This window comes from Microbispora sp. ATCC PTA-5024 (genome assembly GCF_000511135.2).
Taxonomy (GTDB): Bacteria; Actinomycetota; Actinomycetes; order Streptosporangiales; family Streptosporangiaceae; genus Microbispora; species Microbispora corallina.
This window is the reverse complement of record NZ_KI866525.1, coordinates 794,351-842,918: the sequence shown is the minus strand read 5'-3', so window position 1 is coordinate 842,918 and position 48,568 is coordinate 794,351. Positions and strand designations below refer to the sequence as shown.

At 73.8% G+C, this 48,568-nt stretch carries 42 protein-coding genes; 15 read left to right on the top strand and 27 right to left on the bottom strand.

Annotation, left to right across the window (positions count from 1 at the left end; genetic code table 11):
- Positions 1-993, bottom strand: a 993-nt coding sequence (locus tag MPTA5024_RS29790) for a serine/threonine-protein kinase (protein WP_157099827.1), incomplete at its 3' end; no start/stop codon positions are given.
- Between the two features lie 143 nt (positions 994-1,136).
- Between MPTA5024_RS29790 and MPTA5024_RS29785 the strand changes: the two genes are divergently transcribed.
- Positions 1,137-1,940, top strand: coding sequence for a GNAT family N-acetyltransferase (locus tag MPTA5024_RS29785; RefSeq protein ID WP_036330533.1), 804 nt, complete (start codon positions 1,137-1,139; stop codon positions 1,938-1,940).
- A gap of 132 nt (positions 1,941-2,072) precedes the next feature.
- Here the strand turns inward: MPTA5024_RS29785 and MPTA5024_RS29780 are convergent, their stop codons facing one another.
- Both MPTA5024_RS29780 and MPTA5024_RS29775 read right to left on the bottom strand, forming a co-directional pair.
- Positions 2,073-2,567, bottom strand: a complete 495-nt coding sequence (locus MPTA5024_RS29780) for a beta-class carbonic anhydrase (protein WP_036330531.1) — start codon at positions 2,565-2,567, stop codon at positions 2,073-2,075.
- A gap of 204 nt (positions 2,568-2,771) precedes the next feature.
- Complete coding sequence (locus tag MPTA5024_RS29775; RefSeq protein ID WP_036330530.1) at positions 2,772-3,275, bottom strand: beta-class carbonic anhydrase; 504 nt, start codon at positions 3,273-3,275, stop codon at positions 2,772-2,774.
- Positions 3,276-3,438: 163 nt separating this feature from the next.
- On the opposite strand from MPTA5024_RS29775, the gene MPTA5024_RS29770 reads away from it, so the two are divergent.
- The gene (locus MPTA5024_RS29770) at positions 3,439-3,819 is read left to right on the top strand and encodes a VOC family protein (protein WP_036330529.1); all 381 of its coding nucleotides are present in this window, start codon (positions 3,439-3,441) and stop codon (positions 3,817-3,819) included.
- Positions 3,820-3,934: 115 nt separating this feature from the next.
- Positions 3,935-4,861 carry an NAD(P)H-binding protein gene (locus MPTA5024_RS29765; RefSeq protein WP_036330527.1) on the top strand — a complete coding sequence of 309 codons (927 nt, stop codon included), beginning with the start codon at positions 3,935-3,937 and terminating at the stop codon, positions 4,859-4,861.
- Between the two features lie 37 nt (positions 4,862-4,898).
- On the opposite strand, the gene MPTA5024_RS29760 is transcribed toward MPTA5024_RS29765, so the two are convergent.
- Positions 4,899-7,439 (bottom strand): DNA gyrase/topoisomerase IV subunit A, encoded by a 2,541-nt coding sequence (locus MPTA5024_RS29760; RefSeq protein WP_442922100.1) that lies wholly within the window; start codon positions 7,437-7,439, stop codon positions 4,899-4,901.
- Between the two features lie 568 nt (positions 7,440-8,007).
- Positions 8,008-8,583, bottom strand: coding sequence for a GNAT family N-acetyltransferase (locus MPTA5024_RS29755; protein WP_157099799.1), 576 nt, complete (start codon positions 8,581-8,583; stop codon positions 8,008-8,010).
- Positions 8,584-8,654: 71 nt separating this feature from the next.
- Between MPTA5024_RS29755 and MPTA5024_RS29750 the strand changes: the two genes are divergently transcribed.
- Positions 8,655-10,763 carry a RecQ family ATP-dependent DNA helicase gene (locus MPTA5024_RS29750; protein ID WP_036330524.1) on the top strand — a complete coding sequence of 703 codons (2,109 nt, stop codon included), beginning with the start codon at positions 8,655-8,657 and terminating at the stop codon, positions 10,761-10,763.
- Between the two features lie 128 nt (positions 10,764-10,891).
- Here MPTA5024_RS29750 and MPTA5024_RS29745 read toward each other — a convergent pair whose 3' ends face one another.
- Positions 10,892-11,785, bottom strand: a complete 894-nt coding sequence (locus MPTA5024_RS29745) for a carbohydrate kinase family protein (RefSeq protein ID WP_036330522.1) — start codon at positions 11,783-11,785, stop codon at positions 10,892-10,894.
- A gap of 300 nt (positions 11,786-12,085) precedes the next feature.
- Here MPTA5024_RS29745 and MPTA5024_RS29740 point away from each other — a divergent pair, with 300 nt between their 5' ends.
- The 4 genes from MPTA5024_RS29740 (at position 12,086) to MPTA5024_RS29725 (ending at position 17,593) form a co-directional block, all read left to right on the top strand.
- Positions 12,086-14,707 (top strand): bifunctional acetate--CoA ligase family protein/GNAT family N-acetyltransferase, encoded by a 2,622-nt coding sequence (locus MPTA5024_RS29740; protein WP_036330520.1) that lies wholly within the window; start codon positions 12,086-12,088, stop codon positions 14,705-14,707.
- Positions 14,708-14,774: 67 nt separating this feature from the next.
- Entirely contained in the window at positions 14,775-15,365 is a 591-nt protein-coding gene (locus MPTA5024_RS29735) for a DUF5998 family protein (protein ID WP_051458831.1), read from the top strand.
- 77 nt (positions 15,366-15,442) lie between these two features.
- Positions 15,443-16,678, top strand: coding sequence for an alkaline phosphatase family protein (locus tag MPTA5024_RS29730; RefSeq protein ID WP_332310637.1), 1,236 nt, complete (start codon positions 15,443-15,445; stop codon positions 16,676-16,678).
- Between the two features lie 96 nt (positions 16,679-16,774).
- Entirely contained in the window at positions 16,775-17,593 is an 819-nt protein-coding gene (locus MPTA5024_RS29725) for a sulfurtransferase (protein WP_036330516.1), read from the top strand.
- Between the two features lie 33 nt (positions 17,594-17,626).
- On the opposite strand, the gene MPTA5024_RS29720 is transcribed toward MPTA5024_RS29725, so the two are convergent.
- Genes MPTA5024_RS29720 through MPTA5024_RS29705 form a run of 4 tightly spaced genes read right to left on the bottom strand, consistent with a single transcriptional unit; the run spans position 17,627 to position 22,313 of the window.
- Positions 17,627-20,248 (bottom strand): CHAT domain-containing protein, encoded by a 2,622-nt coding sequence (locus tag MPTA5024_RS29720; protein ID WP_036330515.1) that lies wholly within the window; start codon positions 20,246-20,248, stop codon positions 17,627-17,629.
- Positions 20,235-20,738 (bottom strand): hypothetical protein, encoded by a 504-nt coding sequence (locus tag MPTA5024_RS29715; RefSeq protein WP_036330514.1) that lies wholly within the window; start codon positions 20,736-20,738, stop codon positions 20,235-20,237. Before MPTA5024_RS29715 ends, MPTA5024_RS29720 begins: the two co-directional genes overlap by 14 nt.
- Complete coding sequence (locus MPTA5024_RS29710) at positions 20,735-21,262, bottom strand: RNA polymerase sigma factor (RefSeq protein WP_036330512.1); 528 nt, start codon at positions 21,260-21,262, stop codon at positions 20,735-20,737. The genes MPTA5024_RS29715 and MPTA5024_RS29710 overlap by 4 nt, the downstream gene beginning before the upstream one ends.
- 43 nt (positions 21,263-21,305) lie before the next feature.
- A complete protein-coding gene (locus tag MPTA5024_RS29705) occupies positions 21,306-22,313 on the bottom strand; it encodes a S8 family peptidase (RefSeq protein ID WP_036330510.1) in 1,008 nt (335 codons plus the stop codon).
- Positions 22,314-22,505: 192 nt separating this feature from the next.
- On the opposite strand from MPTA5024_RS29705, the gene MPTA5024_RS29700 reads away from it, so the two are divergent.
- The gene (locus tag MPTA5024_RS29700; RefSeq protein ID WP_036330508.1) at positions 22,506-23,003 is read left to right on the top strand and encodes a DUF3145 domain-containing protein; all 498 of its coding nucleotides are present in this window, start codon (positions 22,506-22,508) and stop codon (positions 23,001-23,003) included.
- Between the two features lie 185 nt (positions 23,004-23,188).
- On the top strand, positions 23,189-23,944 hold the full coding sequence (locus tag MPTA5024_RS29695) for a hypothetical protein (protein WP_036330505.1): 756 nt from the start codon (positions 23,189-23,191) through the stop codon (positions 23,942-23,944).
- Positions 23,945-24,015: 71 nt separating this feature from the next.
- On the opposite strand, the gene MPTA5024_RS29690 is transcribed toward MPTA5024_RS29695, so the two are convergent.
- The 9 genes from MPTA5024_RS29690 to MPTA5024_RS29650 form a co-directional block, all read right to left on the bottom strand.
- Entirely contained in the window at positions 24,016-25,434 is a 1,419-nt protein-coding gene (locus MPTA5024_RS29690) for an acyl-CoA carboxylase subunit beta (protein WP_051458830.1), read from the bottom strand.
- Positions 25,435-25,448: 14 nt separating this feature from the next.
- On the bottom strand, positions 25,449-26,681 hold the full coding sequence (fabF, locus tag MPTA5024_RS29685; protein WP_036330503.1) for a beta-ketoacyl-ACP synthase II: 1,233 nt from the start codon (positions 26,679-26,681) through the stop codon (positions 25,449-25,451).
- Between the two features lie 189 nt (positions 26,682-26,870).
- On the bottom strand, positions 26,871-27,110 hold the full coding sequence (locus tag MPTA5024_RS29680) for an acyl carrier protein (protein WP_036330501.1): 240 nt from the start codon (positions 27,108-27,110) through the stop codon (positions 26,871-26,873).
- 64 nt (positions 27,111-27,174) lie between these two features.
- On the bottom strand, positions 27,175-28,131 hold the full coding sequence (locus MPTA5024_RS29675; RefSeq protein WP_036330499.1) for a beta-ketoacyl-ACP synthase III: 957 nt from the start codon (positions 28,129-28,131) through the stop codon (positions 27,175-27,177).
- On the bottom strand, positions 28,128-29,024 hold the full coding sequence (locus MPTA5024_RS29670; RefSeq protein WP_036330497.1) for an ACP S-malonyltransferase: 897 nt from the start codon (positions 29,022-29,024) through the stop codon (positions 28,128-28,130). Before MPTA5024_RS29670 ends, MPTA5024_RS29675 begins: the two co-directional genes overlap by 4 nt.
- A 117-nt stretch (positions 29,025-29,141) precedes the next feature.
- Entirely contained in the window at positions 29,142-30,290 is a 1,149-nt protein-coding gene (locus MPTA5024_RS29665; protein ID WP_051458882.1) for a PucR family transcriptional regulator, read from the bottom strand.
- A gap of 178 nt (positions 30,291-30,468) precedes the next feature.
- Complete coding sequence (locus tag MPTA5024_RS29660) at positions 30,469-30,918, bottom strand: DUF350 domain-containing protein (protein ID WP_051458829.1); 450 nt, start codon at positions 30,916-30,918, stop codon at positions 30,469-30,471.
- A 14-nt stretch (positions 30,919-30,932) separates the two neighbouring features.
- Positions 30,933-32,096: a glutathionylspermidine synthase family protein gene (locus MPTA5024_RS29655; protein ID WP_036330495.1), complete on the bottom strand. Its 1,164-nt coding sequence runs from the start codon at positions 32,094-32,096 to the stop codon at positions 30,933-30,935.
- A gap of 4 nt (positions 32,097-32,100) precedes the next feature.
- On the bottom strand, positions 32,101-32,496 hold the full coding sequence (locus MPTA5024_RS29650; protein ID WP_051458828.1) for a hypothetical protein: 396 nt from the start codon (positions 32,494-32,496) through the stop codon (positions 32,101-32,103).
- Positions 32,497-33,011: 515 nt separating this feature from the next.
- On the opposite strand from MPTA5024_RS29650, the gene MPTA5024_RS29645 reads away from it, so the two are divergent.
- The 4 genes from MPTA5024_RS29645 (at position 33,012) to MPTA5024_RS29630 (ending at position 35,970) form a co-directional block, all read left to right on the top strand.
- Positions 33,012-34,055: a PHP domain-containing protein gene (locus MPTA5024_RS29645; protein WP_051458827.1), complete on the top strand. Its 1,044-nt coding sequence runs from the start codon at positions 33,012-33,014 to the stop codon at positions 34,053-34,055.
- A 48-nt stretch (positions 34,056-34,103) separates the two neighbouring features.
- Entirely contained in the window at positions 34,104-34,562 is a 459-nt protein-coding gene (locus tag MPTA5024_RS29640) for a helix-turn-helix transcriptional regulator (RefSeq protein WP_051458826.1), read from the top strand.
- Between the two features lie 145 nt (positions 34,563-34,707).
- Complete coding sequence (locus MPTA5024_RS29635; RefSeq protein ID WP_036330493.1) at positions 34,708-35,421, top strand: helix-turn-helix transcriptional regulator; 714 nt, start codon at positions 34,708-34,710, stop codon at positions 35,419-35,421.
- A gap of 147 nt (positions 35,422-35,568) precedes the next feature.
- A complete protein-coding gene (locus MPTA5024_RS29630; RefSeq protein ID WP_036330491.1) occupies positions 35,569-35,970 on the top strand; it encodes a VOC family protein in 402 nt (133 codons plus the stop codon).
- A gap of 566 nt (positions 35,971-36,536) precedes the next feature.
- Here MPTA5024_RS29630 and MPTA5024_RS29625 read toward each other — a convergent pair.
- From MPTA5024_RS29625 to aceE, 8 genes are all read right to left on the bottom strand, one after another.
- Complete coding sequence (locus MPTA5024_RS29625; protein WP_063794800.1) at positions 36,537-37,769, bottom strand: sensor histidine kinase; 1,233 nt, start codon at positions 37,767-37,769, stop codon at positions 36,537-36,539.
- Positions 37,770-37,831: 62 nt separating this feature from the next.
- Positions 37,832-38,485 (bottom strand): response regulator transcription factor, encoded by a 654-nt coding sequence (locus tag MPTA5024_RS29620; protein ID WP_036330488.1) that lies wholly within the window; start codon positions 38,483-38,485, stop codon positions 37,832-37,834.
- A gap of 73 nt (positions 38,486-38,558) precedes the next feature.
- Positions 38,559-39,839, bottom strand: coding sequence for an ABC transporter permease (locus tag MPTA5024_RS29615; RefSeq protein WP_232326697.1), 1,281 nt, complete (start codon positions 39,837-39,839; stop codon positions 38,559-38,561).
- A 26-nt stretch (positions 39,840-39,865) separates the two neighbouring features.
- A complete protein-coding gene (locus tag MPTA5024_RS29610) occupies positions 39,866-40,576 on the bottom strand; it encodes an ABC transporter ATP-binding protein (RefSeq protein WP_036330486.1) in 711 nt (236 codons plus the stop codon).
- Positions 40,573-41,604, bottom strand: coding sequence for a peptidoglycan-binding protein (locus MPTA5024_RS29605; RefSeq protein ID WP_036330482.1), 1,032 nt, complete (start codon positions 41,602-41,604; stop codon positions 40,573-40,575). Before MPTA5024_RS29605 ends, MPTA5024_RS29610 begins: the two co-directional genes overlap by 4 nt.
- A gap of 22 nt (positions 41,605-41,626) precedes the next feature.
- Positions 41,627-42,043, bottom strand: coding sequence for a hypothetical protein (locus tag MPTA5024_RS41415; protein WP_157099798.1), 417 nt, complete (start codon positions 42,041-42,043; stop codon positions 41,627-41,629).
- A gap of 312 nt (positions 42,044-42,355) precedes the next feature.
- The gene (locus tag MPTA5024_RS29595; protein ID WP_051458824.1) at positions 42,356-44,314 is read right to left on the bottom strand and encodes a S1 family peptidase; all 1,959 of its coding nucleotides are present in this window, start codon (positions 44,312-44,314) and stop codon (positions 42,356-42,358) included.
- Between the two features lie 189 nt (positions 44,315-44,503).
- The gene (gene aceE / locus MPTA5024_RS29590; protein ID WP_036330480.1) at positions 44,504-47,257 is read right to left on the bottom strand and encodes a pyruvate dehydrogenase (acetyl-transferring), homodimeric type; all 2,754 of its coding nucleotides are present in this window, start codon (positions 47,255-47,257) and stop codon (positions 44,504-44,506) included.
- Between the two features lie 527 nt (positions 47,258-47,784).
- Here aceE and MPTA5024_RS29585 point away from each other — a divergent pair.
- The gene (locus tag MPTA5024_RS29585; RefSeq protein ID WP_157099797.1) at positions 47,785-48,396 is read left to right on the top strand and encodes a hypothetical protein; all 612 of its coding nucleotides are present in this window, start codon (positions 47,785-47,787) and stop codon (positions 48,394-48,396) included.
- Positions 48,397-48,568 lie beyond the last annotated feature (172 nt).

Sequence of the window (48,568 nt, the reverse complement as noted above, 5' to 3'; positions counted from 1 at the left end):
GGACGTGGCCGGTGCGTCCGCACCCGGTGAGGGGGCGGTGGCCGGGGCACCCGCCTGTCCCGGCGAGGCGGGGGCGCCCGAGACGCCGCCGGGAGCGGTGGGCGGGGATGCGGGGGACTCCGGCAGGGGCGGGGTCCGCGCCTCCAACGGTGTCCCGGGCGGCCCGGGCGAGGGTTCGGGACGGGGCTCGCGCTCGCCCGTGAGCGATCGGTACAGCTCGGCGGCGGAGGGGCGCAGGCCCGGGTCCTTGTCCAGGCAGCGAGCCAGCAGGGGCGCGAGCGCGGCCGGGACGCCCGTGAGGTCCGGTTCGCGGTGCAGGATGGCGTGGAGCACGGCCGGGACGGTGTCGCCGGGGAAGGCCCGCCTGCCGGTGGCGGCGTAGGCGATAGTGGCGGCCCAGCCGAAGACGTCCGCGGGCGGCCCGGTGGCGGCCCCGGCGATCTGCTCGGGCGCCATGTAGCCGGGCGTCCCGATGGAGCCGGACCGGGTGACCGTGTGGTCGCCCGCCCGGGAGATGCCGAAGTCGATGACGACCGGCCCCTCGGGGCCGAGGATCACGTTGCCGGGCTTGAGGTCGCGGTGCACGATGCCGGCCCGGTGGATCGCGGCGAGCGCGCTCGCGGTGGTCACGGCGATCCGCTCCAGGCCGCTTCCCGTCCGCGGGCCCGACTCCCTTACCACCTGCTCCAGGGACGGCCCGGGGACGTACTCGCTCACGATGTACGGCCGGTCGCCGTGGAGCCCCGAGTCGAGCACGTGAGCGGTGCAGAACGGCGCGACCCTGCGGGCGATGTCGGCCTCGCGCAGGAAGCGCCTTCGGGCGTCGCCGTCCTCGGCCATCCAGGGGTGCAGGACCTTGACCGCGACCTCGGCGCCCGAGGGGGATGTGCCCAGGTAGACGGCGCCCTGGCCGCCCCGGCCCAACAGGCCCGTCAGATGGTAGGCGCCGATGCGGCCGGGATCATCCGGACCGAGCGGGCGTGGAGCCGGCAATGCCCACCTCTGCGCATGACCCCGTGTGCCGACGAAAGCCCCTCGATCATACGGCCCGGGGCGCGTCACGGCGCCCCGGGCGACCCGGTGCGCCGGGACATAAATGCCTTGCCGGACAGCCCGAAAACTGGTGATGTGCCGGTATGAGTCACGATGAGATGCTTGCGCTGTTCGACCGGCAGATGCGCCGGGACGCACTGCCCGACGGCCCGGAAGCCCGTGTCGAACGGGCGGGCGACGTGGTGCGGCAGGTGGGCCCCGACCCCGTCTGGAACGGTGTGATCTGGTCGGATCTGAACGAGTCAGGGGCGGACACGGCGATCGCCGACCAGGTGCGGCATTTCGCCGCGCTCGGGCGGGACTTCGAATGGAAGCTGTACGGCCACGACCGGCCGCGCGACCTCGGGGCGCGGCTGCGGGCGGCCGGCCTGAGCGCCGAGCCGCCGGAGACGCTCATGGTGGCCGAGATCGCCGCCCTCGCCCTGGAGGCCGACGTGCCCGACGGGGTCGAGCTGAGCGAGGTCACCGGCCCCGCCGGCGCCGACGTCGTGGCGGACGTCCACGAGCAGGCGTTCGGCACGGACGCCTCCCAGATCCGGCGGCGCCTGCGCGCCCAGTTCGCCGAAGCCCCCGGCACCGTGGCCGCGGTGATCGCGACCGCCGGCGGCGTCCCGGTGTCGGCGGCCCGCATGGAGCTCCCCCCGGGCGGCCTGTTCGCCGGTCTGTGGGGCGGGGGCACCGTCCCGGCCTGGCGTCACCGCGGCCTGTACCGTGCGCTGATCGCGTTCCGGGCCCGCATCGCCGCCGAGCGCGGCTATCGTTACCTGCAGGTCGACGCGATGGACACCAGCCGTCCCATCCTGGCCAGGCTCGGGTTCGCCCCGCTCGCTGTCACGACCCCGTACGTGTACCGCGCTCAGGGGTCGGCGCCGTCCGAGCCCGCCTGATCATCGCGCCGGCGGGTGCGCCCACGGCGCCGCCCCTTACCCGTCCCGGAGCCTCCGCCGATCTTCTGGCGTGCGAGGGACGTGCGGTGTTCGTGATCACGCACGGCCCTGCGGGCCGCCCGGGCGACCCGGTCAGGCCTTTACCTCCCGGAGGCGGCCGGTCTCGACCTCGTACACGAATCCGCGCACCGCGTCCTTGTGCGGGATGAACGGGTCGGCCTTGATCCGGTTGAGCGACTGGACGACGTCCTCGTCGAGGTCGGGGAATGCCTCGGCCGCCCAGTCGGGCCGGATCCCCACCTCGGCCTCGATGTCCCGCTTGAACCCGTCGTCGGTGAAGGTGAGCATCCCGCAGTCGGTGTGGTGGATCAGGACGATCTCCCGGGTGCCCAGCAGTCGCTGGCTGATCGCGAGGCTGCGCCGGGCGTCGGCCGTCACCACTCCGCCCGCGTTGCGGATGATGTGCGCGTCGCCCTCCGACAGGCCCAGCAGCCCGTAGGGGTTAAGGCGGGCGTCCATGCAGGCGAGGATCGCCACGCCCGCGGCCGGCGGCAGCGGCAGGTGGCCCTTGTCGAAGCCGGCGGCGTACTGCTCCGCTGCGGCGATGAGCCGGTCGGTGACGCTCATGCGTGCCCTCCTGGGGTGCGGGACGGTTCCCGCCCACCTTCACCCCTTATTCCTACCAAGTCAATGGGTAAGGTGACGCGAGGTCACCCCGCGGTCACCGGACAGGAGGGCGGGCCGGGCCTCGACGGGCCTCGACGGGCCTCGACGGGCCGCGGACCTGCCGGGGGACGTCCGGCGGGACCGCGGCGCCATCGGCGGGCGGACTCAGAGCTCGACGGGCGGCTGGAGCCGTCCCGTGTGGACGTCGTAGAGGGCCCCGCCCACCACCAGATCGCGGGGCAGGTAGGGGCTCGCCTTGATGCGGGTCAGGTCGTGCCTGAGCGCCTCGTGCTGGTCGGGGACGGTCTTGAACTCCAGGCTGCGGGTGTCCACGCCGTACTCGGATGAGATCAGGTCGTGGACCTGCTCGTCGGTCGACTTGGCCATGCGGCAGTCGGTGTGCGGCATCACCAGGACCCGGTCCACGCCGAGCAGGTACACGGCCAGGACGAGCGTGCGCAGCACGTCGTCGGTCACCCGCGCTCCCGCGTTGCGCAGGATCTTGGCGTCGCCGGCCTGCAGCCCCAGCAGCCCCAGCGGATCGATGCGGGAGTCCATGCAGGTCACCACGGCGAGCCCCTTGAGGGCCCGGCCGGTGAGGTCGGAGTGGGAGAAGTCGCTCGCGTACTTCTCGTTCGCGGCCAACAGGTCATCGAAAGCACCGGACATGTCATAGATGCTGCCCGATGCCGGTTTCCCCGCCCGGGAGCGGGGGTGCCTTCTTCTCGAGAGGCGTGACAACGCCGGGGTTCTGGGCACGGGGGAGAGCGCTCGCGCTGAGCGGAAACACCGGTATAAGGTTTTCACCGGTGTCCAAACAAGGAGGTGTCGCATGAGCGGGATCGCGCGGATGCGATCGGTGGTGCTGGACTGTCCGGACCCCCGCGCGCTGGCGGACTTCTACTCGGCCGTGGTCGGCTGGGAGATCGCGTACGCGGACGACGAGTGGGTCACGCTGTCCGACGGCGGCGAGGTGCGCCTGTGCTTCCAGCTCGCCCCCGACCACCGGCCGCCCATCTGGCCCGGCTCCGAGCGCCCCCAGCAGTTCCACCTCGACCTCCTGGTGGACGACCTGGATAAGGCGGAGGCCGCCATTCTGGAGCTCGGGGCGGTCAAGCACGATCATCAGCCCAGCCGCGAGGGCGGCTTCCGCGTCTACCTCGACCCCGCCGGGCACCCATTCTGCCTCTGCGCGGCGGGCGGCGGGGACTGACGGCCGGCGCGGGTACGACCAGGGGTGCCGGCGGTCGTCACCCGGTGCCGGAGCGGGCGACGGTGTGCGGGCCGGCGTGCGCGACGTCCGCTTCGGCTGATCACGGGGGGCAGCGATGCCGGAGGAGTCGCCAGACCCGCGCCCGATCCTGGTCACGGGCGCCGCCGGGGGGACCGGTGGCGTCGGCCGCGCGGTCGCCGGGAACCTGCTGGCCCTGGGGCTGCCGGTGCGCGCCCTCGTCCACCGGGACGACGAGCGGGCCCGGTCGCTCCGGGACGCGGGAGCCGAGGTGGTCGTCGGGGACCTGACGCGGGCCGCGGACGTCGCGGACGCGCTCGGCGGATGCCGCCGGGTGTACTTCGCGATGAGTGTGTCGTCGCGCTACCTGGAGGCGACGGCCGTCGCCGCGGCCGCCGCCCGGGAGCACGGCCGGCTCGAGATCGTCGTGAACATGTCGCAGATGACCGTCTCGCAGATAGACCTGCGCAGCACCGCCGAGTCCGGCCAGCAGCGGCTGCACTGGCTGGGGGAGCAGGTGCTGAACTGGTCGGGGCTGCCGGTGGCGCACATCAGGCCCACCGTGTTCATGGAGAACCCGCTGTTCGCCGTCCTGGCCGCGGCGTCCATCCGCGAGCGTGGCGAGATCCGGCTGCCGTTCGGGGCGGGCCGCACCTCGCCGATCGCGGCGCGGGACGTCGCCGGCGTGGTGACGGCCGTTCTGCTGGACCCGGCCGCCCACGCCGGGTCCGTCCACGAGCTCACCGGCGGCGCCTCACGGGACCTCGCCGCCCTCGCCGCCGAGTTCGGCGCGGCGCTCGGACGGCCGGTCGCCTACGTGGACGTCCCGTTCGACGAGTGGGTGGAGCGCGACCTCCGCCCACTCGGCCTCCCGGAGCACCTGACCGGCCATCTGGCCACGATGGCGCGCCTCCACCGGCTCGGCCGGTACGACCGCGTGACGCACGAGGTGGAGGCCATCCTCGGACGCCCGCCGTCGACCATCAGGGACTTCGTCGCGGCCAATCCGGCGCTGTTCGCCTGACCGCCGGTCAACCCGGCGCTGTTCGCCTGACCGGCGATCAGATCGCCGGCTCCTCGCCGCCGGTGTCGCCGGCCGTGGCCATCCCGGCCGCCATGGCGTCGTCGTCCTGATCGGCCGGGCCCGCGCCGAGGGCGCCGCCGATCGCGGCGACCGTGTGGACGAGGCGGACGCCCGAGCCGTCGCGCCGCCCCAGCTCCTCCGGCAGCGGCACCGGCTTGCCCGTGGACGTGACGGCCTTCGCGGGGGCCGGGCCCGCCCAGGCGAGCAGCAGCACGTCCTCGCCCTTGAGGAAGCGCTGGGCGCGCACACCGCCGGTCGCCCGGCCCTTGGCCGGGAAGTCCGCGTAGTCGGAGACCTTGCCGGCGCCCATCTGCGTGCCCGGCAGGGCCGTCGAGGAGCCCGCGATCGTCACCACCCGGGCCTCCCGCGAGGGATCCACCACGCCGAACCAGACGACCCGCGCCGCGCCGTCGAGCCGCACGCCCGCCATGCCGCCCGCGGGCCGCCCCTGAGGCCGTACGGACGAGGCGGGGAAGCGCAGGAGCTGTGCGTCGGAGGTGATGAAGACCAGGTCGTGGTCGACGGAGGTCAGCTCCACCGCCCCGACCACCGTGTCGCCGTCGCGCAGGCCGACGACCTCGAACTCGTCGCGGTTCACGGGGTATTCGGGGACGACGCGCTTGACCACGCCCAGCGCCGTACCGAGGGCGATGCCCGGTCCGTCGGGGTCGAGTGAGCCGAGCCCGACGACCTTCTCGTCCGGCTCGATCGCCACGTACTCCGAGACGGGATGGCCGCCCGCGAGGGACGGCGGGTTGGCCGAGGGCGGCAGGGCCGGCAGGTCGAGCACCGAGACCCGGATCATCCGGCCCTTGGACGTGACCACGCCGACCTCGCCGCGGACGGTCGAGCGCACCACCGACACCAGCACGTCGTGGGCGGCCCGCTCGCCCTCGCCCGAGATCGGCGAGGCGTCGGTCGTCCGGGCCAGCAGGCCGGTCGACGACAGCAGGACCAGGCAGGGGTCGTCGGCCACCTCCAGCGGCACCACGGCCGCCCGGGCCGCGTCGGACGACTCCAGCAGCACCGTGCGCCGGGGCGTGCCGTAGGTCTTGGCGACGTCGGCCAGCTCCGCCGACACCACGCCGCGGAGCCGCTCCTCGGAGGAGAGGATCCCGGTCAGCTCGGCGATGTCGGCCTGGAGGGACTCCTTCTCGCGGTCGAGTTCGAGCTTGTCGTACCGGGTGAGGCGGCGCAGCGGGGTGTCGAGGATGTAGCCGGCCTGGATCTCGCTCAGCTCGAAGGTCTCCATCAGGCGGGTCCGCGCCTGGCCCGAGTCGTCCGAGGAACGGATCACCTGGATGACCTGGTCGATGTTGAGCAGCGCGACGATGAGGCCGTCGACGAGGTGGAGCCGCTCCTCGCGCTTGCGCAGCCGGTAGGCCGAGCGCCTGCGGACCACGTCGATCCGGTGGTCGACGTAGACCGTCAGCAGGTCGCGCAGGCCCAGTGTGCGCGGCTGGCCGTCGACCAGCGCCACGTTGTTGATGCCGAAGGTCTCCTCCATCGGCGTGAGCCGGTAGAGCTCCTCCAGCACGGCCTCCGGGTTGAAGCCGTTCTTGATCTCGATGACCAGCCGCAGGCCCTTGTGGCGGTCGGTCAGGTCCTTGAGGTCGGAGATGCCGGTCAGCTTCTTGGCGTTCACCAGCTCCTTGATCTTGGTGACCACGCGCTCGGGGCCGACGTTGAAGGGAAGCTCGGTGACCACGATGCCCTTGCGGCGCGGCGTCACGTGCTCGATGGTGGCCTTGGCCCGCATGCGGAAGGTGCCGCGGCCGGTCTCGTACGCGTCGCGGATGCCGCCGAGCCCGATGATCGAGCCGCCGGTCGGCAGGTCGGGGCCGGGGACGAAGCGCATCAGCTCCTCGAGCGTCGCGTCGGGCCGCTTGATGAGGTGGCGGGCCGCGGCGACGACCTCCGCGAGGTTGTGGGGGGCCATGTTGGTGGCCATGCCGACCGCGATCCCGGAGGCGCCGTTGACCAGCAGGTTGGGGAACGCCGACGGCATGACCGACGGCTCGGTCTCCTGGCCGTCGTAGTTGGGCTTGAAGTCGACCGTCTCCTCGTCGATGGACTGCACCATGAGCATCGCGGCCGGGCCCAGACGGGCCTCGGTGTACCGCATGGCCGCGGGGGAGTCGTCCGGCGAGCCGAAGTTGCCGTGCCCGTCGACCAGCGGCAGCCGCATCGAGAACGGCTGGGCCAGCCGCACGAGCGCGTCGTAGATCGCGGTGTCGCCGTGCGGGTGCAGCTTGCCCATGACGTCGCCGACGACGCGGGAGGACTTGACGTGCCCCCGGTCGGGACGCAGCCCCATCTCGCTCATCGAGTAGAGGATGCGTCGCTGGACGGGCTTGAGCCCGTCGCGGGCGTCGGGGAGCGCCCGCTGATAGATCACCGAGTAGGCGTACTCGAGGTAGCTGGCGCGCATCTCCGCGGAGACGTCGATGTCGACGATCCGCTCCTCGAAGTCCTCGTCCGGCGGGGGTGTCGTCGTGCGTCGGGCCATATCGAACATTGTGCCGATGAGTGGGCGTGGTCGCGACTCGCCCGTCACTACCGCCCGGTTTCACCGTCCTTGTCGTACGGCCTTCCACTCCGCGCCGACGTCTCGCGACGCGCCGGGACGGCGTGAATCTTTCATCGCCGCGGACGCCGGCGCCGGCCGTCGTCGCAGCGTGAGGGGCACGGCTGCGCCGGGACGGCGGCCCGGTCCGGTGAACCGGCGGGAAATCTTGACGCACCTCGCGCGCGCACGCATAGTGAGGGCCATCGCGGCGCCCCGTCATCCACGGGGGCCGCATCCGCATCTCCTGGCCGGCCGCAGGTTGTTAGCGCTAACACTACCCCAGGCGTGAGCGCCACCTGACCGGGCGCTCACTTCGCGGACGCCTCCCTGACCGGGCGCCCGCAGCGGGAGCCGCCCCCGGACACCCGGGGGCGGCTCCTCGCCGTTCCACGGCTGAGGTGGTGCGGGCGGGTCGGTGGGGCGGCGGCGCGGCGTGAGGCGGGCGCGTTGGTGGGGCGGCGGGGCGTCGTGAGGCGGGCGGGCCGGTGGGGCGGCGGGGCGTCGTGAGGCGGGCGGATCAGGCGCGCGGCCCGGCGCCGGGCCAGGGGCCGGGGGTCGTCCCCTCGTCCTCGTCGCCGGGGACGTTGAGCCTCTCGTCGTACACCCGGAAGCCCCTGGCCCTGTAGTTGGCGAGGGCGGCGGGGCCGTCCAGCGAACAGGTGTGGACGTGCACCCGGCGGGTGGGCTCCAGCGAGGACCAGCGCTCGGCCAGGTCCCAGGCGCGGGAGGCTCCCGCATGCAGCAGGTGGCCGCCCAGCCCACGCCCGATGGCGTACGGCAGCAGCCCGAAGCAGGTGATCTCGACCTCGCCCGGCCCGGTCGCGACCAGCTCGACGAACCCGGCGGGCGTGCCGCGGACCCAGGCCACCCAGGTCTCCGTGCCGGCGCGGCCGAGCCAGTCCATCCACTCCCGCCAGGTCCAGGGGAGGCGGGTCGTCCACTGCCAGTCGCCGCCGACGGCCGAGTAGAGGAACCGGCTGAACTCGGGACTCGGCACGCTGGCGCGGACGACCTCGGCAGGCTCGGCCGGGGGGCGTCCGGGCCGCAGGTCGTCGGGGCTCGTCTGTTCGAGATACCACGTGGTCACGTCCATAACGGACATATCCAACCACTCGTCCCGGCAGGGGGCGTGAACGGTCGGCGGGACCTGGTACCAATGGGCGGGTGAGCGAAGAACAGACGCTGCGGGACGAGGCCGAGGCGCGGCTGCGGGCGCTCGCGGGCGAGGGCGCGCGGCTGCGCGACGACCAGTGGGCGGCGATCAGGGCCCTCGTCATGGACCGCCGCCGCGCGCTGGTGGTGCAGCGCACCGGCTGGGGCAAGTCGGCCGTCTACTTCATCGCGACGGCGCTGCTGCGGGAGCTGGGCGAGGGCCCGACCGTCATCGTCTCGCCGCTGCTCGCGCTCATGCGCAACCAGATCGCCGCCGCCGAGCGGGCCGGGATCCACGCCCAGACGATCAACTCGGCCAACCCCGAGGAGTGGGAGAAGATCTACGGCCAGGTCGCCGAGGGCACGGTCGACGTGCTGCTGGTGAGCCCGGAGCGGCTGAACAATCCCGACTTCCGCGACCAGGTGCTGCCCGAGCTCGCCGAGAGCGCCGGCCTCCTGGTGATCGACGAGGCCCACTGCATCTCCGACTGGGGACACGACTTCCGGCCCGACTACCGCCGGCTGCGCACGCTGCTGGCCGAGCTGCCGCCCGGCATCCCGGTGCTGGCGACGACGGCGACCGCCAACGCCCGGGTGACACGCGACGTCGCCGAGCAGCTGGCCACCGTCCAGGAGTGGGACGAGCTCGCGGGCGGTGAGGTCCTCGTGTTGCGCGGGCCGCTGGAGCGCGACAGCCTCCACCTGTCGGTCGTCCGGCACGCCTCCGCCGAGCAGCGGCTCGGCTGGCTGGCCGCGGCGCTGCGCGAGCTGCCGGGCTCGGGCATCGTCTACACGCTCACCGTGGCGGGAGCCCAGGAGATCGCCGCCTACCTGCGGGAGCAGGGCCATCCCGTGGCCGCCTACACCGGGCAGACCGAGCCGGCCGAGCGGCTCGCGGCGGAGGACGACCTGCTGAACAACCGCATCAAGGCCCTGGTGGCCACGTCGGCCCTCGGCATGGGGTTCGACAAGCCGGATCTCGGGTTCGTCGTGCACGTGGGCGCCCCCGCCTCGCCCGTCGCGTACTACCAGCAGGTCGGCCGGGCCGGGCGCGGCGTCGAGCGGGCCGAGGTGATCCTGCTTCCCGGCCCCGAGGACCGGGAGATCTGGGCCTACTTCGCCTCCCTCGCCTTCCCGCCCGAGCCCGTCGTACGGGCGACCCTGGAGGCCCTCGGCCAGGAGGGCCTGCTGTCCACCGCCGCCCTGGAGACGAGGGTGGACCTCAGCCGCGGACGGCTGGAGATGATGCTCAAGGTCCTCGACGTGGACGGCGCCGTCCGCCGCGTGAAGGGCGGCTGGGAGGCGACCGGCGAGCCGTGGGCGTACGACGCCGAGCGGTACGCCCGGGTGGCCGCGGAACGGCGCGCCGAGCAGGAGGCCATGCTCGGGTACATCGCCACGACCGGCTGCCGCGAGGAGTTCCTGCGCCGCCACCTGGACGACGACGCGGCGGCCCCCTGCGGCCGGTGTGACAACTGCACCGGCGCGCACCGCTCCGCGCAGGTGCCCGAGGAGGCCGTACGGGCCGCGCACGACCGGCTGGCCCGGCCCGGCGTGGACATCGAGCCCCGCCGCCAGTGGCCGACCGGCCTGCCCGACCTGAAGGGCCGGATCAAGCCGGAGCTGTGCGCGCAGACGGGCCGGGCGCTCGGCCGGCTCACCGACATCGGCTGGGGAACGCGCCTGCGCGACCTGCTGGCCGCGCCCGACGCGCCGGTGCCCGACGACGTGTTCGCGGCGGTGGTCGACGTGCTGAAGTCGTGGGACTGGGAGCGGCGGCCGGTCGGCGTGGTGAGCGTGCCGTCGGCCACCCATCCCCTGCTGATCGGCTCGCTGACCGAACGGCTGGCCCAGGTGGGCAGGCTGGAGCGGCTGGGCGAGCTGGGCTACCGGGCCGGAGCGCCCGCGCGGCGGCACAACAGCGCCCAGCGGGTGGCCGCGGTGCGGGCCACACTGGCCATGCCGCGGGAGGTGGCCGCCCGGATCGCCGGGGCCGGCGGGCCGGTGCTCCTGGTCGACGACCGCGTGGACACCGGCTGGACCCTGGCCCTCGCCGCGGCCCAGATCCGCCACGCCGGCGCGCCCGCCGTCCTCCCGCTCACCCTCGCCACGACCACCTGACGCGGCCTTTGGCCGCGCGGGGCTTCCGGGGAGGCGTGACGGCGGGAAGGGACGCCGGTGGCGGGCGCCCTGACGAAGACGCGGACGCGGGACGGCGGGAGGCCCTCAGAGGGCCTGCCGTACGGGATCTAGAGGCGGGGACGGGCGCCCAGGTTGGAGATGCACTTGGCGGCGAGGGCGTTGCCCGCAGCCAGCGACTCGGACGGGGGCTTGCCCTCCAGCCACGAGGGGAGGAACCCGGCCGTGAACGCGTCGCCGGCGCCCGTGCCGTCGACCACGCGGTCGACGATCTCGGCGGGGGCACGGACGGGCTCGGCGCGGTTGTTGGTGTACCAGAGCGCGCCCTCTTTGTTGAGCTTGATCACGACCTGGGGGAACCAGGCGGTGAGCACCTTCGCCGCGGCCGCGGGCTCCTCGCGCCCGGTCAGCACCTTGGCCTGGTCGGCGTTGGCGAACAGCAGCTTGGCGCCGTGGGTCCACTCGAGGAACGGCTCGGCGCCGGTGCGCTCCAGCGGCGCGGAGGAGGCGCAGTCGATCGAGATCGACATGCCGGCGCGGCGGGCGAGGTCGAGCGCGGCCAGCCCCGCGTCGCGCGACCCCTCGTTGATCAGCGTGTACCCGGACATGTGCAGGTGGCCGCCGGCGCTGAACAGGTCGCGCGGCAGGTCCTCGGGGGAGAGCGCGGCGTTGGCGCCGGGGTCGGACAGCATGGTCCGCTCGCCCTTGTGCGTGACGAGCACCACGCAGGTGCCGGTGGGTCGCTCGGGGTCCATCACGAGCCGGGCGTCGACGCCGTAGCCCATGAGCTCCATGTCGCGGTTGCGGCCGGTGATGTCGGCGCCTCGGCGGCCGATGAACGCCACCTCCGAGCCCTCCACCGCCAGCCAGCTGGCGATGTTGGCGCCGGACCCGCCACCGTGCATGGTCACGACGGCCGGCGTGTCGCTCGCCCTCGCCAGAGGGAACCGGGCGCGGGCGACCGCGTCTGTCATGAGATCGCCCACCACGACGACCCGCGTCATGATGTCACCACCTTGCCAACTGCTTGTGGAGGCGAGCCACGCCCATGGAGGGGCCGGGTCCTCTCCGTGCTCCGAGGCTGACGTCCAGAAACCTAACAGTTTCCGGGCATGTCGTGGGGCGGGGAGCAGACACCGGGCTATGTCGATGCACAAGCGTTGCCCAACTCACCCTGTCCGAGCTGCCCAATCCCGCCCAAGACGGTCCGACCGCCAGGAGTCAAGGGCGTACGAGATCGATGTCGATGCCGCGCTAAAAATCGGTCAATGCAGTGCAAGCCGGGCGGCGCTAGCCTCGGGAGGGTGCACCCTCAGTACCCCGCTCACTGGGAGGCGGACGTCGTGCTGTCCGACGGCGGCACGGCACACCTGCGGCCGATCAGGCCGGAGGACGCCGGCCTGCTGCGGTCCTTCTACTCCCGCCTGTCCGAGCAGTCGATCTATTTCCGGTTCTTCGGGCCGCGCCCACGGCTGACCGACCGGGACGTCGCCTGGTTCACCAACGTCGACTACAACGACCGGGTGGCCCTGATCGCCACGATCGGCGCCGAGATGGTGGCGGTGGTCCGGTACGACCGGGTGGAGCCGAAGGACCACGCCGAGGTCGCCTTCCTGGTGGAGGACGCCCACCAGGGCAGGGGCATGGCCGCGGTGCTGATGGAGCACCTGCGGGCGGCCGCCCGCGAGCGGGGGATCAGGACGTTCATCGCCGACGTCCTCCCCGGCAACCACCGGATGACCGGGCTGTTCCGCCAGGCGGGCTACACGGCGCAGAGCCAGTTCGAGGACGGCGTCGTCCGCATGACGCTCGACCTGGCCAGCACGCCGACCGCGCAGGAGGTCAGGCTGGCCAGGGAGCACCGCGCCGAGGCGCGCTCGATCGCCCGCCTGCTCACGCCCGAGTCGGTCGCGGTGATCGGCGCGAGCCGCGAGCCGGGCGGGATCGGGCAGACCGTGCTGCGCAACCTCCTGGCGGCCGACTTCACCGGCCCGGTCTACCCCGTCCACCGCCACGTGCGGGCCGTGGCCGGGGTCCGGGCGTACCGGAGCGTGTCGGCCATCGACGGCCACGTGGACCTCGCGGTGCTGGCCGTCCCGGCCGAGGGCGTGCTCGAGCTCGTCGAGGAGTGCGCGGAGAAGGGCGTGAAGGGCCTGGTCGTGGTCTCGTCGGGGTTCGGGGAGACCGGCCCGGAGGGGCGCGCCCGCCAGGACGAGCTGGTCCGCATCGCCCGGGCGTACGGCATGCGCGTCGTCGGCCCCAACTGTCTCGGGATCGCCAACACCGACCCCGCCGTACGGCTGAACGCCACGCTGGCGGCCACGCTGCCGGGCCGGGGCAGGGTCGGCTTCTTCAGCCAGTCGGGCGCGCTCGGCACCGCGCTGCTCCAGCGGGTGGCGCAGCGGGGGATGGGCATCTCGACGTTCGTCTCCGCCGGGAACCGGGCCGACGTGTCGGGCAACGACCTCCTCCAGTACTGGGAGGAGGACGCGGCGACCGACGTCGTCCTGCTCTATTTGGAGTCCCTCGGCAACCCGCGCAAGTTCACCCGGCTGGCCCGCCGGATCTCCCGCAAGAAGCCGGTCGTCGTCGTGAAGAGCCGGGGGGTGCCCGGCGGGCACGCCGCGCCCGTGCTCGGCCTGCCCGACACCGCGCTCGGGTCCCTGTTCGCCCAGGCCGGGGTGATCAGGGTGGACGACCTCACCCAGATGTTCGACGTGGCCCAGCTTCTGGCCCATCAGCCGCTGCCGGAGGGCCCCAGGGTCGGCCTGGTCAGCAACTCCGACGCCCTCGCGCTGCTCGCGGCCGAGGCCTGCGTGGGCGCCGGGCTGGAGCCGGTGCCGCCGGTGAACCTCGGCGCCCGGGCCGGCGCGGCCGAGTTCGGCACGGCGCTCGCGGGCGTCCTGCCGGACGTGGACGCCGCCGTCGTCGTCTACATGCCTCCCGTCCCGGGCCGCCCGGACGAGGTGGCGGCGGAGCTGCTCCGGGTGGCCCGGGAGTCGGGCAAGCCCGTGCTGGCGACCTTCCAGGGCGAGCTGGGCATGCCGGACGCCCTCCGGGTGGACTCCGGCGAGGGCTCCCCCGGCCGCGGCTCGATCCCGTCGTACCCGGCTCCGGAGGAGGCCGTGCGGGCGCTGGCCCACGCGGTCAGGTACGCCCGGTGGCGCGGCGAGCCCCCGGGCTCCGTCCCCCGGGTCGAGGGCGTCGACGCCGCCTCCGCCCGCCGGATCGTGACCGGCGCGCTGGCCGGGGGCGAGGGCGAGCGGGAGATCGACGCCGCGCCGCTGCTCGCCTGCTACGGGGTGGAGGTGTGGCCCGCGGAGGTCGTGCGGTCGCCGGAGGAGGCCGTCGAGGCGGCCGGACGGCTCGGCTGGCCGGTCGTGATCAGGTCCGCCGACCCCGAGGACACCCGTCGCGCCGGGACCGTCCGCCTCGGCCTCACCGAGCCGGCCGGGCTCCGGCAGGCGTACGCGGACCTGGCGGCCCTTCTCGGCCCCGGCACGACGCTCGCCGTGCAGCGGATGGCCCCGCAGCCGTCGGTCCCGACGGTCGTCGGCGTGGTGCAGGACCGGCACGTCGGCGGGGTCGTGTCGTTCGGGCTGGGGGAGGTCACCGCGCGGCTGCTCGGCGACGGGGCCCACCGCCTCGCGCCGCTCTCCGACGAGGACGCCGCCGGGCTCGTCCGGTCGGTCCGCGCCGCGCCGCTGCTGTTCGGGGAGTACGGCTACCCCCGGGCCGACGTGGCGGCACTGGAGGACCTGCTCGTCCGCGTGGGGCTGCTGGCCGACGCGTTCCCCGAGGTCGCCCGGCTGGATCTCGACCCGGTGCTCGCCGGTGAGAACGGCGTGGCCGTGCTGGGCGCTCGGGCCGTCCTGCGGGCCGCCGAGACCCTGCGCCCCGACGTCGGCCCGCGCCGGCTGGGCTGAGACCCGGGCGGAAAACCCGTCACGCTCGGGTGTGAAACAGGTGTCCCTTACAGGGCAGGATGGACCCATGAGGGAAACCCGAGTCTCCGCAGCGGGCTTGCGCGAGGCCATCGACCGAAGCGGCTACTACCCCGACCTGGTCTCCGACGCCGTCGAGTCAGCGCTCGGGAGCGAGCAGGTCACGGCGTACGTCGTGCATCACGAGGCCACGTTCGACCCGGCGATGGAGGTGCGCAGGCACGTGACGGTCCTCGTGCTGTCGCCCACCCGGCTGCTGGTGTGCCACACCGACGAGCACCCGCCCGCCGAGGGGATGCCCGCCTCCCACGCCTCCACGACGACGGAGGCCGTACGGCTCAGCCGCATCCAGTCGGTGGCGGTCACGAGGGTGGTCCCCGACCCCGCGTCGTACGCCCCGGGAGTTCCCCCCACCGAGGTCACGCTCACGATCGGCTGGGGCGCGATCTCCCACGTCGATCTCGAACCGGCCACCTGCGGTGACGAGAACTGCGAGGCCGACCACGGCTACACCGGAGCGATCACGGCCGACGACCTGTCCCTGCGGGTGAGCGAGGCCGCCGACGGGCCCGAGGCCGTGACCCACGTGCTGGCGTTCGCGAAGGCGCTGTCGGAGGCCACCGCCCGCGCCGCCCGCTGAGACCGCCGTACGGGGCGGGCGGACGTCCGACCAGAACGACCGCCGGGCGGTGCGCCCCGGCCACCCAGGGAGGCGACGTGATCGACCCCGAACCGTCCGCGACGCGGTCCGTGGCCCCGGCGGAGCCGGCGGCCGGGCCTTCCGCCTGGCCCTCGCACGGGCCGGGGCCCGTCCGCCCCGGCGGACCTGCTCCCGGAACGCCGCCCGCGCCGTACGTCCCCGCGTACGGCACGGCGTCGCTGGCGGACCTGCCGGGGTCGCTGCTGGCGAGCCTGGGCGTCCCCGGCGCCAACACGCTCGGGCTGGACCCGGCGGTGAAGGTGTGCCTGTTCCTCGTCGACGGCCTGGGGGCCGACCTTCTCGCGGCGCGCCCGGACGCGGCCCCGTTCCTGTCGTCCCGGCTGCGCCGCACGCTCACCGCCGGCTTCCCGTCGTCCACGCCGACGAGCCTGGCCACGCTGGGCACCGGGGCGCCGCCGGGCGACCACGGGATGGTGGGCATCCAGATGGCCGTCCCCGGCGAGGGGCGGCTGTTCAACTGCCTGCGGTGGACCGCTCCCGGGCTGTCCATCGACCCCGAGGTGTGGCAGCCCAGGCGGACGGTCTACGAGCGGATGTCCGCCCTCGGCGTCGACCCCGTCTACGTCGCCCCGGCGTCGTTCGACGGCACCGGCCTCACCCGGGCCGTCTACCGGGGCATGCGCTACTGGGCGGCCGACACCGCCGAGGAGCGGGTCGCCGCCGTGCGGCACGCGCTGCGCGACAGCGGGTTCGTGACCGTCTACTACGGCGAGGTCGACCGGATGGGTCACGAGAAGGGCTGGGGCAGCCCGGAGTGGCTGGAGCAGGTGGCGATCGCCGACCGGATGGCCGAGCGGATCGCCGCGGCGCTGCCTCCGGGCTCGGCCCTGTACGTCACGGCCGACCACGGGATGATCAACTCCGATCACAAGGTGGACGTCGACACGCGGCCCGACCTGCGGGAGGGCGTGCTCATGATCGGGGGCGACGCCCGCGCCCGGCATCTGTACACGAGCCCCGGAGCCGCCGAGGACGTACGGCAGACCTGGCGTGCGGCCCTCGACGGGCACGCCTGGGTGGTCACCAGGGAGGAGGCCGCCGACGCCGGATGGTTCGGCCGCGCGGTCCGCCGGGAGTGGCTCGCCCGGATCGGCGACGTCATGGCCGTGCCGTACGGCGACTGCGTGATCGTCGCCTCCGTCAGCGAGCCGGTCGAGTCGTCGCTGGTCGGCTACCACGGGTCGCTCACGCCCGCCGAGCAGAACGTCCCGCTCCTGGAGATCCGCGCCTAGCGGATCCGTCCACGGACGGGTGGGCGGCGGTGCGGGGCGTGGCGGGAGTGAGGGCAGAATGACTGTCGCCAGTGTCCCGTCATGGAGGTAGGTACGATGAGCCCGCTGATCACGCCCGAGGAGCTGGCCGCGCTCGGAGACGTCACGATCCTCGACGTCCGGTGGAGGCTGGGCGGCCCTCCCGGGAACGGGATCGAGTCGTACCGGGAGGCGCACATCCCCGGCGCGGTCTTCTGCGACCTCGCCGCCGACCTGGCCGCGGAGCCGGGGCCCGAGGGGCGCCACCCGCTGCCCGCCCCCGGCGCCTTCCAGGCGGCCATGCGCCGCCTGGGCGTGTCCGCCGGTCGTCCCGTCGTCGTGTACGACGACGCCGACTCGACCGCGGCCGCCCGCGCCTGGTGGACCCTGCGCTACTACGGCCACCCCGGCGTTCGGGTCCTCGACGGGGGCCTGCGCGCCTGGACCCAGGCCGGCATGCCGGTGACCAAGGAGACGCCGCCGGTCGCTCCGGGCGACTTCACCGCCGTCGCCGGGGGGATGCCGGTGCTCGACGCCGGCCGGGCGGCCGAGATCGCCTCCGGCGGGGTGCTGCTCGACGCCCGGGCCGCGGAGCGCTACCGCGGCGAGGTCGAGCCCATCGACCCCGTGGCCGGGCACATCCCCGGCGCCGTCAGCGCCCCCACCGGGCAGAACGTCGAGCCTGGCGGCCGCTTCCACACGCGGGAGTTCCTGCGCGAGCGGTTCAACACGCTGGGCGTGGTCGAGGGCGTCCCGGTCGGGGCCTACTGCGGCTCGGGCGTGACCGCCGCCCACGAGGTGCTGGCCCTGGAGGTCGCGGGCCTGCCCGCCGCGCTGTACGTCGGCTCCTGGTCCAACTGGGTCGCCGACCCCTCCCGTCCCGTCGCCACCGGCTGAGAGAGTCGCGGTCACCGGCCGGCGGTGTCGCGGTCATCCGCCGGCGGGCCGCAGGCGCAGGGCGCCGCCGCCGAAGCAGACGAAGCCGGCCGCCCCGGTCTTGCCGGCCGCGACGCCCAGGGCCTCCGCGGCGGCGCGCCCGTCCGCGAGCAGGCCGTGGAACAGCGTCATGAGCGCGAACGCCTCGTCGTCGCGCACCGGGACAACACCGGCGACAACGCACGACGACCCCCGGTCGAGGAAGGCCCCCGCCAGGCCGAGGGCCGCACCGTCCACGGGCGCGTGGGCCATCCCGGCGTCGCACGCCGACAGCACGACCAGCCGGGGGACCGCCTCCGCCCGGAGCAGGTCGTAGGCCATGAGCGGGCCGTCGTCCAGTGTGATCTGCGACAGCATCGGGCTGCGCGGCGAGAACATGCCGTGCGCGGCGACGTGCAGCGCGTCCGCGCGCTCCAGCGCGGCCGTCACCTCCCGCCGCGTCGCCGCGACGCGCCGTCCCCCGGGATGGGCGGCGGCCACCGCGTCGGCCTCGGCGGCGGCGTGCCGCAGTCCGGGCCCCGCGAGGGCGACGACCGCGGCCGGTGAGCCCGCCGGACCTACCCGGGGCCCGCTCGTCTCTGTCGCCGGCCTAGGGGGCGATTCGTTCGCCGCGGAGCCCCAGCGGGCCGGACGGCTCCCGGCGCCCGGTCCGGCCCCCGGCCTGAGCCAGGGGACGGCGTCCGCCGCCACCGACACGGGCCGGCCGGCCAAGGAGGGCAGCAGAGGCCAGGGCAGCGTGCACAGGGCGCCGGTCGGCACGATCATCACCGGCCCGTCGTCCAGGTCGAGGGGCTCCAGCAGCATCCGGTCCAGCGCCGGTAGCTCCCGCGCCAGGCCGTCCTCGTCCCCGGCGTCCCGCAGACAGCGGCGGCGCAGCCCGTACCGGACCCGGACCGTCGCCTCCAGGGCCGCCGCGTACGACCCGAGCGCCCGCAGCGCGCACCCCCGCCGGCCGGCCGTGACCGCCCACAGGTCGTCGCCTCGGCGGACCAGTTCGACCAGCGTGCCCGACGTGCCGCCGAGCTCGGCCGGGCCGGCGAGGGGCGGCGGGGGAGTGCCGCGCACGACCGACCGCCATCGCTCCGCCCACGTGAGCACCGTCCAGGGGTCCCCGCTCTCCAGGGCGAGGTCGAGCCCGAAGGCCGCCAGGTCCTCCGCCGGTCGCGCCGCGTGCGCCCGTACATCGGGGCTCTCCGCGTCCACGGCGGCGCCGGCCGCGCGGATGCCCGCGCCCGCGGCGGCGAGGGCCGCCTCCCGGTCTCCGTCGAGCCGGTGGAGCAGGGCACGGGCGTGCTGCCGCACGACGGGCCGTACAGGCGAGGTCGGAGCACCGGCCCCGGACGCCTGCGCGCCGGCTGCGCCCGGGGCCGGCGTCAGCTCCCCGGATGAAGCGAACGGCACGTCCTCGGCGTCCGGTCCCGATCCGGGGGAGAGCCCGGAGGACGACGCGAGCCGGAGGAGGTGGGCACGTGCGAGGCCTGGACGGCCGAGGCGCACGGCCGCGGCGGCGGCGGTGAGCCGGAGCGCGGCCGACTCGGCGGGCCAGCCGTGGGCGGCCAGGTCGTCGGCGCACATCAGAAGCTCGTGGAGCGTCCCGTCGTCCGGGGGCTCCTGCTGCAGCCGGGCCCGCAGGATCACCTCGGCCGCCAGCGGGATCCACGCCTGCCTGCCCTGCTCCGCCAGCTCGTCGAGCGCCGTCTCCGCTGACGACCGGGCGAGGCGGGCGTCCCCCGCGAGGAGCCCGGCCTGCGCGAGCAGCAGCCGGGCGCCGGGGACGGCGGCGTGCGCGCCTCCGGCGACCAGATCGGGCACGGCCTGTTCGAGCAGCGTCCGCGCCTCGACCGGCAGCCGGGCGGCCACGAGGGCCTCGGCGAAGTCCGTCCGCATCGCGGCCAGCCGTTCCGGGTAGCCGAACAGCGCCGACTCCGCCGCCTGGTACCTCTCGAACGCGGCCGCGATGTCGCCCCGCCTGGCCGCGACGAACGGCAGGTTGCCCTCGGCCAGCATGGCGACGTGGTCGAGCCCGGCGGCCCGGGCCGTGGCGGCGCAGCGGGACAGGTCCTCCTCCGCCGCGCCGTACTCCTGCAGATAGGTTCGGGCGACGCCGCGGTTGAGCAGCCCGCCCGCCAGGAACCGCGGGTCCTCCTCCAGGAGGCCAACCGCCCGGTCGCAGTGCCGCACCGCCTCGCGGTGCCGGCCCAGCAGGATCAGGGCGGCCGACCGCTGGACGTCGAGGCGGGCGAGGTCGGTCCCGGACAGATCCCGCTCGGCCAGGTCGGCGAGCGCGAGCCCGCCCTCCGGGTCACCCAGCTGCGCCCGCACCGTGACCAGGGACATCCGCGCCTGCGCGACCCGCGCCGGGAAGGCCGCGCCGGCCGCGCCGGCCTCCTCAAGCCGCTCCGCGGCCAGTTCGAGGTCGCCCAGTTCGCGCGCCGCCAGGGCCGAGGCCCGCAACGCGACGGAGGCCGCCTCCTGCCCGTCCCGTACGGCCGCCGCCTGGGCGAGGACGTCCCGCGCCTCCGACAGCGCCAGCCGGGGATCGGACCCCGACAGCCGTACGGCCGACTCGGCCCGCGCGACGAGGACGGCGGCCGGGGGCGGGTCAGGGGCGGACATGCACCCAGCGCGTGAACACGGGCGGCAGCCCCGGGCGGTGGCACACCACGCTGACCCAACCCGGCGGCAGGCCGGAGACGGCGAAGTGCCCGCTGCCCGAGGGCGACCGCACCTTGCCGACGTGCGGGGTCCGCACCTCCACCCGGGCGTCCGGCCCGGGCCAGGGAGAGATCTGCCCCGCCACCTCCAGGCGGCCCTCGACGACGGACGTCTCGACGTCGATCGTGAGACCGGCGGCCGTGAACCGGTGGAAGCCCGGCGCGTCCGGCGCGCCGTCCGCGGCGCCGAGGCGGGGTGCCGCGGAGCCGCCCTGCCGCGGAAGCTCGGCGGACCGGGCGCCGGGCGGGACGGCGACGGCGACCTCGTCGGCCGCGACGCCTCCGGGCAGCCGCAGCGCGAAGGCCGCCCGGGCGGCGGCGGAGACCCGCCCCGGCACCGGATCGGCTCCGGCCCCCATCCGCAGGGCGGCGAGCAGGTACTCGTCCCTCACGAGCCGGCCTCCTCTCCCACCAGCGCCCGCAGCCGCGCCATGCACCGGGCCCGGGTGGGGCCGATGCTGCCCACCGGCAGGTCCAGCCGTACGGCGATCTGGGCATACCGGGCCTCGGGATGCAGCACCCACAGGCGGATCAGCGACCGGCACGGCTCGCCGAGCAGGTCGAGCCGCGCCCAGACCTGCCGGCCGAAGTCGGCGTCCACGACGGCCGCGGCGGGGTCGGGGGCGGCGGCCTCCGGCACGTCCGCGTCCGCCTGGGTCTCGCCGCGGGCCCTGCGGCTGAGCCGGGCGGCCTCGTGGCGTGTGGTGGTGACGAGCCAGGCGCCGACGGCGCCGGGGTCGCGGATGGTGTCGGCGCGCTCGACCATCTTCAGCCACGCGCCCTGGACGGCGTCGGCCGCGTCGGCGGCGCTCAGCCCGAAGGCGCGGGCGACCGCCCACATCCTGCCGTCGAACCGTGCGACGAGGTCCTCCCAGGCGGCCTGGTCGAGGTCGGCGAGAGAGTTGCGTTCTGGCATGTGACTCTGCGCGTTCGGAGGGGGACAACGGGTGACACGCACCCTATCGATCGACGGCGACCGCGACGCCGAGATCGGGAATTTGCCGGCCCTCCCGCAGCAGGCGTCGTACGGCCTCGGTGGGCGGGACGTCGCGGCACAGCCGCGCGAGGGCGCCGGTGACGCACGCCGCCGCGAACGACGTGCCGCTCCACCGCGCGTAGCCCTGGAACTCGGCGTGGTCGAGAAAGCTGCTCGTCAGGCCGACGCCGGGGGCGCAGGCGTCGACCCAGGGGCCGTACGCCGAGAAGGAGGCCCTGCCGTCCCCGTCGAGCGCCGCCACGGCGACGACCTGCGGGAGCGCGGCCGGCCAGAAGGGACGCGACGAGCCGGTGTTGCCCGCGCAGGCGACGACGGCGGGAAAGGCTGCCAGCGTCTCCGCCAGCCCCACCGGCGGCCGGTCGTCGAAGGTGTGGCCGCCGAGCGACAGGTTCACCACGTGGACCCGCTCGCGGCGCAGCCGGGCGAGGGCCCGCAGCAGCGCGGCCTCGTCGCTCACCCCGTGGCTGTCGAGGAGCCGTACGGCGCGCAGCGCCACGCCGGGGGCCCGTCGCAGGATCAGCCCGGCGACGAACGTGCCGTGGCCCGCCTGCTCGTCCAGCACGCCGTCGCCGTCGGCGTCCGGGGTGTCGGCCACCTCGTCGCGGTACCACCGCGTCATCCAGGGGTGCGGCGCGAGGCCCGTGTCGAGCACGGCGACCGTGACGTCCCACGGCTCGCCCGGTTCGTACGGGACGGCCCGCGCGGGCACCGGCATGCCGCCGGGGCCGCCGAACAGCAGCGGCTGCCCGAGGAGGACGTGGTTGGGTGACGCGACGTGCCCACGGTCGCGGAGGGTCGCGGTGAGGTCGACGACGTCCACGCCGGGCGACAGCCGGACGTGGTGGACGCCCCCGGCGGCGGCCGTCTCGCGGGCCCAGCGGCCGACGGCCTCGGGGGAGGAGGTGAGCAACTCGTCCGGCCGGATGAGCGCGGGCCGGCCGGGGAGGGGTTCGACGAGCCGACCGCGCATCCCGCCGCCTTCCTAGGGCGATCACGGAGGGAGTCTTTCCCGATTCTGAGGGTTACCACGCCCTAATCGGTATGACCCCCCTCTGGTGCCGGGCCACGACGGACGGTAGTCTCTCCTACAGTCATCCAACCGTGATCATCCCAAGTATGAGGCCGTTGGGGAAGGCGCACCTCATGCGATTTGGGAGGTCCGGTGGCTGCTGCTCGTGGCGTCCTGTACGTCCACTCGGCTCAGCCTGCGCTGTGCCCGCACATCGAGTGGGCCGTCGCAGGCGTTATTGGCGTACCCGTCGATCTGACGTGGACGGCCCAGCCCGCCGCGCCCGGAACGCTCCGGGCCCAGGCGGAGTGGGAGGGCCGCCCCGGCACGGCCGCGGCGATCACGTCGTCTCTCATGGGCTGGCAGCGCATCCGCTTCGAGATCACCGAGGACGCCTCACCCGGCGTCGACGGGTCCCGGCACGCCTACACCCCGTCGCTCGGCGCGTTCACGGCCCTGGTCGGCGCGAACGGCGACATCCTCGTGCCCGAGGACCGGCTACGCAACGTGATGCTGATGGCCGCCCAGGGCCGCGTCGTGCTGGAGGACGAGCTCGACCGGCTGCTCGGCAAGCAGTGGGACGAGGAGCTGGAGTCCTTCCGGTACGCCGGGGAGGGCGCCCCCGTCCGCTGGCTGCACGCCGCGGTCTGACACCTCCCGCCGGCGGCGCGGGGCCTTCCAGAAGGCGCGCCCCGTGGCCGCCGTATTGCGCGCGCGTGACAACTCCCGCGTCGCGCGCCTTGGGAAAACGCCATAGAAAGCGGTGTTTTCCACAGATATAACCGGGACTCACCATTTCCCACGTCACGCCTTTGGGCGGACCGGAGGAGGAGTCCATGAGCGTTCGTGCCCGGCGCCTCGCGACCGGCGTCGCGGCGGCGGTGCTGCTGCTGGGCGGGCTGTCGGCTCCCGCCCAGGCCGCCGCCTATGACTACCACCCGAGCGACGCCGACTGGTCCGACTGCCCCAGGCTCCCGGCGGGCGCCACGGCCGACACCTGGAGCTGCATCTTCATCGTCACGGTCGGCGGGACCATCTCCCTCGGCAAGATCCAGCAGGACATCAGCCAGCCCCTGCGGATCACCGTCGCTCAGGGCAAGCTGGCCGACGGCAGCACGGCCGCGGCGTTCGGCAGCGTGGTGGGCGGCCGCATGAAGGTCCCCGGCGGCCTGCTCGGCAAGCCGCTCGAGGTGCCGAAGCTGACCGACGTGTACGTCGAGACCCAGGGCACCGGCCGCGTCGACGCCGGACCCGTCTTCCCGACCAACGTCGGCATCAAGATCCGGATGATCCACCCGCTGCTCGGCAAGAAGTGCTACATCGGCGGCGACACCGATCCCATCGTCCTCAACCCCGAGGTGACCTCGCTCGACCTCACCTCGATCGACGGCGTGCCGGTCTTCAGGGCGACGGCCAGGGACACGACGTTCGCCGTGCCGAAGGCGAGTGGCTGCGGCCTCAACTGGGGCCTGGTCAACACGGCCGTGAACCTGCGGGCCGGCCTGCCGTCGCCGAGCGGGAAGAACTCGGCCGACTTCCAGTGGTTCGTCCGCGGCAAGTCGTACTCCGAGCTTCCCGGACTGGCGTCCTGACCCGCCCGCTCCTTCCGACGCCGAAGCGCCGGCCCCCCAGGGGACCGGCGCTTCGCCGTACAGGACGGGGACTACAGGGGGATGTTGCCGTGGGCGCCGCGGGCCGGGGTGGCCGTGGCGAGGACGCGGGCGATGGCGCCGCGCGTCTTGGCGGGCTCGACGAGCTCGTCCACCACGCCGAGGTCGATGGCCCGGGCGAGGCCGCCGGCCACCTTCTGGTGCTCCTCGGCCAGCCGGGCCTCCAGCGCCGGCCGCTCCTCCTCGGAGGCGGCGGCGAGCTCGCGGCGCTTGAGGACGCGCACCGCGGCGACCGCGCCCATCACGGCGATCTCCGTGGTCGGCCAGCCGAACACGCGGGTCGCGCCCAGCGCGCGGGAGTTCATCGCGATGTAGGCGCCGCCGTACGCCTTACGGGTGTAGAGCGTGACCCGCGGCACCGACGCCTCGGCGAACGCGTGCAGCAGCTTGGCCCCGCGCCGGACGACGCCGTCGTGCTCCTGGCCCACGCCCGGCAGGTAGCCGGGGACGTCGACCAGCACGACCAGCGGCACGCCGAAGGCATCGCACATCCGGACGAACCGGGCGGCCTTCTCCGCCGAGGCCGAGTCGAGGCACCCGCCGAGCCGCATCGGGTTGTTGGCGATGACGCCGACCGTGCGGCCGCCGAGGCGGCCCAGGGTGGTGACGACGTTCGGCGCCCACTTGGGGTGGAGCTCCACGCCGGGCTCGTCGAGCAGCCCGTTGACCAGGGGGTGGACGTCGTAGGCGCGGCGGGGGTTGTCGGGGAGCAGGGTGCTGAAGTCGACCTCGTCCACCTCGCGCACCCGGCCCTGGTGGCCGAGCAGCACGGCGAGCTGGCGGGCCCTGAGCAGGGCCTCCGGCTCGTCCTTGGTGACGATGTGGGCGACGCCGCTGCGCTTGCTGTGCGGCTCGGGGCCGCCCAGCGAGGCCATGTCGATGTCCTCGCCGGTGACGCTGCGGACCACGTCGGGACCGGTGACGAAGATGCGGCCCTGGTCGGCCAGGATCACCAGGTCGGTGAGGGCCGGGCCGTAGGCGGCGCCGCCGGCGGCCGGGCCGACCACGACGGAGATCTGCGGGACGAGCCCGGACGCCTTGGTCATGGCGGCGAACACCCGGCCCACTGCGTGCAGCGACTCCACGCCCTCGGGGATGCGGGCCCCGCCGGAGTGCCAGACGCCGATGACCGGCACCCGCTCCCGCACGGCCACGTCGTACGCGTGGACGATGTGCTCGCAGCCCTCGGAGCCCATCGCGCCGCCCTGCACACGGGCGTCGCTGCAGAAGGCCACCACGGGGACGCCCTCGATGCGGCCGGTCACGGCCAGCACGCCGCTCTTGTCCTCGGGAGTGATCAGCCGGATCGAGCCCTCGTCCAGCAGGTGGCCGAGGCGCACCAACGGGGCGCGGGGATCGGCGGCCTCCCCCTCGGAAGCCGCGGCCACCAACCTGTTGTCCAGCACAGTCATCGGAGACTCCCTTGTCAGACAGTGGTGAAGGCCACGGCCACGTTGTGACCGCCGAACCCGAACGAGTTGTTGATGGCGGCGATCTGGCCGTCGGGAAGCTTGTGGGGCTCGTCGCGGACGATGGGAACCTCGATGCCGTCGTCGAGGTCGTCCACGTTCACCGTGGCGGGCACGACGCGGTCGGTCAGCGCCAGGATCGTGAAGATCGACTCGATGCCGCCCGCGCCGCCGAGGAGGTGACCGGTCATCGACTTGGTCGCCGTGACCAGCGGGTGGGAGCCGATGGTCTCCTTGATGGCGATCGTCTCGACGACGTCCCCGGCAGGGGTGGAGGTGGCGTGGGCGTTGATGTGCTTCACGTCGGCCCCGGTCAGCCCGGAGTCCTCCAGCGCGCGCTGCACGGCGAGCCGGATGCCGGCGCCGGTGGGCTCCGGCTGGGCGATGTGGTGGGCGTCCGAGGAGTACCCCGCGCCGGCGGCGACGGCGTAGATCTTCGCGCCGCGCGCCCGCGCGTGCTCCTCCGACTCCAGCACGACGATGCCCGAGCCCTCGCCGAGCACGAACCCGTCGCGGCCCTTGTCGAACGGCCGGGACGCGCGCAGCGGCTCGTCGTTGCGGGTGGACATGGCGCGCATCGCGGCGAAGGAGGCCACGTTCAGCGGGTGGATGGCCGCCTCGGTGCCGCCGGCGACGACCACGTCCGCGCGGCCGTCCCTGATCATCTCGATGCCGTAGCCGATGGACTCGGCGCCGGTGGCGCAGGCGCTGACGGTCGCGTGGACCCCCGCCTTCGCGCCGATCTCGATGCCGATCCAGCCGGCGGCGCCGTTCGGCATCAGCATCGGGACCGTGAACGGCGACAGCCGCTGCCAGCCCTTCTCCTTGAACGTGTCGTACGCCGCCAGGATCGTCGTGATGCCGCCGATCCCGCTGCCGACGACGACGCCCAGCCGCGTCGGCTCGACCTCGGGGGCGCCCGCGTCCCGCCACGCCTCACGGGCGGCGACCAGCGCGAACTGCTCGGCGCGGTCGAGCCGCCTCGCCTCGGGCCTCGGAAGAACCTCGCCGGGGTCGACCGCGGCCACGCCGGCGAACTTCACCGGCACCGAGTCGACCCAGTCCTCGGTGAGCGTGCGGATGCCCGACCGCCCGTCGAGGAGCGCCGACCAGGTCGAGGCGACGTCTCCACCGAGGGGCGTCGTCGCGCCGAGCCCGGTGACGACGACACGTACCCGGTCCTTGCTCACTTGTCTGCACTCCTCTTGATCGGTGGGGGCCCGGACGCCCCCGGCGGGGCGGGCACGGCCCTGCCCCCGCCCCTGCTCGTGGTCCGCCGGGGCCCGGGGCCCGCGGCGCGGGGTCGTCCCGCGGACCGCGCCGTCCGCCCGCGCGGACGCGGCGGACGGGAGATCCGGGGACGGGCCTGGGACGGGGTCCTAGGCCTGGATGAAGTTGATGACGTCCTTGACGGTCTTCAGGTGCTTGAGCTGGTCGTCGGGGATCTCGACGCCGAACTCGTCCTGGGCCGCGACGGCGATCTCCACCATGGAGAGGGAGTCGATGTCGAGGTCGTCGACGAAGCTCTTCTCCGGGGTGACCTCCGCCGCCGGGATGCCGGTGATCTCGTTGACGATCTTGCCAAGGCCGGCGAGGATCTCCTGCTCGGTCAGTGCCATGTCGCGACTACTCCTTGAGTTCGTGTGTCGGTCTTACGGTTTTGCACGGAGGTCCGTACAAGCCTTAGGGGATCTCGATCACCTGGGAGGCGTAGGTGAGGCCGGCGCCGAAGCCGAGCAGCAGCGCGAGGCCGCCCGAGGGGACCTCGCCGCGCTCGATCATCCGGGACAGCGCGAGCGGGATCGACGCGGCCGAGGTGTTGCCCGCGAGCGTGATGTCCCGCGCGACGACGGCCTTGTCGGCGCCGATCTTGCGGGCGATCGCCTCGACGATCCGCAGGTTCGCCTGGTGGGGGACGAAGGCCGCGAGGTCGGCCGGATCGACCCCGGCGCGCTCGCAGGCGAGCAGGGCCACCGGGTGGAGCGCGGTGGTGGCCCAGCGGAAGACGGTCTGGCCCTCCTGCTCCAGGAAGGACGCGCGGCCGCGCACGGTGATGGCCTCGGCCTTGTCTCCGGCGCTGCCCCAGGCCACCGGCCCGATGCCGGGAGTGTCCGACGGGCCGACGACGGCCGCGCCCGCGCCGTCCGCGAAGATCACCGCGGTCGTCCGGTCGTTCCAGTCGACCCACTGGCTGAGCTTCTCGCTGCCCACGACCAGCACGTTGGTCGCCGACCCGGCTCGTACGGCGTCGCTCGCCGCGGCCAGGCCGTAGCAGAAGCCGGCGCAGGCGGCGTTGACGTCGAAGGCGCCGGGCGCGTCGATCCCGAGCCGGTGGGCCACCCGGGCGGCGGCGTTGGGGATCTGCGCCTCCAGCGTGCAGGTCGCGACGATGACCAGGTCGATGTCCTCGGCCGACAGGCCGCTCGCGGCGAGGGCCTTGCCGCCCGCCTGGACGGCGAGGTCGATCTCCGACTCCTGCGGGCCGGCGATGCGGCGCTCCTTGATGCCGACGCGGCTCTGGATCCATTCGTCGTTGGTGTCGAGCCGGGCGGCGAGGTCGTCGTTGGTCACGACCTCGGCCGGCTGGTAGCCGCCGAACGCGAGAACCTTCGCGCCCGGGGCGCCGTGGCTGAGCCTCACTTGAGCACCTCTCGGGCGTTGTCCAGGTGGTCGGGGGTCTTGAGCGCGACGGTCTTCACACCGGTCAGGCCGCGCTTGGCCAGGCCGGTCAGCGTGCCGCCCGGCAGCAGCTCGATCATCGCGGTGACGCCGTGCTCGGCCATCGTGGCCATGCAGGAGTCCCAGCGGACGGGGTTGGCCACCTGGTCGACCAGGCGCGCCACGAACTCCCCGCCGCCGGCCACGACGGCGCCGTCGGCGTTGGACAGCAGCGGGATCTTCGGGTCGCGCGGCATCAGGGAGGCGGCCTCCTCGCGGAGCCGGTCCACGGCGGGCGCCATGTGCACGGTGTGGAAGGCGCCCGCGACCGACAGCGGGATGAGGCGGGCCTTGTCCGGCGGCTCGGCGCGGAACGCCTCCAAGCGCTCCATCGTGCCGCCCGCCACGATCTGACCGGCGCCGTTGATGTTCGCCGGCGTCAGGCCGTGCTTCTCGATGCTCGCCAGCACGTCGTCCTCGACGCCGCCGAGCACCGCCACCATTCCCGTCTCGGTGATCGCGGCCGCCTCGGCCATCGCGCGGCCGCGCTCGCGCACCAGCGTGAGAGCCTCCTCCGGGGTCAGCACCCCGGCGATCGCCGCCGCGGCGAGCTCGCCGACGCTGTGCCCGGCCACCAGGTCCGGCCGCACCCCCAGCACGTCGTACGACGCGAGGGCGGCCGCCACCAGCAGCGGCTGGGCGACCGCGGTGTCGCGGATCTCCTCGGCGCCGGCGGTCGTCCCGTACGCGACGAGGTCCAGCTCGACGATCTCCGACCAGGCGGCCATGCGGTCGCGGAACTCGGGGATCTCGAGCCATGGACTGAGGAAGCCTGGGGTCTGGGCGCCTTGGCCCGGAGCGACGATGACGAGCACGCTATCAACCCTGCCCTGTAGAGGTTCGCCACACTGATGGAGATCCGAACGAACTTTACGGCCCCTCCTTTGTGGGGGCCCTACAGTTTCGGTGTCCGCAGGGTTAACGCGCCCCGCTCACGTAACGGACAGCCGCCCGAGTATGAGCCCCACCTGAAGGGTGAATGCGGACCGTCCCTCGGTGGGCTGGTAACCGGTCAGCTCGGTGATCTTCCGAAGACGGTACCGCACGGTGTTCGGATGCACGAACAGCAGGCGGGCGGTCGCCTCCAGGGAGGTGCCCTGCTCCAGGTACGTCGCCAGCGTGTCGAGCAGCGGGGTCCCGGCCAGCGGCTTGTAGACGTTCTCCACCAGTTGCTGCCGGGCGTCCTCGTCGCCGTCCAGGGCGCGCTCGGCTAGCAGGTCCTCGGCGAGCACGGGACGCGGCGCGTCCGGCCAGCCGGCCGCCGCACGCAGCCCCGCGATCGCGGCCCGCGCCGAGCTGGCGGCCGCGTGCAGGTCGGGCACCTCGGGACCGATGACGATCGGCCCAGGCCCGAAGCGCGACACGACGCCGCGGGCCGCGTCCTTCACGCCGCCGGCTCCGCCGACGATCACGATGAGCCGGTCGCCCTGGACGCCCGCGAGCAGTTCGTGCCCGATGCGCCGCCCCTTGTCGCGCAGCCCGTCGATGATGGTCTGCGGGTCCTCGTCGGGGGCGTACCCCGCGAACACCACGACGGGCGCGGAGGTCCAGCCGAGGGCGGCGGCCCAGGAGTGCAGGCCGTCGTCGACCTGGCCGCGGACCAGCGCGTCGACGATCAGCGCCTCCAGCCGGGCGTCCCACGAACCGCGGGCCTCGGCCTCCCTGGCGTACACCTGGGCGGCGGCGAAGGCGACGTCGCGGGTGTAGCGGAGCATGGCGTGGCGCAGCAGCTCCGCGCCGCCGGGGGCGGCCAGCTCGTCGACCTGCGCCTCGACCACCTCGACGACGATGCGGACCAGGTCGACGGTCTGCTGGAGCGAGACGCTGCGCTTCAGCTCCCGGGGAGCCGTGCCGAAGAACTCGATGCTCGGCGTCGGGCGGCCCTCGCCCGCGTGGCCGAACCACTCGACGAACGCCGCGATGCCCGCCTGGGCGACGAGGCCGACCCAGGACCTGTCCTCGGCCGACAGCGCGCGGTACCAGGCGAGCTGCTCCTCCATCCGGGCCATCGCGGCCGTGCCCAGGCTGCCCATCGCGCGGTCCAGCCGCCGTGCCGTGTCCTCCCGGATCCTGTCGCTCATCGGCCCTCCCTCACCGGCGTCCCGCACGTCTCCGTCGCCGTGCCGGTCCGTCCCGGCTCGCCCGCCCCGCTCGCTCACGCCTCTAGCGTGCCAGGTCATCGGGCCGGGCGCGCCCCCCGGCATGCCGGCGTCGCCGTACGGAGGGGGCGCGGGGGCCCGGCGGGGGCCCGATGGAGGGCTAGAGCACGGCGACGGCGGTGATGAGGCCGATCACGAAGTGGGTCACCGCGAGCAGCACGGCGGCCGGCTGCAGCGCCGGCTCCCCGACCAGCTCGCGCACCGGGATCCCGGCCACCTTGTCGAAGGCCACCATGCCGAGCGTCTGCACGGCGATGCCCACGAGGCCGAAGACGAGCGTCGCGAGCAGCCCCTCGCGAAGCTCCCCGCCGGACGACCAGATGCTCGCCGCCACGACGAGGCCGACGCCGGCCAGGCTCGCGGCGGCCAGCAGCGTGGCGTTCGGGTTGCGGTCGGCACGGATGACCTTGCTGAGCCTGCCGGGGGTGGCGAGGTCGACGACGTAGAACCCGGCGACGAGCAGCAGCACGCCGAGGACGGCGTACGCCAGGATGGCCAGCGCGCCGTGCCCGAGCACGCCGGCGAGCGAGGTGGAGGGTGCGGTGTTCATGGGCGTGTTCGCTTTCAGCCGTGGATGCGGTGGGGGACGAAGGAGGACGTGTCGTCGGTGATCAGGCCGGAGGTCTCGCGGATGCCGAGCCCGGCCGCCTCGTCCTCGACCACCCACGCCCCGAGCACGGGGCGCCAGCCGTCGAAGTCCGGCAGCGGCGCGAACTCCTGGTACACGAAGCCCTCGGCGCCGTACCCGCCCTCCGTCTCCACCTCGACGCCGGGGGCGGCGATGCGCATGGACGCCCCCTCACGGCCGAGCAGCGGCTTGCGCACGTAGCCCGAGGTCCCGGCCAGCTCCCGGGGGCCGTCGAAGTAGGCGGGCAGGAGGTTCGGGTGGCCGGGGAACATCTCCCACAGGACGGCCAGCAGGGCCTTGTTCGACAGCAGCATCTTCCACAGCGGCTCGATCCAGGTCATGGAGACCTGCTGGGCCAGGGCGTGCGGCGCGAACGGCTCGGCGACGATCCACTCCCAGGGGTAGAGCTTGCAGACGGTCCGCATGACGCGGTGCTCCATGTCGACGAAGCGGCGGTTGAGCGCGTCCCAGCCGATGTCCTCCATCGCGACCGCGACCGTGGTCAGGCCGGCCTGCTCGGCGGTCTCCTGGAGGTAGCCGGTCGTCATGGCCTCCTCGCCGGTCTCGTCGGCGTTCGTCCAGGCGAAGTGGACGGGCCCGGTCGGCAGCGTCAGCGACTTCCACCGGTCGACCAGCCGCTCGTGCACCGAGTTCCACTGGTCGTCGGCGGGGAAGACGTCGCGCAGCCAGAACCACTGCACGACCGAGCTCTCGACCAGGCTCGTGGGCGTGTCGGCGTTGTACTCCAGCAGCTTGGCCGGGCCCGTGCCGTCGTAACGCAGGTCGAACCGGCCGAACAGGTGCGGGTCGCGCCGCCGCCACGACTGCGCGACGGCGGCCCGGCACTCCGGCGGGATGCCCAGGTCGGCCAGCCGGTCGTGCGCCACGATGTACTCGGCCGCCTCCAGGCACATTCCGTGCAGCTCCTCGACCTGGCTCTCCAGTGCCAGGACCTCGTCCATCGTGAAGACGTAGTGGACGCTCTCGTCCCAGTACGGCCGGGTCAGGCCCTCAGGGTGGGCGGACCGGTGGAAGGCCAGTCCCTGCGACTCGATGACGGCGGCCCAGTCGTCGCGGGGCCGCGAGCTCTCCCGGCGCACGGCGTCAGCCGCCCCCGCCCGAGTGGAAGCCGAACCCGCCGCGCTGGATGACGCGTCCCGTCCTGCTGGTGATGTGCGCGTCCGCGGGCTTCACCGTGGTCCCGCGCCACACCCGGCCCCCGGTCCGGGTGCCGCCGTAGTACCAGCCGTACGCGCCGTGCGAGCCGTGGTAGTGGTGGTCGTCGTCGCAGTAGTCGTCGGGCACGACGGGGTAGGAGCCGTCGGGCTGCCGGTTCGACAGGTCGACGCAGTCGGCGCCCACCTCGTCGTACCGGTTCTGGGCCGCGCAGAAGCCCACGACCAGCGTGGACAGGACGCCCAGCGTGCCGAGCTTGATGGCGGTGGACGACTTGGAGCCCCCGGACGGCTTCGGCGTGGAAAACCGCTCGGGCCGGTTCATCGCGAGCGGATGCGGCGGTGGAGGACCGGCCGGGCGCGCCACCGGGTGCCGCGGCGGGGGAACCACGGGCGGAGACGGCGCGGGCCGAGCCGGGTGCGCGGGGACCGCGGGCGGGGACGGCGCGGGCCGAGCCGGCTCCCGGCGCAGCGGCCGGGTCCTCTCGGTGTCCTCGGCGCCGGGCTGGGGCTCCGCGGTCGCCGGCGTGTCCTGCGTCCTGCGGTCCGGTGCCGGCGCGTCATGTGTCTCGCGGTCCGGTGCAGGCGTGTCATGTGCCGCGCCGCCGTCCGCCGTCGGCGTGTCACGTGTCCCGCCGTCCGGTGCCGGTACGCCGAGCGGCTCGCCGTCCGGTGTCGGCCTGTCGTGCGAGGGGTCGTGCGGAGGCGTGGGGCGCTCCCCGGATCCGGCCATCGGGCTCCTGCTGTCGAGATCGGCACACAATAGCGTCGCTAGGACATAACGGGCCAACCTTCGGCGACGTTCGCAGTTCTGTCAGGAACGCGGAGTACGGTGCGGATGTGGATCCGGTCGAGGCCCTGAAGAGGATCGCCTTCCTGCTGGAACGGGCGGGCGAGCCCACCTACCGCGTGCGCGCGTTCCGGGGCGCCGCCGCGACCGTCGAGGCCCTGCCGCCCGGCGAGCTCGAACGGCTCACCCGCGAGGGCCGGCTGAGCGACCTCAAGGGCGTCGGCAAGGTCACCGCCCTCGCCGTCACCGAGGCGCTGAACGGCGACGTCCCCACCTATCTGCGGCGGCTGGAGGACACCAAGGACGTCGACCTCGACGACGCGGCGCGGGAGCTGCGCGAGGCGCTGCGCGGCGACCTGCACAGCCACTCCGACTGGTCCGACGGCGGCTCGTCCATCGAGGAGATGGCCGCGGCGGCGCGGTCGCTCGGCCACGAGTACCTCGCGCTCACCGACCACTCGCCGCGGCTGACCGTGGCCAACGGGCTGTCGCCCGACCGGCTGCGCCGGCAGCTCGACGTGGTGGAGGAGCTCAACGCGTCGTTCGCGGCCGGCTCAGGCCCGCCGTTCCGCGTCCTGACGGGCATCGAGGTCGACATCAACGCCGACGGCTCGCTCGACCAGGAGCCCGAGCTGCTCGAACGGCTCGACGTCGTCGTCGCCAGCGTCCACTCGCTGCTGCGGATGGACGCGGAGGACATGACGCGGCGCATGGTGACGGCCGTGGCCAACCCGCACGTCGACGTCCTCGGCCACTGCACCGGCCGCGTCGTGCGGGCGGGCGGCCGGCGCGGCGGCCTCCGGCCGGAGTCGCGCTTCGACGCGGAGATCGTGTTCGAGGCGTGCCGGCGGTTCGGCGTGGCCGTCGAGATCAACTCGCGGCCCGACCGGCTCGACCCGCCCAAACGCCTGCTGCGCCTGGCGTACGAGATGGGGTGCGACTTCTCCGTCGACTCCGACGCCCACGCGCCGGGACAGCTCGACTGGCAGCGTTTCGGCTGCGAGCGCGCCGCGCTGTGCGGGATAGGGCCGGACCGGATCGTCAACACGCGGCCGTGGGGCACGTGGGGTGATGGTGCTGTAACGCCCGAGTGAGGTGTGTCGTCCCGGAATCGCCCGTCTCGTCGGCGTAGCGTCAAGGTCATGAAACGCCGGGACGCGCTCGTCGAGGAGCTCAGGTCCGGCAGTTGCCTGTCCGCGCGCGAGCTCGCGTCGCGCCTCGGCGTCAGCAAGAGCACCGTCGTCCGGGACGTGGCGAAGTTACGGGAGGCCGGAGTCCCCATCCGGATCGAGCAGGGCGGGTACTCGATCGCCGGGCCGCAGGCCGTCAAACGCGCCATCGACGAGGCGCTGCTGCGCCGCCGGGTGCTGCGCGTCGACTACGTCAACAGCAAGGGCGTCTCCACGACCCGCGACGTTGAGCCGAGCATCTGCCTGGGCGGCCGCGGCGGGCACTGGTACCTGGTGGCCTGGTGCAGGCTGCGGGAGGACGTCCGGGTCTTCCGCCTCGACCGCATCACCTCGGCAGACGTAACCAGCGAGCGGTTCCCCGAGCCCGGCCGCGAGCGCCTCGGCCGGATCGCCGAAGCCGTCGGCGGCTGACCCCCTCGTAAGGGTTCCGTCCTCGGTCCTCTTCCCCGGTCGGTCCTCGGCCGTCTTCCCCGGGGCGCGCGGGGCCTCGCCACGACAGGCCGGAGATTCGAACGCGTCAGCGGAAATGTCGGTGGGGTGTCCTAGCGTCTGGCCTGTGAACCGTACCGACCGGCTGTATGCGATCGTCGAGGACCTGCGGGCGATCTCCCCCCGCTGCCGGTCCGCGCGTGAGCTCGCCCTGCGCTTCGAGGTGAGCCCGCGGACCATCGAGAGGGACATCGCCGCCCTGCAACAGGCGGGCGTGCCCATCTACGCCGAGATCGGCCGCAGGGGGGGCTACGCCCTCGAGAAGAGCATGTCCTTGCCCCCGCTCAACTTCACCCCGGCCGAGGCCGTGGCCGTGGCGATCGCGCTCAGCCGCACCGACCAGCAGCCGTTCGCGGCGGACGCGCGCAGCGCGCTGCGCAAGCTCGTCGCCGCCATGCCGGGGCCGGAGGGGGAGCGGGCGCGGCAGCTCGCCACCCGGGTGCAGATCCTCGCGGAGGACAAGCCCGGCGAGGGCTACACCGGCTCCATCGGGCGCGTCATCGAGGAGGCCCTGGTCAAGGGCGTCGTCCTGCGCATGCAGTACGCCGACGTCCATGGGGCGCTCACCAGACGGGAGGTCGAGCCGGGAGCGTTCGTGGGCGGGCGGACCGGCTCGTGGTACCTGGTGGCCTGGTGCCGCCTGCGCGACGCCGTCCGCGTCTTCCGGTTCGACCGGATCGCCGAGGCCGCCCTCACCGAGGAACGCGTGCCGAAGCGGCCCATAGAGGCGTTCGGCGCCGAGGTCCCTCACATGATCGCCCGTTATCCGGTGCTCGACTAGCACGACATTCGAAAACATGTTCCCCATAAACACCGACAGGGGGTTGTCGCCACAGGAGGAGACGCTGGAACCACGCGGGCGACGGGCGCCTCCGGGCATCCGGCTCGCACACCACCCGTCACGAGCACACGCAACAGGGAGAAGGACATGACCACGCCCGCCGCCGAGACCCCCGCCTTCGGCACCGTCGCCTGGTTCGAGATCGCCACGGACGACCCGGACGGCGTCCAGCGGTTCTACGGCGACCTGTTCGGCTGGCGCTACCAGGCCGACGAGAAGGCCGCGGCCGGCGGCATGGACTACCGCATCGTCAGCTATCCCAGTGATGAGCGGCCGCAGGGCGGTGTCTTCGGCACCGGAGGCGAGCGCCCGAACCACGCCGTCTTCTGCGTGCACGTCGCGGACGTCGCCGAGACCTGCGACAGAGTCGAGGGCCTCGGCGGGAAGGTGGTGTTCAAGGCGGTCGGCAACCCGGGCGGCCCCGACTTCGCCTACCTGCACGACACCTCGGGCAACCTCTTCGGAGTCTTCGCGATGGCGGGCGCCTGACCCGCCGGAGCGGCCGAGGCCGTCCGACGCCCGCGGGACCTGACCTTCCGTGCTTCCCCTCCGGGCGTCTTCCCTCCGGGCACTTCCCCTCCGGGCCGAGAGGGCGTTCGGACGGCCCTCACCGAGGCCGGGCCGCGGCGGCGGCCGCCGGCACGTCCCTACGCAGGCGCGCATCCGCGAGAGCCTTCCCACCGCGCCCGGGACGTGCGACGGCCCCTTCCCCCGCCCGCCCGGCCTCGGCACGAGCATGCCCACCGTGCTCACGGGGCCCAGTGCCCCTGGCCAGGCCTGAGCGTGAGCGTGCCCGCGCGGGGCGTGGAGGGCACTTTCGCCTGGTCCCAGGGCAGGCGCCCCCGCAGCTGTTCAGGCCGGGCGGTGCCATCAGGCCGGGCCTGAGCGTGACCGTGGCCGCCGGGCCCCGGCCCTGTTACGGCAACCTCGGTTGCCTTGGGGTGGGTGTGGCCGCCGGGTGCGGGCCCGGGCCCCCAGGCGGGCGTCCCCGTCGCGCTCAACGCTGCCCATGCGTGAACGAGCCTGGCGCGTTCCTCGGCTCGCTGTGAGCTCGGCTAACGGCCTGGGTCGTGGGCTCTTCCGTGCGGGGCGGCGAGCGCGGGGGAGCCGGCGGGGGCGCGCGGGAGCCGTACGGTGACGACGAGGCCGCCGCCGGGGCGGGGACGGGCCTCGGCGGTGCCGCCGTGGGCGGTGGCGACGGCCCGCACGATGGACAGGCCGAGCCCGGCGCCCCTGGCCGAGCCGGTCCGGTCGCCGCCGAGGCGGCGGAACGGCTCGAAGAGCACGGCGACCTGGTCGGGCGCGACGACGGGCCCGGTGTTCTCCACCGTCACGAACGACGCGGCGCCGTCGGCGCCGCTGCGGACGTGCACCTCGCCGCGCTCGTCGTTGTACTTGGCGGCGTTGTCGACGAGGTTGCCGATCATGCGTTCCAGCAGCACCGGGTCGCCCGTCACGGGGGCGGCGGCCAGGTGCGCCCGCACCTGCGGATGGCCGGGCGCGGCCGCGACGACCGCGCCGGCCAGGTCCTCCAGGTCGGCGGACTCGCGCGTGGTGAGCTCGCGCTCGGTCTGCGCGAGCAGCAGCAGGCCGTCGATGAGCCGTTCCTGGCGGGCGTTGGCGGCCAGCAGTTCCGCGCCGACGGACCGAAGCTGTTCGGGCAGGTCCGGGTCGGCGAACGACACCTGGAGCAGGGCGCGGTTGATGGCCAGCGGCGTGCGCAGTTCGTGTGAGGCGTTGGCGACGAACCGCCGCTGGCTGTCGAAGGCGGTGTCGAGCCGTTCGAGCATCGAGTCGAAGGTGTCGGCGAGGTCGCGGATCTCGTCGCGCGGCCCGTCGAGGGCGATGCGTTCGTGCAGTGTGCTGCCCGACAGCGTACGGGCCGTCTCGGTGACGGTGTGCAGGGGCGCCAGCGCCCGCTTGGCCACGAGCCAGCCCACGGCCAGCCCGAACAGGCCGATGAGCAGCGTGCTCAGCAGCGACCACTGCAGCATGGAGTCCATGACGAGCTGGCGGAAGCGTTCGACCTCGTCGCTGACCGACCGGATGAAGAGGGTGTCGCCGGGATCGCCGCCGGACAGCTCCGACTTGCTGAACTGCTGGATCAGCACGGCCTTGCCCGTGGGGACGCCCGCCGGCAGGTCGGGGAGGGGCGCGCCGGGCAACCTCACGGTGAACCGCCGGTAGAGGATCTTGTTGACCGTGAAGTAGTTGATGACGACGAGGGCGCCCGCGGTCAGGAAGAACAGGCTTCCGTACACCGCCGTGAGCCGCGCCCGCACCGGCATGCGCAGGGCGGCCGGGCGCCGCAGAGCCTTCCCCGCGACGGCCGTGAGCGCGGCCAGAGCCGTCAGAGCCGGTACCCGGCGCCGGTGACGGTCTCGATGACCGGCGGCCCGCCGAGCTTCTTGCGGAGCGTCATGACCGTCACCCGCACCGAGTTGGTGAAGTAGCTGATGTTCTCGTCCCACGCCTTCTCCAGCAGTTCCTCGGCGCTGACCACGGTGCCGCCGGCCCGCATGAGGACGTCCAGCACGGCGAACTCCTTGGGGCTGAGCGCGACGTACCGGCCGTCCCGGAAGACCTCCCGCCTGCCCGGGTCGAGCGTGATGCCCGCCCGCCGCAGCACGGGCGGGACCGCCTGCGGCGCGCGCCGGGCCAGCGCGCGCAGCCGGGCCACGAGTTCGGGGAAGTCGAACGGCTTGGGCAGGTAGTCGTCCGCGCCGATCGACAGGCCCTCGACCTTCGACCGGAGGTCGCCGGCCGCGGTCAGCATGATGATGCGCGCCGGGATCCGCTCGGCGACGAGGCGGCGGCACACCTCGTCGCCGTGCACCTCCGGCAGGTCCCGGTCGAGGACGATGACGTCGTAGTCGTTGACCGTCGCCCGTTCGAGGGCGGCGTCCCCGTCGTACACGACGTCGACGGCCATCGTCTCCCGGCGCAGCCCGGTCGCCACGATGTCGGCCAGGACCCGTTCGTCCTCCGCGATGAGCACCCGCATGCCGCCCAGGATGGCGAGCCGGGGCTAAACGCCGCTTAAGGAACCCCGGCCCGCCATCTCCCGGCGGCGGCCTTCAGGTGGACAGCGCCAGCGTGGGCGACATGCGCGCCGCCCGCATGGCGGGGTAGATCCCGGCCGCCGTGCCCACGAGGAGGGTCGCCCCCAGGCCCCCGGCCACCGCCCACACCGGGATGACCGAGGGCAGGTCCCGCCAGGCCGCGTACGCCGCTGTGACGCCCGTCCCCAGCAGGCAGCCGCAGAGCCCGCCGAGGCCCGACAGCAGCAGCGACTCGGTCAGGAACTGCGACCGCACGTGGCCGCGGGTCGCGCCCAGCGAACGACGCAGCCCGATCTCCCTGCGCCGTTCGAGCACGGAGATCACCATCGTGTTCGCCACGCCCACGCCGCCGACGAGCAGCGCCACCGCGCCGACGCCGAGCAGCACGTTCGTGAACGCGCCGGTCGCCGCGGCCCGCGCGGCCAGGGCGTCGGACGGCCTGCTCACCTGCACCTCCTCCGGATGCTCCGGGTTGACCGTCCGGGGCAGCACCGCCCGTACATCGGTCACGAAGTCGTCCGCCGACCGGGTGTAGACGGTCGTGGGGTTGCCGTCGAAGCCGAGGTACGTCGCCGCGGCGTCGAACCCGATCAGCGCGGCCCGGTCGACCTCGGGCGCCAGCGGGGAGGCGTCCAGCAGGCCCACGACCGTCCACCAGCGGCCGCCGATCCAGACCTGGTCGCGAGGGGCGTCGGCGCCGAGCCTGCCGGCCGCGACCGCCCCCAGCACCACCGCGCGCTGCCGAGCCGTCGCCGCGTTGAGCCACGCGCCGCGGCGTACGGCGGTGCCGAGCGTGCTCAGCAGGTCGAGCGAGGCGGCCCGTACGCTCAGCCCGCCCGTGTGGGTGGTGGGGATCCGGTCGCTGCGGAAGACGGAGGCCGAGGTGTTCCCGGTCATCGCGGCCGCGCGCACCGGGCCGATCCTGCGCACCATGCCGAGCGACTCGGGCGGCAGCGTGGCCTCCTTCCCGAACAGCGTCTGGCCGGGCGTGACGGTCAGCAGGTTGGTGCCGAGGCTGTCGAGCTCGTTCAGGAGCCGGGCCCGGCTGGAGGCCGAGATCCCCACCACGGCGACCATGGTGGCGATGCCGATCGCGATGCCGAGCGCCGACAGGATCGCCCGGGCCGGCCGTACGCGCAGGCCCGACGCGCCCACCCGGAGCAGGTCCGCGACGCCCAGCCGCGCCGGCCGGAGCCGCGGGCGGCTCGCGGGGTCGGCGCCGGCTCGTCCGCGGCTCGTGGAGTCGGCGCCGGCTCGTGGCGTCATGGGCTCAGCGGCGGCCCGGAGTGGGCTCATGGGGTCACCGCCGGCCTGGGGTCGGGTCATGGGGTCACCGCCGGCTCGTGGACGGGCGCCGCGCCGGCCCGCTCGTCGGCCACGATCGCGCCGTCCCGCAGGCGTACGCGGCGGGGGGCCGCGGCGGCCACGTCGGGATCGTGAGTGATGATCGCGACCGTGGTGCCGGCGGCGTTCAGCTCCCGGAGCAGGGCCAGCACGCCCGCCCCCGACGCCGAGTCGAGGTTGCCGGTGGGCTCGTCGGCCAGCAGGAGCGAGGGCCGGCCCACGACGGCCCGGGCCACCGCGACGCGCTGTCGCTCCCCGCCGGACAGCTCGTGCGGACGGTGGCCGAGCCGGTGTCCGAGACCCACCCGCTCCAGCGCCTCCACGGCCAGGCGGCGGCGTTCGCGGCGGCCGGCTCCGGCGTACAGGACGCCGTCCGCCACGTTGTCCACCGCCGGCACGCCCTCGGCCAGGTGGAAGCGCTGGAACACGAAGCCGATGTGCCGGGCGCGCAGGGCCGACAGCTCGCGGTCGTCCAGCTCCGCCACGTCGTATCCGGCGATGCGGACCGTGCCCGCCGAGGGCCGGTCGAGCGTGCCGATCAGGTGCAGCATCGTCGACTTGCCCGAACCGGACGGCCCGACGATCGCGAGCAGCTCCCCGGCGTCCGCGCGCAGGTCGACCCCGCGCAGCGCCCGGACGCCGCCCGGATAGACCTTCTCGGCCCCCGTCAGCTCGATGACGGCGCTCATGACGTGGGCACCTCGACCTTCATGCCCTCGGCCAGGCCGGATCCGCTCACCTCGACACGGCCGGACGCGAACAGACCGGTCTCCACGGCCACGACCCTCGACCGGGCGCCGTCCACGATCCGCAGGCCGTACCCGCCCTCGCGCAGCGCCAGCAGCGCCTCGACGGGGACCGACAGCACGTGCGCGCGGCGCTCGCTGGCCAGCTCGACCGAGACCGGCGCCTGGTCGAGCCGGCCGGTCCCGCCGTTGACGGTGATCTCGAGGTCGATCGTCGCCTCGCCGCCGTCGGTGCTCGCGGGTCTGGCCGCGGTCCCCACCGAGGTGATGCGGCCGCGGACCCGCCTGCCGGTCGGCGTCTCGACCGTCGCCTTGACGCCCAGCCGGGCGAGGCCCTGGTCGGAGGCGGCGAGGTCGACGTGCACGATCCGCCGGGTCGACGTCGTGGTGACGACCGACATGCCGGCGCGGTCGCCCTTCCCCGCGGTCACGTCGGCGATCCGCACCGGCCCGGAGGCGACCACGACCTGGCGGGCGTCCACGGCTCCGGTGACCTGGAGTCCCTGGTCGTCCTGCCACTCCCGTACGGCCTGGGCGGTGCGCCAGGAGAACTCGTCGTCGACCGTGCCCGGGTCGTGGCCGAGGGCCTTCAGGTTGCGTTCGAGCTGACGCACGTCGGCGCCCTCGACGCCCTGGGAGAGGGTGCGGTAGACGGGGATCGAGCCGTACATCAGCACGACCGGCCGCCCGTCGACCTGGTAGAGCCAGCCGCCCCGGCGCACGACCGCGCCCTCGGACCGCGTCCGGGTCACGGTGCCAGTGGCGGCATTCGGGACGGCCCGGCGCCCGGAGTAGCCGAGCGTGCCGTCGACGGTCTTGGTGTCCACGAGGTCGGAGCGGGTGATCTCGGCCGTCGGCCCGCTCGGCGCGGCGGCCGGAGCGGGCGCGTTCTCGCCGTGGAGTGCCGCCGCGGTCGCGCCGCCCGCGGCGACCGCCACCGCCGCCCCCGCGGCCACCACCGCCCGCCTCACGCCCGGCCTCCCTCTGCAGAGGTCATGACGCGCCGCCCTGAGAACCGTCCTGGGAGGCGCCCGGTCCTCCGCCGGGTCCACCGCCGGGTCCGCCTCCCGGTCCGCCGCCGGGGAGAAGTTTCTCGCAGGCGGCCATCGCGGCTTTCGTCGTCGGCGAATCCGGTTTCATTCCCGGGCCGCCGATCATCACCTTCCCGTCCTCGACCTTCGGGTCGGGCATGTTCACCCCGTGCTGCCGCATGCAGGCGGCGTATTTCAGCACGGCGTCCTGAAGTTGGGAATCGTTCGGCTTGGCTCCGTGGCCGATCGGGCTGTACTGCCGGCAGGCATCCTCGGCCTTCCTCAGCTTCGCCTCGTCGACCTGCCCGCCCTTCACCCGCAGGCGGATCATGCCGCTCCCCGGCTCCGGATCGGGCATGTCGATGCCCTGGTCACGCATGCACTGGGCGTACTTCAGGGCGTCCGCCTCCGGGTCGGCGGCCGCGCTGCGCGAGGGCGCGGGGGAGGTACCGCCGCCGCCCGCGGAGGCGACGCCGGCGCCGTCCGCCGGTCCGCCGCAGGCGGCCAGGAACAGCAGCGGAACGGCTGAGGCGGCCGCCAGCAGAACTCGTCTGTCTGTCATGGGAAAGGTATAGCGAAAACCCCGATAAACACTCCTTAAGGGAATTCGCTTAACCGTTGTTTATCTCCCCGCGGATATATGACGGAAAGGGCCGGGACCCGCCGGGAATTCGGCGGGCCCTCGCGCGGGTCATGCATTCTGCGATCTGGCATCGTGCGGGCGCTGCTCCAGCCGGCGGCGCAGCTCCGCGATCTCGCGCTCCAGATCGGCCACCTGCGCCGACGCGTCCCGGGTGGCGGGCTGGAAGCCCGGCGCGACCGCGCCCGCGCCCGGTCCGTGGTACGGCGAGGGGGTGGGCCGCACGTACCGGGTCGGGCCGTCGGGCCGCTGCGCCTCGTGGCCGTCCTCCGGCCGCTGCCCGGCCCAGGGCGAGCCGTGCGGCCCCGCCGGCGCTTCCGGCCCGTCGTACCGGCGCGGGGCCTCCTGTCCGGCAAGCGGGGCCTCCTGCCGTCCCTCGTACCGGCCGGGCGGAATCTGCGGCCGCGGGCCGGGACCGATCTCGGCCTGGACCGGGTACGCCCCGCCGCCGACCTGCAGCACGGGCTCCGGCTCGCCCAGGGCGGGACGGCCGTCCGGGTAGCCCTGGTACGGCCCGCCCGGATAGGGGCCCGCCGGATAGGAGCCGCCGTACGCCGGGGCCTGCGCCGGGCCGGACGTCCGCCTGCGCCGCCGGAGGACGACCATGAGCAGCACCAGGCCGCCCGCGACGGCGACCACGACGGCGGCGCCGGCCGCGACCCACACCCACATCGGCAGCGGGGTCTCGTCCCTGCCCGAGGAGATGGCCTCCTGGGAGTCGGTGATGTACCTGGCGACGTACGGGTGGCTCGGCAGCAGCGCCTGCACCTCGCGGAACTTGGGCAGCGCGTCCTTGTAGTGCCGCTGGAAGAAGTCGTTCAGCGCGTCGTCGTACTTGCGGGTCGTCAGCGACTCGGCCGGGTGGACGTTCTTCTCGTTCAGCTTCTCCTTGATGATCGAGACCGGCAGGACGAAGCTCTCGTTCTCCGACGCCTCGCCGTTCTCGCCGACCGTCCCGGCGATCAGCATGCCGATCACCCTGCCGTCACGGCTGAACACCGGTCCGCCCGAGTTGCCGTGGTAGGACGGCGCCTGGGTCTGGATGTACGGCACGCCCTCCTTGGTGGTCCGCCGTGCGTTGTACGGGCCCTCGGTCAGCGCCGGCTCCAGCTTGGACTCCAGGCTGAACCACGGGGTGTTCGTGACGAGGCCGCGGAAGCCGCTGATGTAGAGCGTGTCGCCGGTCCGCACGTCGGCGTCGTCGCCGAGCGGCACGGTCGGCAGGTTCTGCTGGCCGTTGACCTTGAGCAGCGCGAAGTCCTTGCCGGGGTAGCTCTCGCCGACCGACACCAGCTCGGCCGGGACCTCCTTGGCCGTCTTGTCCACGCCGCCGCCGGGGAGGCTCTGCAGCACCGACAGGCTCTTGCGCAGGCCACGGATCTCCAGGTGGCTGCTGTTGAAGGTCACGTAGATCTGCTGGGCCAGCCGGACCATCTCCGCGTCGGCCGAGATCCCCCGCAGGTCCTTGAGGATCTGCTTGGCGTCCTGCTTGTTGAACTTCTCCAGCGCCTGCCGGGCGAAGACGTCCGACAGTTCCTGGTCGCTCATCTGCACGCAGTGGGCGCCGGTGACCATGTACCCGTCCGGGGTCACCCACCAGCCCGTGCACAGCCCGCCGACCTGCGCCTTCACGGTCCGCTCCGGCGTGGTGGGCGCGATGTAACGGTCCACGTCGGCGGCCATCTGCTGGAACAGGTACTTGGCGATGCTCCGCTCGTCGGAGGAGATCTTGCCGTCGAGGACCGCCGCCGTCGCCTGGCCGACGAGCTGGTCGAACGGCCCCTGCTTGATCGTGCCGGTCGGGACGACGACCTCGCCCGAGTAGGTGTACGCGGTGAGCTGCACGGCGGGCTGGGTGCGGGCGGCCAGCCTGGTGCCGGCCGCGACCGCGTCCCCGGCGTCCCCGGCCTCCGCCGCGGCGGGAGCCGCGACGCCGAGGGCCGCGACGGTGGCGAGCGCGGCCGCCGCCCCGATCAGCCTGCCGGCGAATTTCCTGATATTTCCATTCACGCAGGCAATCGTGAACGGGCCGTCTTGTCCCCTGCTTGGAGGTGGCTTGGGGCACGAGCGGGCCGCGTCCTCGACGCGCCGGCCCCGGCCCGACCACCCCCTGGAAACGCCGACGGGCCCCCGTCCGAACTCCTTGAACGCCGACGGCCCCCGCCCGGTGAGGACGGGGGCCGTACGCGGTCGGCAGCCTCAGACGCCCATGGACTGGGTGTCGTTGGTCTCCGGCGTGGGCTGGCCCACGACCTGGGTCACGCCGTTCTTCAGGTGGTAACGGGCGATGGCCTCCTGCAGGACCTCCTGCTTGGCCTCGCCCCGGCGTACCAGCTGGGTGAGCACGGCCAGCACGATCGACGCCGCGTCCACGTGGAAGTGGCGGCGCAGCGCCGAACGGGTGTCGGACAGGCCGAACCCGTCGGTGCCGAGCGAGGCCCAGTCACCGGGCACCCACTGCGCGATCTGGTCCGGCACGGCCCGCATGTAGTCGCTCACGCCCACGAACGGCCCGGGCACGCCGGACAGCAGGCTCGTCACGTACGGCGTGCGCTGCTCGGCGTCGGGGTTGAGCAGGTTGTGCTCCTCGACGGCGAGGGCGTCCCTGCGCAGCTCCGACCAGGAGGTGGCCGACCAGACGGAGGCCGAGACACCCCAGTCCTCGGCGAGCATCCGCTGCGCCTCCAGCGCCCACGGCGCCGCGACGCCGGAGACCAGGATGTTGGCCTTCGGCCCGTCGCCGCCCGCGGGGGAGTAGAGGTAGAGGCCCTTGAGGATGCCCTCGACGTCGACGCCCTCCGGCTCCGCGGGCTGCGGGTACGGCTCGTTGTAGACGGTCAGGTAGTAGAAGACGTTCTCCGGGTTCTCCCCGTACATCCTCCGCAGGCCGTCCTTGACGATGTGCGCGATCTCGAACGCCCACGCCGGGTCGTACGACACGGCGGCCGGGTTCGTCGAGGCGATCAGCGGCGTGTGGCCGTCCTCGTGCTGCAGGCCCTCGCCGTTCAGCGTGGTGCGGCCGGCCGTCGCGCCGAGCAGGAAGCCGCGGCCCATCTGGTCGCCCAGCTGCCACATCTGGTCGGCGGTCCGCTGGAACCCGAACATCGAGTAGAAGATGTAGACCGGGATCATGTGCTCGCCGTGCGTGGCGTACGAGCTGCCCGCCGCGATGACCGAGCCCATCGAGCCGGACTCGCTGATGCCCTCGTGGAGGATCTGGCCCTCGGTCGACTCCTTGTACGACAGCAGCAGCTCGCGGTCGACCGCCTCGTACGTCTGCCCGTGGGGCGAGTAGATCTTGGCGGTCGGGAACATCGCGTCCACGCCGAACGTGCGGGCCTCGTCCGGGATGATCGGCACGAACCGGGCGCCGATCTCCTTGTCGCGGACGAGGTCCTTGAGCAGGCGGACGAACGCCATGGTCGTCGCGACGTTCTGCTTGCCCGAGCCCTTGCGCAGGCCGGCGTAGACCGCGTCGCCGGGGAGCTTGAGCGGCTTGGCGCGCACGACCCGCTTGGGCAGGTAGCCGCCGAGCGCCGCCCGGCGCTCCTTCATGTACGCGATCTCCTCGTTGTCCTCTCCCGGGTGGAAGTACGGCGGGAGGTCGGCCTCGAGGTCCTTGTCGGGGATGGGCAGGTAGAGCCGGTCGCGGAAGTCCTTGAGCTCGGCCTTGCTCATCTTCTTCATCTGGTGGGTGGCGTTGCGGGCCTCGAAGTCCTTGCCCAGCGTCCAGCCCTTGATCGTCTGCGCCAGGATCACGGTCGGCTGGCCGACGTGCTCACGGGCCGCCTTGAACGCCGCGTACACCTTGCGGTAGTCGTGGCCGCCGCGCGACAGCTTGCGGATGTCGTCGTCCGACATGTGCTCGACCATCTTGCGCAGGCGCGGGTCGCCGCCGAAGAAGTTCTCCCGGATGTACGCGCCCGACTCGACGGAGTAGGTCTGGAACTGGCCGTCGGGCGTGGTGTTCATCTGGTTCACCAGCACGCTGTCGACGTCGGCCGCGAGCAGCGGGTCCCAGTCGCGACCCCAGACGACCTTGATGACGTTCCAGCCGGCGCCGCGGAAGTAGGACTCCAGCTCCTGGATGATCTTGCCGTTGCCGCGCACCGGGCCGTCGAGCCGCTGCAGGTTGCAGTTGATGACGAACGTGAGGTTGTCGAGCTCCTCGCGGGCCGCCACGCCGATCGCGCCGAGCGACTCGGGCTCGTCCATCTCGCCGTCGCCGAGGAAGCACCAGACGTGGCTGCGGCTGGTGTCCTTGATCTGGCGGCTCAGCAGGTAGCGGTTGAACCGCGCCTGGTAGATCGCGCCGATCGGGCCGAGGCCCATCGACACCGTGGGGAACTCCCAGAAGTCCGGCATGAGCCGGGGGTGCGGGTACGACGGGAGGCCGCGGAAGCCGTGGGACAGCTCCTGGCGGAACGCGTCGAGCTCGGCGGCCGACAGGCGGCCCTCGAGGAAGGCGCGGGCGTAGATGCCGGGGGCGGCGTGCCCCTGGATGAACACCTGGTCGCCCGACTCGCCGTGGTCCTTGCCGCGGAAGAAGTGGTTGAAGCCCACCTCGTACAGCGACGCGGCGGAGGCGTAGGTGGCGATGTGACCGCCCACGTTGGTCCGGGCGTTCGCGCGGGTCACCATGACGGCCGCGTTCCACCGGATGTAGGCCCGGATGCGGCGCTCGACGTACTCGTCGCCGGGGAACCACGGCTCGCGCTCCGGCGGAATCGTGTTGATGTAGTCCGTGCTGCGCAGCCCGGGCACGCCAACCTGGTGCTCGCGGGCCCGCTCGAGCAGACGGAGCATCAGATATCGGGCACGGGTGCGGCCCTCGGTCTTGATGACGTTGTCGAGCGATTCGAGCCACTCATGGGTCTCGCTCGGGTCGACATCAGGCAACTGGCTGGGTAGGCCGTCGCTGATGATCGAGAAACGCTGGCGTCCGGAAGCCACTGGGTCTCGCCTTCCGAGAATGGACTGTGGTCACGTCTGGTCTGGTACGTCTTGCCTGCTGTGTTCCCGCGGGGATCGCGGCTCGTGGTCGCTCTCCATCCTGGCTCGGTTCACCGCAAAGCGCATCTCTACTCTTCGGTAACCGAAGCGTCCCTGCTGGCAGCAGGGTACGCATGGCCTAGACCACCGATGGTAGGACGATTTTCCCCGACCGCCCATTCCCGGTCGCGACCGGGGGTTCCTTTACCTGCAGGACAGCAGGTTGTTCCTGGTCGGGAACCTCCGTACCCGCCTCCCCGGCCGCCTACCCGGGCCGGTTCGCGATATCCCCCGAAAGAGGGACGAGCGGCCCCGCCGCGGCGCGATGCCGGGCGCCGTCCGCGCCGCCAGCCTGATCGTACGGCCCCGCGGCGCGCGGGGCCGTCCACCCCTCGCCGCTCCGGCCGTCTCCTCCCGACCGTCACGCCGTCCTTCCGCGTGTCGTGTCAGCGGGGAGCGGGGAGCGGCGCCGTCGCGGAGGGCCGCCGATGAGACGCGCGATGATCCTGGCCGTCGCCTGCCTGTTCGTCCCGGTCGCGGCCTGCGACACCGGCGACCCGCCGCACGCGCCCCCGGGCGCGGGAGGCGCCGGAAACGCCGGCGGGGGTTCGCCGGGCTCGGGAACGGCCGGGCCGGCGGGCGGGGCCTCGCCGGGCGCCGGGACCCCGGTGGCGGGGACGGCCCAGGTGATGCCTGTCATGCAGGAGATCTCCCGGTGCTTCCGGTCGCACGGCGCGCCCGGATTCCCCGATCCGATCGTGGACAACCGCAGCGGCTACCCGATCTTCCCGCCGAACGCGCCGCGCGTCCCCCAGGCCGCCCGGGCCGCCTGCGAGCCCATCGCCCGGCGCCTTCCGCCGGACGCGATGGCGACGCACCCACCTACTCCCCAGTACATGCGGGGGCTGATCGCGTACGCCCGCTGCATGCGATCCCATGGCCTGCCGGACTGGCCCGATCCCGACCCGGGCGGCGAGTTCCCGCTGCCGCCCCGGCTGCTGGCCGCCGGCAAGCGCGGCTTCGTCGCCCAGATGCGCGGCTGCGCGGCCGTCAATCCCGACCCATCGAAGCGCGTCTCCATCAGAGGGGCGGCGTCGTGAAGCCCGAGCGGGGACAGCCCTCGGTCGCCTGTCCGGCCGGCCGTTGCCTTCGTCCCTTGAAAAGGATGGTCATGAGCAGGCGATTCCGGCATCTGAGGGCGCTCGCCCGGCGGCCGGCGCGCGCCCGCGCGTCCGCGTTCGCCCGGCCGACGGCGCCGGCCCTGGCGACGGC

Excerpts from the sequence above, each read along its gene's own strand:
- MPTA5024_RS29785 (WP_036330533.1), top strand. The coding sequence starts at position 1,137 with ATGAGTCACGATGAGATGCTTGCGCTGTTCGACCGGCAGATGCGCCGG.
- MPTA5024_RS29780 (WP_036330531.1), bottom strand. The coding sequence starts at position 2,567 with ATGAGCGTCACCGACCGGCTCATCGCCGCAGCGGAGCAGTACGCCGCC.
- MPTA5024_RS29775 (WP_036330530.1), bottom strand. The coding sequence starts at position 3,275 with ATGTCCGGTGCTTTCGATGACCTGTTGGCCGCGAACGAGAAGTACGCG.
- MPTA5024_RS29770 (WP_036330529.1), top strand. The coding sequence starts at position 3,439 with ATGAGCGGGATCGCGCGGATGCGATCGGTGGTGCTGGACTGTCCGGAC.
- MPTA5024_RS29765 (WP_036330527.1), top strand. The coding sequence starts at position 3,935 with ATGCCGGAGGAGTCGCCAGACCCGCGCCCGATCCTGGTCACGGGCGCC.
- MPTA5024_RS29760 (WP_442922100.1), bottom strand. The coding sequence starts at position 7,439 with ATGTTCGATATGGCCCGACGCACGACGACACCCCCGCCGGACGAGGAC.
- MPTA5024_RS29755 (WP_157099799.1), bottom strand. The coding sequence starts at position 8,583 with ATGGACGTGACCACGTGGTATCTCGAACAGACGAGCCCCGACGACCTG.
- MPTA5024_RS29745 (WP_036330522.1), bottom strand. The coding sequence starts at position 11,785 with ATGACGCGGGTCGTCGTGGTGGGCGATCTCATGACAGACGCGGTCGCC.
- MPTA5024_RS29735 (WP_051458831.1), top strand. The coding sequence starts at position 14,775 with ATGAGGGAAACCCGAGTCTCCGCAGCGGGCTTGCGCGAGGCCATCGAC.
- MPTA5024_RS29725 (WP_036330516.1), top strand. The coding sequence starts at position 16,775 with ATGAGCCCGCTGATCACGCCCGAGGAGCTGGCCGCGCTCGGAGACGTC.
- MPTA5024_RS29720 (WP_036330515.1), bottom strand. The coding sequence starts at position 20,248 with ATGTCCGCCCCTGACCCGCCCCCGGCCGCCGTCCTCGTCGCGCGGGCC.
- MPTA5024_RS29710 (WP_036330512.1), bottom strand. The coding sequence starts at position 21,262 with ATGCCAGAACGCAACTCTCTCGCCGACCTCGACCAGGCCGCCTGGGAG.
- MPTA5024_RS29705 (WP_036330510.1), bottom strand. The coding sequence starts at position 22,313 with ATGCGCGGTCGGCTCGTCGAACCCCTCCCCGGCCGGCCCGCGCTCATC.
- MPTA5024_RS29695 (WP_036330505.1), top strand. The coding sequence starts at position 23,189 with ATGAGCGTTCGTGCCCGGCGCCTCGCGACCGGCGTCGCGGCGGCGGTG.
- MPTA5024_RS29690 (WP_051458830.1), bottom strand. The coding sequence starts at position 25,434 with ATGACTGTGCTGGACAACAGGTTGGTGGCCGCGGCTTCCGAGGGGGAG.
- MPTA5024_RS29680 (WP_036330501.1), bottom strand. The coding sequence starts at position 27,110 with ATGGCACTGACCGAGCAGGAGATCCTCGCCGGCCTTGGCAAGATCGTC.
- MPTA5024_RS29665 (WP_051458882.1), bottom strand. The coding sequence starts at position 30,290 with ATGAGCGACAGGATCCGGGAGGACACGGCACGGCGGCTGGACCGCGCG.
- MPTA5024_RS29660 (WP_051458829.1), bottom strand. The coding sequence starts at position 30,918 with ATGAACACCGCACCCTCCACCTCGCTCGCCGGCGTGCTCGGGCACGGC.
- MPTA5024_RS29650 (WP_051458828.1), bottom strand. The coding sequence starts at position 32,496 with ATGAACCGGCCCGAGCGGTTTTCCACGCCGAAGCCGTCCGGGGGCTCC.
- MPTA5024_RS29640 (WP_051458826.1), top strand. The coding sequence starts at position 34,104 with ATGAAACGCCGGGACGCGCTCGTCGAGGAGCTCAGGTCCGGCAGTTGC.
- MPTA5024_RS29630 (WP_036330491.1), top strand. The coding sequence starts at position 35,569 with ATGACCACGCCCGCCGCCGAGACCCCCGCCTTCGGCACCGTCGCCTGG.
- MPTA5024_RS29625 (WP_063794800.1), bottom strand. The coding sequence starts at position 37,769 with ATGCCGGTGCGGGCGCGGCTCACGGCGGTGTACGGAAGCCTGTTCTTC.
- MPTA5024_RS29620 (WP_036330488.1), bottom strand. The coding sequence starts at position 38,485 with ATGCGGGTGCTCATCGCGGAGGACGAACGGGTCCTGGCCGACATCGTG.
- MPTA5024_RS29615 (WP_232326697.1), bottom strand. The coding sequence starts at position 39,839 with ATGAGCCCACTCCGGGCCGCCGCTGAGCCCATGACGCCACGAGCCGGC.
- MPTA5024_RS29610 (WP_036330486.1), bottom strand. The coding sequence starts at position 40,576 with ATGAGCGCCGTCATCGAGCTGACGGGGGCCGAGAAGGTCTATCCGGGC.
- MPTA5024_RS41415 (WP_157099798.1), bottom strand. The coding sequence starts at position 42,043 with ATGCGTGACCAGGGCATCGACATGCCCGATCCGGAGCCGGGGAGCGGC.
- MPTA5024_RS29585 (WP_157099797.1), top strand. The coding sequence starts at position 47,785 with ATGAGACGCGCGATGATCCTGGCCGTCGCCTGCCTGTTCGTCCCGGTC.